This window comes from Pseudomonas sp. GW823-FHT06B06 (assembly GCF_058795195.1).
The window spans coordinates 1-44,423 of sequence record NZ_JBXAHO010000049.1 but is presented as its reverse complement, the minus strand read 5'-3'; the positions used below and the strand labels follow the sequence as shown (position 1 = coordinate 44,423).

Annotated in this window: 29 protein-coding genes; 12 read left to right on the top strand and 17 right to left on the bottom strand. The window is 59.7% G+C overall.

The window, feature by feature from the left end; genetic code table 11:
- The 4 genes from AC1Q8Q_RS28900 to AC1Q8Q_RS28885 form a co-directional block, all read left to right on the top strand.
- The coding region (locus AC1Q8Q_RS28900) for a type VI secretion IcmF C-terminal domain-containing protein (RefSeq protein ID WP_492615812.1) at positions 1–318 on the top strand (318 nt) is incomplete at its 5' end.
- A 55-nt stretch (positions 319–373) separates the two neighbouring features.
- Positions 374–2,143, top strand: coding sequence for a type VI secretion system baseplate subunit TssF (tssF, locus tag AC1Q8Q_RS28895; protein WP_033041244.1), 1,770 nt, complete (start codon positions 374–376; stop codon positions 2,141–2,143).
- Between the two features lie 151 nt (positions 2,144–2,294).
- On the top strand, positions 2,295–4,406 hold the full coding sequence (locus tag AC1Q8Q_RS28890; protein WP_080725303.1) for a hybrid sensor histidine kinase/response regulator: 2,112 nt from the start codon (positions 2,295–2,297) through the stop codon (positions 4,404–4,406).
- A 132-nt stretch (positions 4,407–4,538) separates the two neighbouring features.
- Positions 4,539–7,178 (top strand): excinuclease ABC subunit UvrA, encoded by a 2,640-nt coding sequence (locus AC1Q8Q_RS28885; protein ID WP_083349229.1) that lies wholly within the window; start codon positions 4,539–4,541, stop codon positions 7,176–7,178.
- Positions 7,179–7,621: 443 nt separating this feature from the next.
- Here the strand turns inward: AC1Q8Q_RS28885 and AC1Q8Q_RS28880 are convergent, their stop codons facing one another.
- The 7 genes from AC1Q8Q_RS28880 to AC1Q8Q_RS28850 all read right to left on the bottom strand — a co-directional run bounded on the left by AC1Q8Q_RS28880 (position 7,622) and on the right by AC1Q8Q_RS28850 (position 13,812).
- On the bottom strand, positions 7,622–9,565 hold the full coding sequence (locus AC1Q8Q_RS28880) for a response regulator (RefSeq protein WP_168758278.1): 1,944 nt from the start codon (positions 9,563–9,565) through the stop codon (positions 7,622–7,624).
- Positions 9,555–10,430 (bottom strand): sensor histidine kinase, encoded by an 876-nt coding sequence (locus tag AC1Q8Q_RS28875; protein WP_168758277.1) that lies wholly within the window; start codon positions 10,428–10,430, stop codon positions 9,555–9,557. The genes AC1Q8Q_RS28880 and AC1Q8Q_RS28875 overlap by 11 nt, the downstream gene beginning before the upstream one ends.
- Positions 10,423–11,433 carry an ATP-binding protein gene (locus AC1Q8Q_RS28870; RefSeq protein ID WP_492615814.1) on the bottom strand — a complete coding sequence of 337 codons (1,011 nt, stop codon included), beginning with the start codon at positions 11,431–11,433 and terminating at the stop codon, positions 10,423–10,425. Before AC1Q8Q_RS28870 ends, AC1Q8Q_RS28875 begins: the two co-directional genes overlap by 8 nt.
- The gene (locus AC1Q8Q_RS28865; protein ID WP_033040509.1) at positions 11,430–11,834 is read right to left on the bottom strand and encodes an anti-sigma regulatory factor; all 405 of its coding nucleotides are present in this window, start codon (positions 11,832–11,834) and stop codon (positions 11,430–11,432) included. The genes AC1Q8Q_RS28870 and AC1Q8Q_RS28865 overlap by 4 nt, the downstream gene beginning before the upstream one ends.
- The gene (locus tag AC1Q8Q_RS28860) at positions 11,831–12,193 is read right to left on the bottom strand and encodes an STAS domain-containing protein (RefSeq protein WP_033040507.1); all 363 of its coding nucleotides are present in this window, start codon (positions 12,191–12,193) and stop codon (positions 11,831–11,833) included. Before AC1Q8Q_RS28860 ends, AC1Q8Q_RS28865 begins: the two co-directional genes overlap by 4 nt.
- 4 nt (positions 12,194–12,197) lie before the next feature.
- On the bottom strand, positions 12,198–13,049 hold the full coding sequence (locus AC1Q8Q_RS28855; RefSeq protein WP_033040504.1) for an STAS domain-containing protein: 852 nt from the start codon (positions 13,047–13,049) through the stop codon (positions 12,198–12,200).
- 241 nt (positions 13,050–13,290) lie between these two features.
- Positions 13,291–13,812 carry a DUF4142 domain-containing protein gene (locus AC1Q8Q_RS28850; RefSeq protein ID WP_020799161.1) on the bottom strand — a complete coding sequence of 174 codons (522 nt, stop codon included), beginning with the start codon at positions 13,810–13,812 and terminating at the stop codon, positions 13,291–13,293.
- Positions 13,813–14,029: 217 nt separating this feature from the next.
- On the opposite strand from AC1Q8Q_RS28850, the gene AC1Q8Q_RS28845 reads away from it, so the two are divergent.
- On the top strand, positions 14,030–14,263 hold the full coding sequence (locus AC1Q8Q_RS28845; RefSeq protein ID WP_033044393.1) for a DUF465 domain-containing protein: 234 nt from the start codon (positions 14,030–14,032) through the stop codon (positions 14,261–14,263).
- A gap of 109 nt (positions 14,264–14,372) precedes the next feature.
- Positions 14,373–14,615 (top strand): hypothetical protein, encoded by a 243-nt coding sequence (locus AC1Q8Q_RS28840; RefSeq protein WP_020799159.1) that lies wholly within the window; start codon positions 14,373–14,375, stop codon positions 14,613–14,615.
- Positions 14,616–14,735: 120 nt separating this feature from the next.
- On the opposite strand, the gene AC1Q8Q_RS28835 is transcribed toward AC1Q8Q_RS28840, so the two are convergent.
- The 6 genes from AC1Q8Q_RS28835 to AC1Q8Q_RS28810 all read right to left on the bottom strand — a co-directional run bounded on the left by AC1Q8Q_RS28835 (position 14,736) and on the right by AC1Q8Q_RS28810 (position 21,427).
- Positions 14,736–15,824, bottom strand: a complete 1,089-nt coding sequence (locus tag AC1Q8Q_RS28835) for an SMP-30/gluconolactonase/LRE family protein (RefSeq protein ID WP_168758274.1) — start codon at positions 15,822–15,824, stop codon at positions 14,736–14,738.
- Positions 15,821–16,972 carry a sterol desaturase/SRPBCC family protein gene (locus AC1Q8Q_RS28830; RefSeq protein ID WP_492615811.1) on the bottom strand — a complete coding sequence of 384 codons (1,152 nt, stop codon included), beginning with the start codon at positions 16,970–16,972 and terminating at the stop codon, positions 15,821–15,823. Before AC1Q8Q_RS28830 ends, AC1Q8Q_RS28835 begins: the two co-directional genes overlap by 4 nt.
- A gap of 238 nt (positions 16,973–17,210) precedes the next feature.
- A complete protein-coding gene (locus tag AC1Q8Q_RS28825) occupies positions 17,211–18,074 on the bottom strand; it encodes a LysR family transcriptional regulator (protein WP_020799155.1) in 864 nt (287 codons plus the stop codon).
- 122 nt (positions 18,075–18,196) lie between these two features.
- A complete protein-coding gene (locus tag AC1Q8Q_RS28820; protein ID WP_492615813.1) occupies positions 18,197–20,044 on the bottom strand; it encodes an amidohydrolase in 1,848 nt (615 codons plus the stop codon).
- A 293-nt stretch (positions 20,045–20,337) separates the two neighbouring features.
- Positions 20,338–20,652: an SCP2 sterol-binding domain-containing protein gene (locus AC1Q8Q_RS28815; RefSeq protein WP_008059234.1), complete on the bottom strand. Its 315-nt coding sequence runs from the start codon at positions 20,650–20,652 to the stop codon at positions 20,338–20,340.
- Positions 20,653–20,716: 64 nt separating this feature from the next.
- The gene (locus AC1Q8Q_RS28810) at positions 20,717–21,427 is read right to left on the bottom strand and encodes a histidine phosphatase family protein (protein WP_033040234.1); all 711 of its coding nucleotides are present in this window, start codon (positions 21,425–21,427) and stop codon (positions 20,717–20,719) included.
- Positions 21,428–21,628: 201 nt separating this feature from the next.
- Here AC1Q8Q_RS28810 and sohB point away from each other — a divergent pair, with 201 nt between their 5' ends.
- The 3 genes from sohB (at position 21,629) to AC1Q8Q_RS28795 (ending at position 27,195) form a co-directional block, all read left to right on the top strand.
- Positions 21,629–22,651, top strand: coding sequence for a protease SohB (gene sohB / locus AC1Q8Q_RS28805; RefSeq protein ID WP_020799152.1), 1,023 nt, complete (start codon positions 21,629–21,631; stop codon positions 22,649–22,651).
- A gap of 184 nt (positions 22,652–22,835) precedes the next feature.
- A complete protein-coding gene (locus AC1Q8Q_RS28800; RefSeq protein ID WP_492615810.1) occupies positions 22,836–26,717 on the top strand; it encodes a dermonecrotic toxin domain-containing protein in 3,882 nt (1,293 codons plus the stop codon).
- Positions 26,718–26,889: 172 nt separating this feature from the next.
- Entirely contained in the window at positions 26,890–27,195 is a 306-nt protein-coding gene (locus AC1Q8Q_RS28795; protein WP_020799150.1) for a hypothetical protein, read from the top strand.
- 60 nt (positions 27,196–27,255) lie between these two features.
- Here the strand turns inward: AC1Q8Q_RS28795 and AC1Q8Q_RS28790 are convergent, their stop codons facing one another.
- The 3 genes from AC1Q8Q_RS28790 to AC1Q8Q_RS28780 form a co-directional block, all read right to left on the bottom strand.
- Positions 27,256–27,750 carry a DUF934 domain-containing protein gene (locus AC1Q8Q_RS28790; protein WP_033041115.1) on the bottom strand — a complete coding sequence of 165 codons (495 nt, stop codon included), beginning with the start codon at positions 27,748–27,750 and terminating at the stop codon, positions 27,256–27,258.
- The gene (locus AC1Q8Q_RS28785; protein WP_020799148.1) at positions 27,734–29,392 is read right to left on the bottom strand and encodes a nitrite/sulfite reductase; all 1,659 of its coding nucleotides are present in this window, start codon (positions 29,390–29,392) and stop codon (positions 27,734–27,736) included. The genes AC1Q8Q_RS28790 and AC1Q8Q_RS28785 overlap by 17 nt, the downstream gene beginning before the upstream one ends.
- 542 nt (positions 29,393–29,934) lie before the next feature.
- Positions 29,935–30,153 carry a DUF2970 domain-containing protein gene (locus AC1Q8Q_RS28780; protein WP_020799147.1) on the bottom strand — a complete coding sequence of 73 codons (219 nt, stop codon included), beginning with the start codon at positions 30,151–30,153 and terminating at the stop codon, positions 29,935–29,937.
- Positions 30,154–30,291: 138 nt separating this feature from the next.
- On the opposite strand from AC1Q8Q_RS28780, the gene AC1Q8Q_RS28775 reads away from it, so the two are divergent.
- The gene (locus tag AC1Q8Q_RS28775) at positions 30,292–37,281 is read left to right on the top strand and encodes an NEL-type E3 ubiquitin ligase domain-containing protein (RefSeq protein ID WP_492615809.1); all 6,990 of its coding nucleotides are present in this window, start codon (positions 30,292–30,294) and stop codon (positions 37,279–37,281) included.
- A 64-nt stretch (positions 37,282–37,345) separates the two neighbouring features.
- Here AC1Q8Q_RS28775 and metH read toward each other — a convergent pair whose 3' ends face one another.
- Entirely contained in the window at positions 37,346–41,056 is a 3,711-nt protein-coding gene (gene metH, locus AC1Q8Q_RS28770; RefSeq protein WP_432668237.1) for a methionine synthase, read from the bottom strand.
- Positions 41,057–41,212: 156 nt separating this feature from the next.
- Between metH and AC1Q8Q_RS28765 the strand changes: the two genes are divergently transcribed.
- Together AC1Q8Q_RS28765 and nfuA are read left to right on the top strand one after the other, a co-directional pair.
- Positions 41,213–43,510, top strand: coding sequence for a fatty acid cis/trans isomerase (locus tag AC1Q8Q_RS28765; protein ID WP_492615808.1), 2,298 nt, complete (start codon positions 41,213–41,215; stop codon positions 43,508–43,510).
- Between the two features lie 187 nt (positions 43,511–43,697).
- Complete coding sequence (gene nfuA / locus AC1Q8Q_RS28760) at positions 43,698–44,282, top strand: Fe-S biogenesis protein NfuA (protein WP_007912592.1); 585 nt, start codon at positions 43,698–43,700, stop codon at positions 44,280–44,282.
- The last annotated feature ends 141 nt before the right edge of the window (positions 44,283–44,423 follow it).

Sequence of the window (44,423 nt, the reverse complement as noted above, 5' to 3'; positions counted from 1 at the left end):
GGTCGCAGCCAATACCCCGGCGCGAGCCTGACCTGGACCAGCGTGCAGGCCAACGAACGGCTGTTCGGCGACTACGCGGGCACCTGGGGCCTGATCCGCCTGCTGGAACAAGCCCAGGTCACGCCGCTGGACGACGGCGACAGCCGTTTTCGTGTGGTGCTCAAGGCGCCCGATGGGATTGGCCTGACCTGGTATTTACGCACCGAACTGGGGGCGGGGCCGTTGGCGTTGCTGAAGTTGCGTGGCTTTAAGTTGCCGGCGCAGATCTTCCTGGCTGAAGGGGCGGCGGCAGCACAAAACGGGAGGTTTAAAAAATGACAATGCACAAATTGTTTGCCCGATGCCTTGGCGAGCGCGACTCAGGAATCTTTTTATGAGCAAGGACAATCTGACACTGCATTACTTCGACGCCGAGATGCGCTATCTGCGTGAGGCTGGCAAGGAGTTTGCCGAAGCCTTTCCAGACCGGGCGGCGCAACTGAATCTGGACAAGCAGGGCGCTCGTGACCCGTCTGTGGAACGCCTGTTCGAGGGTTTTGCCTTCCTGATGGGACGCTTGCGCGAAAAGCTTGACGATGACCTGCCGGAGCTGACCGAAGGCCTGGTCAGTCTGTTGTGGCCGCATTACCTGCGCACCATTCCGTCGCTCTCGATAGTCGAGTTGGCACCGGAGCTGGGGAAGATGAAGCGCAACGAGTTGATCGAAACTGGTTTTGAAGTGCTGTCGCAGCCCATCGGTGTGCAGCGCACCCGTTGCCGATACACCACCACCCAGGACCTGACACTGCGGCCACTCGCCCTGGAGTCTGTGCGTCTGGCCCACGAGCCGGACGGGCGTTCAGTGCTGCGCTTGCGCTTCGCCCGCGGAGCGATGAGCACCTGGAACGAGATGGACCTGAGTCGCCTGCCGCTGTACCTCAATGCCGACGCATCGCTGGCCAGTGCGCTGCACCAGGCACTGACCCTGAACGCTCAAGCCTTGTATGTACGCCTGCCTGACCAGTCGGGTCGTACTCTGCTGGACGGTTATTTTTCGCCCAAGGGGTTCGCCGATGACGATCGATTGTGGCCCAAGGGCGACAGCGCTTTCAGCGGCTATCAGCTGTTGCTTGAGTATTTCACCTTCCGCGAGAAGTTCATGTTCGTCACCCTGTGTGGACTGGAGCTTGTGCTCATCAAGCCAGGCGATCTATGGTTCGAACTGGAGGTGGTGTTACGCGAACCGTGGCCGCAAGCGTTCAACCTGAGCACCGGGCACATTCGCTTGCATGCGGTGCCGGTGATCAATGCGTTCACACTGGAGTCCGACCCGCTGGCACTGCAGCCGCTACAAACCGACTACTTGCTTCGCCCCATGCGTTTGCAGGACGGTCATACCGAAATCTATTCGGTGGATCAGGTCACTACGTCGAGTAATGGCGACCGCCAGGACTACATACCGTTCAGCAGTTTCCGCCACAAGGGCGGCATGTTGCGGGATGAGATGCCCGAGCGTTATTTCCATACCCGCTTGAAACGAGGCACCAATGGCCTGCATGACACCTGGCTGATCCTCGGCGGCGACGGATTTGACAAGGACCGGCTAGACGTGAACCAAAGCCTTTCGCTGCGCCTGACCGGCACCCATGGCCAGCTTCCGCGCAATGCGTTGCAAGGCACACTGCTCGATACGCTGGCACAAACCTCAAAGATCGGTTTGCAGGTGCGCAATCTGTGCGCACCCACATTGCCGTGTTACCCGCCGAACCGCGACCGCTTCCACTGGCGAGTGCTCAGCCACCTGGGCTCAAACTTCCTGCCGATGCTCGACAATGCTGAAGTATTGCGTGGCACACTGGCGTTGTATGACTGGACGGACGACGAACTGAACCGGCGGCGCCTGGCGGCCATCGTCGAGGTCAGGCACCACCTCCTGCAGCGTTTTGAAAAAGGCTTTCTGCTGCGCGGTGTCGACATCGAAGTCACACTGGATGCCAACGGTTTTTCCGGCGAAGGTGACATCAGCCTGTTTGGCGAGATGCTCCATCGCTTCTTCGGTTTGTACGCCGATATCCACCTGTTCAACCAGCTCACGCTGATCCTTCAACCTTCTGGAAAATGTCTGCGATGGCCCGAGAATCACAGTCAACGTATTCCCGGCTGAACGCTCGGGCTCTCTTCCAAAGAGGGGTTTGCCAGCCACAGATTTCGGTCGTTCCAGATAGACCGCGAGAATCAGCTACCCTCTATGAAACCATTGTCATCCGCGAAGCTCGAAACAAACGGGTGCAGTTACCGGGGCGCAGAGCGAGTCGATGCCGTTTCTAGAAGATAACCACGGGTGTGCCGGCTGGAACGGCGAAATGGCCGGGCGCATTCGTGCGTTCGACTGGAGCCGGACTGAGCTTGGGAGCCTGGAGAACTGGTCCAGGAGCCTGTGCAGCGCGGTACAGCTGATGCTCGCCTCGCCGCTGCCGATGGTGATGCTCTGGGGCCGGGCCGGCTACATGATCTACAACGACGCCTATTCGATATTTGCCGGCGGGCGCCATCCCTACCTGCTGGGTTGCGCGGTGGAGCTGGGTTGGCCGGAAGTCGCCGACTTCAACCGGCATGTGGTCGACACCTGCCTGGCGGGGGGGACCTTGTCCTACCGTAACAAACAGCTGGTGTTGCTGCGCGACGGCGTGCCCGAAGACGTCTGGCTGGACCTTTACTACAGCCCGGTTGCCGATGATGACGGGCATCCTGCCGGCGTTATGGCGATGGTGGTCGACACCACCGAATTCGTGATTTCCGAACGTCTGCGCCAGGCAGCGGAAAATGCCTACCGCGCCGACAACGAGCGGGTACGCCTGGCACTCAATGCCGGAGCCTTGCTCGGCTCATTCGTCTGGGATCTCAAGGCCAATACCCTCAGCGGCGATGAACGCTTCGCCCGCACGTTTTCCTTTCCCCCAGGGCAAAGCCTGGACAATTTGCCCCAGGACCTCGCACAAGCCCATATCCATCCCGATGATCGCAGTTGGGTTGAGGAACAAGTCAGGCAATCGATACAGACCGGTGTGCCGTATAACGCCGAGTACCGGGTGCTACGTCCCGACGGCAGCTACCTGTGGGTGCTCGCCAGCGGCTGCTGCGAATTCGATGAGCAGGGCCAGGCCTTTCGTTTCCCCGGCGTGTTGATCGACATCCACGAACGCAAATCCGCGGAAGAGTCCTTGCTCAGGTTTACCCGCAACCTGGAGCAGCGCGTGGCCGACGAAGTCGAAGCGCGACTGGCGGCAGAAGAGCAACTGCGCCAGTCACAGAAGCTAGAGGCAATCGGCGGCCTGACCGGCGGCGTGGCCCACGACTTCAATAATCTGCTGCAAGTGATTGCCGGAAATCTGCACTTGCTCGCCCGTCATGAACCGGACAATGCCAACGTGCAGCGCCGGGTCAATGCGTCCATTGCCGCGGTTGAGCGCGGCGCAAAACTGTCCTCGCAGTTGCTCGCGTTTGCCCGGCGCCAGCCCTTGTCTCCGGCGGTTTGCACGGCGCAGCAGATTTTCGATGGCCTGGGTGAACTGTTGCAGCGTGCGCTGGGGGAAACCATCCATGTTCACATGAGCACCCCCGTTGACCCCTGGTCGGTCTTCGTCGATCGCAACCAGCTGGAAAACGCCATCCTCAACCTGATGATCAATGCCCGTGATGCCATGGAGGGCGAGGGCACGATTGAACTCAGCGCCGAGAATATCACTCTCGACCGCGGGTTCTGCCTGGGCAAGGGCATCGTTGCCGGTGACTACGTGCGGGTCACGGTTGCGGACAGTGGCCTGGGCATGTCGCCGCAAGTGCTTGGGCAGGCGTTCGAGCCGTTTTTCACCACCAAGCCCGATGGCCATGGCACAGGACTGGGCTTGAGCATGGTGTTCGGTTTCGTCAAGCAGAGTGGCGGACATATCGAGATGGCCAGCGTCGTTGGGCAGGGCACCCGGGTGCAGATGTATTTTGCGCGCAACCTGCGCTCGATGGACAGTGAACTACCCAGTGCCGATGTGCTGCAACGGGGCGCGAACGAGCGGATCCTGGTGGTCGAGGACAATGAGGCAGTGCGCGTTTCAACCGTGGAGCTGCTGCGCGAAGAGGGCTATCAGGTGCTCACCGCCGCCAATGCCGACGCGGCCATGCAGATGTTGCTGGAGGGGGCGGCGGTGGACTTGATCTTCACCGACGTGGTCATGCCCGGGCTGATAAAAAGCTCGGATCTGGCGGCATGGGCCAAGGTACAGAATCCCCCGGTGGCGGTGTTGTTCACCTCGGGCCACACCCGTGACATTATCTCTCGCAATCATCAGCTGAGCCCGGATACCCATTTGCTGAGCAAGCCCTATGGGCCGCAAGCGCTGACCCGGACGATTCGTACCGTACTCAACGGCTAAACATTTCTTCACTGTAGGAGCTGCCGCAGGCTGCGATCTTTTGATCTTGCTTACAAAAATCAAAGTCAAAAGATCGCAGCCTTCGGCAGCTCCTACATGTGTATCGCGACCTTCTTGACTCAAGGCTACCCCATGACCGACAAGCGCATCCCAAACCCTCCCTCCGGCATGGTCAGGGTGCGCGGCGCCCGGGAGCACAACCTCAAGAACGTCGATGTCGACATTCCCCGCGATGCCCTGGTGGTGTTCACCGGGGTGTCCGGTTCAGGAAAGTCGTCCCTGGCGTTTTCGACGTTGTACGCCGAAGCACAGCGCCGCTATTTCGAATCCGTGGCGCCTTATGCGCGACGCTTGATCGATCAGGTGGGCGTGCCGGATGTCGATTCCATCGAAGGCTTGCCGCCCGCGGTGGCCTTGCAGCAACAACGGGGCACGCCGAGCACGCGTTCCTCGGTGGGCAGCGTGACGACTTTGTCGAGCCTGATCCGCATGCTGTATTCGCGCGCCGGCAGTTACCCGGCGGGCCAGCCGATGCTCTACGCCGAAGACTTTTCCCCGAACACGCCACAGGGCGCGTGTCCGCAATGCCATGGCCTGGGCCGGGTGTACGAGGTCACCGAGGCGTTGATGGTCCCGGACCCGAGCCTGACCATACGCCAGCGTGCCGTCGCCTCCTGGCCGATGGCCTGGCAAGGCCAGAATCTGCGCGACATCCTCGTGACCCTGGGCTACGACGTCGATGTGCCCTGGCGCGACCTGCCGAAAAAGCAGCGTGACTGGATTCTGTTCACCGAAGAAACCCCGACGGTGCCGGTCTACGCCGGGCTCACCCCGCAGGAAACCCGGGTCGCCCTCAAGCGCAAGATGGAGCCGAGTTACCAGGGCACCTTCACCGGCGCACGGCGCTATATCCTGCACACCTTCACCCATTCGCAAAGTGCGCTGATGAAGAAGCGCGTCTCGCGCTTCATGCTCGGCAGTCCTTGCCCGCTGTGCGAGGGCAAGCGCCTCAAGCACGAAGCCTTGTCGGTGACCTTCGCCGGCTACGACATCGGTGAGCTGTCGCAGATGCCACTGCTGCAAGTCGCCGAAGTTCTAAAGCCGGTGGCAGCCCGGCATTACCTCGAAGAGGGCGATGAGGCGGGAGAGGTATTGACTCACCTGCAGACCCGTCAGGCCCGCGAACAGCGTGTAGCCCACGGCGCCAGTGGTCACGCCAACGCCCCCGATGTGCGCCACACGCCGAATCTCTCGGTGGAAAAACGCCTCGCCGCGCAACGCATCGCCCAGGACTTGCTGGAACGGGTCAGCACCTTGATCGACCTGGGACTCGGTTACCTGGCCCTGGAGCGCAGTACGCCGACGCTGTCGTCCGGCGAGTTGCAACGCCTGCGCCTGGCGACGCAACTGGGCTCGCAGTTGTTCGGCGTGATCTACGTACTGGACGAACCCTCGGCCGGTTTGCACCCGGCCGATGGTGAGGCGCTGTTCGAAGCCTTGCAACGCTTGAAGGCGGCGGGCAATACCTTGTTCGTGGTCGAGCATGACCTGGAAACCATGCGCCGCGCCGACTGGTTGATTGATGTTGGCCCGGCGGCGGGCGAGCATGGCGGGCGGGTGCTGTACAGCGGTGCACCGGCGGGATTGGCAGAAGTGAGGGATTCGCAGACTCGCGCCTACCTGTTTGCCGAGCACGTCAGCCAACCCCGTCGCGCGCGCAAGGCCAGCGACTGGCTGCGCCTGGAAGGCATCACGCGTAACAACCTGGACAACCTCAATGTTGAGTTTCCGTTGGGCTGTTTTACGGCGGTGACCGGTGTGTCGGGTTCGGGTAAGTCCAGCCTGGTCAGCCAGGCATTGCTGGAACTGGTCGGCGCGCAACTCGGGCGCCCCGGCGTCGACAGTGAACCGCTGGAGGAACTGAGCCTGGAAGACGATGCACCGACCGTCGTTGGCGGGCAGGTCACGGCGGGGCTGGCGTCGATCAAGCGGCTGGTGCAGGTCGATCAGAAGCCCATTGGCCGCACACCGCGCTCCAACCTCGCGACCTATACCGGGCTGTTCGACAATGTGCGCAAGCTTTATGCGGCAACGCCCGAAGCGCAGGCGGCAGGCTACGACGCGGGGCAGTTTTCCTTCAACGTTGCCAAGGGCCGCTGCCCGACTTGTGAGGGGGAAGGTTTTGTCAGCGTCGAATTATTGTTCATGCCCAGCGTCTACGCACCCTGTCCGACCTGCCACGGCGCGCGCTACAACCCCGAGACGCTGGCGATCACCTGGCAGGGCCGGACCATCGCCCAGGTGCTGCAATTGACCGTGGACCAGGCCGTCGAGGTGTTCGCCGAACAAGCGGCGGTGCGCCGTTCCCTGGAGGTGCTGCGCGATATCGGCCTGGGTTACCTGCGCCTTGGCCAACCGGCAACCGAGTTGTCCGGAGGCGAAGCCCAGCGCATCAAGCTGGCTACGGAACTGCAGCGCAACCCCCGCGGGGCGACGCTCTACGTGCTCGACGAACCGACCACTGGCCTGCACCCACGTGACGTCGATCGCTTGTTGGAGCAATTGAACAACCTCGTGACGGCGGGGCACACGGTGATCGTCGTCGAACATGAAATGCGCGTGGTGGCGCAGAGTGACTGGGTGATCGATATCGGACCCGGGGCCGGGGATCAGGGTGGCAAGGTTGTGGTGGCGGGTGAGCCGCAGAAAGTGGCCAAGAGCAGAAAGAGCCGGACGGCGCCGTTTCTTGCCAGGGTCCTTGGTGAGGCTTGAGCCAATGTCGTTCTTGCGGGCCTCTTCGCGAGCAGGCTCGCACAGGGGATCCAGGTACACCCGTAACAGTCAGGTCGGCTTTAAGGCCGCCTCGCTTTGCTGTTGATCTGGGGCGCCCCGTTAACCACGCTGGCCGAACGCAGGCATTGCCCATCGCGGCGACAATGGATATGTACTCCGACAGCAAATTTCACACAGGGCTTCCTGTGACGCCCCGCATCACCGTCGTGCACGGCTCAAGTCATGCGTCGACAGCGGAACGCGGAGCGTCCCTGGCGGCATTCCCACGCAGAGCGTGGGAACGATCAATCGTCGGAACGCCGCCCGGAGCAGGCTCGCTCCCACAGGGGATCCAGGTGCACCCGTCATCCACAATGGATCTATGGCGTTCGCAATTCCAATGTGGGAGCAGGTCGGCTCCGGGCGGCGTTCCGACGAATCTATCAGGCGCTGTCGAGGGTGCGTCGTACCTTGTCCAGCAGTTCATTGATCTGGAATGGCTTGATCAGCATTTCCATACCGTCGCCGAGAAACACCTGGCGGTTGATCGCGGTTTCGGCATAGCCGGTCATGAAGAGGATCGGCAGATGTTCGCGCCACCCCCGCGCAATATCGGCAAGCTCGCGGCCGCTCATGCGCGGCAGGCCGACATCGGTCAGCAACAGGTCGATGGATTCGTCGTTCTGCAGGCGTTCGAGGGCGCCTTCGATGTCGCCCACCTGGGTGCAACGGTAGCCGGCATCCACCAGCACTTCGGCAACGAACATGCGCACTGACGGCATGTCTTCGACGATCAGCACGTGCTCTCCGCCACCCTGGGCGGGCGTCGCCGTGGGTTCGACGGTGACGGCGCTGGGGTCGGCGCTGGCCGGCAACATGATGGTGACTTCGGTACCGCGCCGCGCCACGCTGCGGATGTGCGCATCGCCGCCCGACTGGCGGGCGAATCCGTAGATGGTCGATAACCCGAGCCCGGTGCCCTGGCCCAGGGGCTTGGTGGTGAAGAATGGGTCAAACACTTTATCGATGACGTTGTGTTCGATGCCGGTGCCGTCGTCGCGCACCGACAGGGCGACATAGGCGCCATCGGCCAGGTTGGGGTCACCGTGGGAATAGGCGGCATAGGTGTTGACCCAGATATTGCCACCCTGGGGCAGGGCATCGCGGGCATTGATCACCAGATTGAGCACCGCGCTTTCCAGTTGAATCGGATCGACCAGCGCAATGGCCGGCTTGCTCGTCAGTTCAAGCTTGAGGGCAATGCGTTCGCCAATAGTGCGTACCAGCAATTCCTCGAGGGAGCGGATGTGCTCGTTGATGTCCACGGGCCGGGTATCGAGTGGTTGCTGACGGGCGAAGGCGAGCAGGCGGTGGGTCAGGGAGGCGGCACTCATGGCCGAGTTCAACGCCGCTTCGGCATAGAAGGACACCTTGTCGGTGCGGGACTCGGCGACACGTTTCTGGATCAGTTCCAGGCTGGTGATGATGCCGGTGAGCAGGTTGTTGAAATCGTGGGCAATACCGCCGGTCAGCTTGCCCAGCGCGTCCATTTTCTGCACCTGCAACAGCTGGGCTTCGGTGCGCGCGCGCTCGGCGACTTCGTTGGCCAGTTGTGTCGTGGCATCGTCCAGGCGCGCCAGGTGCGAGCGTTCACGGTGACGGTGCTCGGTGACATCCTCGACGAACACCAGGCTCAGTGCCGGCGTGCGATAGGGTGAAATCTGCCACTCGGTTTCGCGAATTTCGCCCTGCACCCGCATGCTCAAGGTGCCTTTCCAGCGCTCGCCATACGCCAGGCGCAGGCGCAGTTCCTCGATGACCGCGCACTGGTCGTCGGCGAAACACTGGCGCAGGGTATCCGGGTCGAGGTTGTCCTGGATCAGTTGGGCAAACGCATGGTTGCATTCGTGAACCTTGAGTTGTGCATCCAGCACGGCGATGGGGGCCGACACGTTGACGAAAATCTCGCGAAAGCGTGCCTCGCTTTCACGCAGGGCATTCTCGGTTTCGCGCACCCGCAGCAAGGTGCGCAGGGTCGCCAGCAATACATCCGGGTCCACCGGGTGGATCAGGTAAGCGTCGGCTCCGGCGTCGAGGCCGGTGATGATATCGCCGGTCTGGATCGACGCCGCGGACACATGAATCACCGGGAGCAGGGCGGTGGCAGGTTCCGATCGCAGTTTGCGCACGATGTCGAAGCCACTCATGTCCGGCAGGTTGACGTCGAGGATCAGGGCATCGATCGTCACGCTGGCGATCAACTCCAGGCCTTCACTGCCGGTGCCGGACTCCAGCACTTCATAACCGTGACGCTCCAGGCGCCGACGCAAGGCGTAGCGCGTGGCAACGTTGTCATCGACGATCAGCAAGCGCAGGTCACGTTTCATCGGCAGGCTCCATGGCGATGGCCAGCGGGATGATCACGAAAAAGGTCGAACCCACACCGGGTGTGCTCTGTACCCCGACTTCGCCGCCCAGCAACATCGCGAAGCGTTTGCACAGCGACAACCCGAGCCCGGTGCCACGCAGGCGTTTTTGCAGTGGGGAGTCGACTTGCGAGAAGTCTTCGAATAATGCGCCATGCAGTTCGTGAGCGATACCGATTCCGCTGTCGCTGACGGCGAAACGTACGTAGTCGCGGTTTTCCAGTTGCGCCGAGACCCGGATCTCTCCACGGGTGGTGAACTTCAACGAATTGGCAATGAAATTGCGCAGGATCTGCGCGAGCTTCTTGTCGTCGGTGTACAGGCGGGGCAGGCCCACAGGCTCCTCGAAGATCAGGTCAACGGCGGTGGTATCGACAATCGGGCGAAACATGCCACGCAGGGCGGCGAACAGGTCCAACATATCGAACCAAGCCGGTGAAATGGTGATGCGCCCGGCTTCGATCTTCGCCAGGTCGAGCAGGTCATCGACCATGTCGCTCAGCTCTCGCGCGGCGTTACTGACGAAGGCCACCTGCTTGTGCTGCTCGCTGCTCAAGGGCCCGTCGAGCTCATCGGTCAGCAGGCTGGCGATGCTCAGGATCGACCCCAGTGGCGTGCGAAACTCATGGCTCATGTAGGACAGGAAGCGGCTTTTGAGGTCCGAGGCCTGGCGCAGCTGTTCGGCCTGGGTATCGAGTTCTGCGTACAGCGCCAGGACGCCCTGGTTGGTTTCATCCAGCTCGGCGCGCAGGGCAACGGCTTCACCCTGCAAGCGCTCGATCAGTGCAGCTTGTTCGTCGATTTGACTCATGGGCGTTTCAGCCATGGGCTGCCTCCAGGGCTATGACCAGTACGGTGACATCGTCTCGTCCACGACAGAAATCGCGGTGCAGGATGGCGGCAATCACGGCAGGATGGCGGTGCACCAGGCCGGGGTAGTCCGCAAGGTTCCAGCGCGACTGCAGGCCATCGCTGTACATGATCAGCAGTTGTCCGCTCACCTGAGCATAGTCAAAGGGCTGCGCCTTTCGAAACTGCCCGCCGACGATGCCGGGATGGGAGGCCAGGCCGCGGGATTGACCCGGTGCGACCAGGCAGGCGCCGATATTGCCGATGCCGACGAATTTCAATGCATCGCTGCCAGCGTCGAACTGGGCAATGGCTACCGCACCGCCACGGGTGCCCATCATGGCTTGATGAATGTCATCCAGCACCCGCAGCGGCGAGTCGAATGGCAGCATTGCGTAGGCTTTCTCGCCAGCACGGGCGGCGCGTTCGGCTTCTTCACCATGCCCCAAACCATCGATCACCAGGGCACTGATGCGCGGTCCGTCAAATGCCAGGTGCCAGGTATCACCGCAAGCGGGATCCTGGTGCAACGAATGCTGGCTGATACCGATGCGTCGGTCCGCGGCCTTGTCCGTTCGGGGATACAACCGTGTGAGCAGCACGGCACCCCGTGAATCGGCATAGACATCGAACACTTCAGCCTGCCGTGACACAGTACCCAAGCCGATGCCCTGGGTGCCGCCGGTGGAAAAACCGTCGGCCAGGCAGGCGTGCAAATCGAAGCCCTGTGCGCGGTCGATGGCGAGCATCTCGATACCGGCGCCGCTGGCACGGGGAATGACCCTGAGGTGCAATTCGCCACGGCTGGCGTGCTTGAGAATGTTGCTGGCAAGCTCGGTAGCGACCAGCGCTCCCCGCCCCGCATCCGTGGCGTCGAAGCCGTGTTCCTGCGCGAGATTCTGTGCGGTGCGTCGTGCGTGGCCGATCTGGCTGTTGTCCTCGATGACCAGCACTTGGGTCATCGAGCCGCCGATGTTCATGTCCATCGGGTAATCGTTACGCGAGTACCCTTTCCCGGCGCAGTATCGAGTTCGAATTCATTGACCAGCCGCTTGGCACCGGTCAGGCCCAGGCCCAGGCCGGAACCTGAGGTCCAGCCATCGGTCATTGCCAGTTTGACGTCGGGGATTCCCGGCCCCTCGTCACGGAATACCAGCCGCAGGCCGGTACGCGGGCTTTCATCGAGGATTTGCCAGTCCATGTCGCCTCCACCGCCGTACACCATGGTGTTGCGCGCCAGCTCGCTGACCGCGGTCACCAGCTTGGTCAGGTCGATCAGGCGCATGCCGCAATCCTGGGCGAGTTTGCGCGCCAGTTGCCGAGCCAGGACGACGTCCTGCTCGATGTGAATCGGATGAGTGCCGCTGCTGCGCACAGTCATTGGTTGCGTACTCGTTCGTGAAGCAGTTTCATCCCGCGCTCGACATTCAGCGCGGTACTGACACCAGGCAGGGTCAGTCCAAGCTCCACCAGGGTAATGGCCACGGCTGGCTGCATGCCGACCAGCACGGTCTCGGCATCCATGATTTTCGACAGCCCGGAGATGGTCCCGATCATCCGGCCAATGAATGAGTCCACCATGTCCAGGGCGGAGATATCGATCAGCACGCCGCGCGCGGACGTCTTGCTGATGCGTTCGGACAGGTCGTCTTGCAGCGTCAGCGCCAGCTGGTCATGCATGTCCACCTGGATGGTCACCAGCAGGAAGCCACCCATTTGCAGTATCGGAATGCGCTCCATGGGCTCAGTCCGCCTTGTTGACGGAGAGTCCCAGCCGGGTCAGGGCCAGTTTCAGGGCATCAGCCAGGTTGGCCTTGGTCACCACGCCTTGCAGGTCCAGCCCCAGGTGCACGATGGTCTGGGCAATCTGTGGGCGAACGCCGCTGATGATGCAGTCGGCTCCCATCAGGCGAATCGCGGTGACGGTCTTGAGCAAGTGCTGGGCGACCAGGGTGTCGACAGTCGGCACGCCGGTGATATCGATGATGGCGATTTCCGAACCGGTGTCGACGATCCGCTGCAGCAGCGATTCCATCACCACTTGGGTACGTTGCGAGTCCAGCGTGCCGATCATCGGCAGGGCCAGGACGCCGTCCCAGAGCTTGACCACCGGGGTCGACAACTCCAGCAGTTCTTCCTGTTGGCGCTTGATCACGGCTTCGCGGGACTTCTGGAACGTGCGAATGGTGTGCATGCCCAGGGCGTCAAGCAATTCGGAAATTTCCCAGAGTTGCTCGGCCAACAAAGCCGGGCTGTCCTGGTAATGATTCTGCAGCAGGGCAAAAAGCGGACCCTTGAGCGAGAAGATAAAGCTGGCGGTCTGATGCGAATCCTGGCCGAGCAGCGCACGGCTATGGGAGAGCTTGTCGAGGAACTGGCGAATTTCATCCCAGCCGACTGTTGCGATGTTCTGGTCATTGCCGTTTTGCAGACCCGAAATCACCAGTTGCAGGAATTCCGCTGTCTGCTGTTGCAGATCCTTCTCTTTGAGGTTACGCGTGGCGCCACTGGCCTCCAGGCTATTTTTCCATTCGGCGAGCAGTTGTGCCTGGTTGTTCTTCATCGCATCGAGAGTGCTGGTTTGCAGTGCCGCCATGGAACGTGTCTCCTTGAGTGTTGCGCCCGATTCCCAGAAAAAATGAACGACGCAAAAGCAATGACATTTAGCGAATGAAATAGTTGTGCGCGTTCGACAGCAATTTTCATTCGCTTATACATGCACTGTAGGAGCTGGCGCAGCCTGCGATCTTTTTTTTTGCATCGACACCGCTGGCGATGAGGCCTGGCGCAAATAAAAAGACCGCATCGACCGATGCGGTCTTTTTATTTGATCAGGGCTATTTGTCTGGATGGGCAGCCTGAAGTTTTTTCGCCATATCCAGGTGTTTTTCCAGCCCCGGCAACATTTTTTGCGCAAAACCCTTGAGTTCCGTTGCGCCTTTGGTCCTGTCGTCGGTCACGGTGTTGGCTTGTTTCTTAAATAACTCGATGGTGTCTTCATGCGCCTTGACCTGGTTGTTGGCATAGGCCGAATCAAAAGACTCGTCACGCATATCGAGGATCTTTTCCTTGGCCTGCTTCACCAGTGTCGTGTTGTCCGGCACTTCAATGTCATTCTTTTTCGCAATGGCCACCAGCTCATCGTTGGCCTTGGAATGGTCGGTGATCATCATATTGGCGAAGGCTTTGACATCGGCTGACTGGCTTTTTTCCAGGGCCAACCGACTGGTTTCGATTTCGGCGATGCCGCCCGCGGCGGCCTTGTCGACAAAGTCATTATCGGTTGCCGCGAAGGCCGCGCCCATGCTGGTGCTCAAGGCGACGGCCAAGGTGAGATGGCGCAGGTTAAATCCTTCCATTGGTTCTTCTCCACACAGTTTTCATGGGTGATCGAATTGATCGTTATAGTGTGGAGGTCGCGCAGGGGGCGAAGGTTTTATCGCATTTGCGACAGGACGACGAACGGGCACCGCTGGTCTGACAGATGGTCGACAGAACAGGTCAACCAAGGCCATTCTGATAGTTGGCGAACGCAATCAATCGCGTTTGCTACCGATTAACAAACGGAGGTGTTCCATGCCGGTGCCCCACGACCTTTTTCAGGATTTGCATTGCACGAAGGAAGAAATCCAGCAGAAACGCACCAAGGACCCGTTACTGGATTCACTGATCAACAAATACTCGCTGGCGGATGCCGAAGTGGTAAAGGCAGAGGAAGCCAAATCCAGTGATGATGCAGTGACGAGGCTCAAGGCGAAGCGTTTGGAGGTCAAGGACAAGATCGTCAAACAGCTCCAGTCGTCCTCCTGATGCATGTGGTGAGCCACCGACAGTCGGTGGCTGAATAATTGGAACGGCGATATTAACCGGCACCTCGAATGTTCAAAGCCCGATGACGTGGCTACAGGCGAGGTGCCCCATGGCTGATCCAAGATTTCCCAGCGAAGAACAAGGGGGCTACGACCCCATTCCGACCCATCCCGAACCCCTGAGCCCCGGTCGCACTGCCGGCAACCCGGAGGATGAACCGGGCATTGATGAATTGCCGAATAACGAGGGTGCCATCCCCATGGATCAGGATGACGGCACCGACATCGATCGGGAACGGGTGCGTGAAGAAACTGATAATGCGGTGCGCGATGGCGAATCCGATCCGCGGTAGTCAAATTCACGACAAACCCTGTGGGAGCGAGCCTGCTCGCGAAGAGGGCCTGACAGTCGACATCGATGTTGTATGCGCTGCAGTCTTCGCGAGCAGGCTCGCTCCCACCGGTTTAGCCTTTTATTGCAGCGCCGTACTCAGCGGCAATCGCACCAGGTTTTTCGCTCTCAACGAGCCAAAATACAACCAGTCCCCGTACTCGCGCGCGGTGGTTATCGGCGAATAATTGCCGCTACTGCCATCCTGCAGGTTGGCGATCACCTTGCCATCAAGGTCAAGGCCCAACACAAAGGCGCGTTTTTCCACCGGCTTGGGCAGGACAGTCATTGCCCGGGCGATCATCTTGCGCACAAATGGGTATGGCGCAGTTTTGTCGAGCAAGGCGTTGCGTGGCGTATACAGCGCCACCCAGAAACGGTCGCGGCCGTTGAAGGCCAGGTTGTCGGGCAATCCCGGCAGGTTGTCGATGAACAGGTCATGGGTGCCGGCTTTCGACCCGCTCAACCAGTAGCGGCTAATGCGATACGCGCCGGTTTCGTTGACCAGCACGAAGGCATCGTCCGGACCCAGGGTGACGCCATTGGCAAACTCAAGCTTGTCCAGCAGCATCGTGGTCTTGCCGGTCTGGAAGTCATATCGCAGCAAGCGTCCGTCGCCGCCATGTTCGATGATTGCATCAAGGTCCTCGCCGTAGCCGAACCGGCGGGAGGCGTCGCTGAAGTAGGCATAGTGCCCGGGTTTATCGATGACCACGTCGTCGGTGAACCCCAACGGCACACCGTCGGCGCTGGTGGTCAAGGCCACCAGGCGACCCTGGGCGTCCAGTGACAGCAAGCCTTTGACGGCGTCGGCGATTACCAGCAACCCATTGGGGTGGCGGGCCAACCCCAGGGGCCGGCCGCCAGTATCGGTCAACACCTTGGTGTCCTGGCCGTCCAGGCTGGTGCGAATGACCCGGCCATCATGCAACCCGGTGATCAGTGCATTATTTTCCAGGAGCAGCGCTTCGGGGCCATCGATGTCCGCGGCGCCGACGCGTACCACGCCCTTGAGGCGCTGGTTGTCCGCGTACGGGCCGCTGCTGAGGGACGGCGCGGCTTCTGGGCTCCAGGCTACGGGCTGCACTTTGGTCGGCATCAATAGCAGGAAAGCGCCGAGGGCGATGATCAGCAGCAGTAACCCATGGTGAAACCTTATCGGTCGGCTCACGCACGGACTCCTGACAGGGCCAGGTATTTTTGCGCGGTGTCGCGAAGCGCTTGCATGGACGCCGCCGATTCGCGATCGATCCGCCGCTTGAGCAGCAATTGGTTGGCCATTCGCATCGCCAGGCCACTGAACCGGTATTCCAGCGTGCGCACGAACCGCGTGCCACTACCTTCGGCCGCGCATTCGTAAGTCAGCAGCAACGACAGGCCATTATCGCCATGGGCCCGGGCAATCCAGCGGCGTCCAGGCAGATACTCATCGACTACCCAACTCAAGTGCCCGTCACGCCCACCGGCGCGGATGTCCTCCTCGAACCGCGCGCCAGCATGCAAAGGCCCCTTCGGGCCGTTGATCTGCAGGGACGATGGATGCCACTGCGGCCAACGGGTCACCGTGCTGGCATAGGCGAGCACGGCAACGGGATTACCGGCGATGTCGATCTGATGCTGCATGCGGGTCATGGGCGTTCTCTTGAGGTCCTCGATGGCCGGTTCCGGTTCCGGCTCCCAGTAGAGGGTGCCGAACAGGTAATCCATCAACGGAAAAACGATGTTGAAATTACGTTGCTGCATCATCTCGCGACGGTGATGCAATTCATGCAGGCGACGCATCTGGCGGATCCACGGCAGACGCGTAATCCGGTTGTGCGGCGGCAGGTGTTCACACGCATGGAACACTTCATAGATCAGGTACCCCAGGACCAGGCAGCCGCCCACCAGCCCGGCGACGTTGACGTCCAAGGGCTTGAGCAGCCACCACAGGGGCAGGGCGATCAGCAGCGTGTGCAACACGATCAGCCAGGCCGGGAACAGGATGACGCGCCAGTCGCGAGCGTTGTCATACGTCATTTTGCCGGGGGCGAAAAAGCTGTGGTGGTCGCCGGCATGTCGGGCATAGAACATCCGCGCGAAGTTTTTTTTGTGATGGCCAAGGTGACGATGCACCATGTACACAATGAAACTGAACAACCACAGGGACACCGGCACCGCCAGCCATTCAAGGGGCTGTACCTGGTGCACGGTGCTCCAGAAAACACCGATCGCCACCAGGCCGAACATCAGCACGAAGGTGCCATGCAGCCAAGGGTTATAGCGGGGATGGATGTCACAACGGTAACGGGCGCGAAATGCTTCGGTGGTCTGCCTCACTGCAATCACCTGTCGTTATTGTTATCTCCAGCAGATTAGTCGATCCCGCGGTTTTGGTTGGTAGCTGCCCCTGTATTTTTGCTGGCGTGTCCACGATCCCATTGTGGGAGCCAGCCTGCTGGCGATGAGCGCCCGGACAACGCGATCATCCAGACAGGGCGCGTTATCATTGACATCCATCGCCAGCAGGCTGGCTTCCACAGGAGATTGGGGGGTATTTGCAAAAGTCAGGGCGCAATCAGCTCAGCGGGTTCCAGCGTTGTGACCAGTCGTCATCGCTGCTGATCACCTCGCGCAGCAGATCGAAAGCTCGCTGTAGAGCTGCCGAATCGCGGTCGCGTGAGTACACCAGGTAGGTCGGATAGCTGAACTCCGGGGCCTTGGGCACGGGCTCGAGCATGCCGTTTTCCAGGTAGCTCTGGACCACCCGCGTGCGGAAGTAGCCGCTACCGCCGTGTTCGAGGATGTACTGCAAACCCAGCGGGCCAAGATTGAAACTGAGCGCCGCCTTGGCTCTTTCCGGCAGGGCGGCATCGTGCTGGCGCCTGAAGTGCTGGCCCCAGTCGATGTACACGTAGGGTTCGGGGCGTTCGGGGTGGCGCACGAGGATGAGTTTTTCTTCGAGGATCTGTTCGACTTGCAGGCGTGGCCAGTATTCGGGCTGATAAACCAGCGCTGCATCGAGCACCCCAAGCTCCAGTTGGCGCAGCAGGTTTTCGCCGTCGCGGATTTCCATGCGCAGCGCATGGCCGGGAATCCTGTCGCGCAATACGCCGGCCCAGCTGAGCATCAACGGGTTGCACAGGCTGACCTCGCCACCGATGTGCAGCACGTCGTGGAACCCCTCGGGCAAGGGCAAATCCCGGCGTGCGGCTTCCCAGGTTTCCACCAGTTGATTGGCATAGATCACGAAAGCCTCGCCATTGGGCGTCAGGCGGGCACCGGCACGGTTGCGCACGAACAGCGTGCTGCCCAGGTGACTTTCCAGCTTCTGTACCCGCGCGGTAATCGCGGTCTGGGTGACGTGGAGTTTCTCGGCGGCCGCGGCAAGGCTGCCGTGGCGGACGATTTCCAGGAAGGTGCGGGCGAGATCGATGTCCATGGGGCGGCCGGTGCGGGAGATGTTCGCATTGTAGGGCCTTAAATCAAAAGATCGCAGCCTGCGGAAACTCCTACAGAGAACGCGTTCCCCTGTGAGCTGCCGAAGGCTGCGATCTTTTCAACTTAAAACGCGAAGCACGAACAGCCAAACGCCCCCCAGAACCCGCGAAAGTCACTCACTGGAGCATTCGATAAACGCGCCCGTTCGTGACTGTGCGCATGCACCGCGCAAGCCCCGACGCATTGATGAACCTGAGTCGTCAGCGGTGCCGATGGCTTCCAGTGGCCGGGCACCTTCGCCACGGGCGACCACTCCGGCACCACGGGGATGGGCGGGGGGCCGAGTTTTTCGAACTCGTTACTGGCGTAGACAACCTTGCCATCGACAAGGGTCAGCACCGATTCGATACCCTTGATGTCTTCGGTTTCCATGTGGAAATAGTCGGCCGACAGCGCGATCAGGTCAGCCAGTTGCCCAACCTTGATCTGGCCCTTCTTGCCTTGCTCGGACGAAAACCAGGCGCTGCCGTGGGTAAATAGCTCCAGCGCGGTGTCACGGCTCAAGCCTTGTGGATACAGCGCCAGGCCGCCGACAGTACGACCGCTGACCAGCCAGTACAGTGAAGTCCACGGGTTGTAGCTCGACACCCGCGTCGCATCCGTGCCCGCGCCTACCGGTACGCCCTCGGCCAGCATGCGTGCAATGGGCGGGGTGTGCTCGGCAGCCTTGGCGCCATAGCGGTCGACGAAGTACTCACCCTGGAAGGCCATGCGATCCTGGATGGCGATGCCGCCGCCCAGTGCTTTGACCCGCTCGATGTTCTGTGGGGTGATGGTTTCGGCATGGTCGAAAAACCACGGCAAGCCGTCGAACGGAACGTCGCGGTTGACCTTCTCGAATACATCGAGCATGCGGCTGATGGATTCGTTGTAGGTGGCATGCAGGCGAAACGGCCAGCGTTGTTCCACCAGGTGGCGTACCACCGGTTCCAGGTCTTGCTCCATGGAAGCGGGCAGGTCCGGGCGCGGTTCAAGAAAATCTTCGAAGTCCGCCGCCGAGAACACCAGCATTTCCCCGGCACCGTTGTGCCGCAGGAAATCGTCGCCCTGGCCGTAGCGCGAGGTGCTGGTCCAGTTCTTGAAATCGGTCAGCTCTTCCTTGGGTTTCTGGGTGAACAGGTTGTAGGCGATGCGCACGGTCAGTTGCTGATCCTTGGCCAGTTGCTGGAGGACCTGATAGTCGTCCGGGTAGTTCTGATAGCCACCGCCGGCGTCGATCGCGCTGGTGACACCCAGGCGATTGAGTTCGCGCATGAATTGCCGGGTGGAGTTGACCTGATACTCCAGCGGCAGTTTCGGCCCCTTGGCCAGGGTTGAATACAGAATCATGGCGTTGGGCCGGGCGATCAACATACCGGTGGGGTCGCCGTTGGCATCGCGCTGGATTTCACCGCCCGGCGGGTTCGGCGTATCGCGGGTATAGCCCACCACTTTCAGCGCGGCGCGATTGAGCAGCGCACGGTCGTACAGGTGCAGGACGAACACCGGTGTGTCGGGCGCGGCCTTGTTCAGTTCGTCGAGCGTGGGCAGGCGCTTTTCGGCGAACTGGAATTCGTTCCAGCCACCGACCACCCGTACCCACTGCGGCGTGGGTGTGCGGTCGGCCTGATCCTTGAGCATGCGCAGGGCATCGACCAGCGACGGCACGCCTTCCCAGCGCAGCTCAAGGTTGTAGTTGAGTCCGCCCCGGATCAAGTGCAGGTGCGAGTCATTGAGGCCCGGAATCACCGTACGCCCGTGCAAATCGATGACTTGCGTGCCAGGGCCTTGCAGGGCCATGGCCTGGGCGTCGCTGCCAACCACCACGAAGCGCCCGTCCTTGATTGCGACGGCACTGGCCTGGGGTTTCTTGCGATCGACGGTGTGCAGGCGTCCGTTGTAGAGAATGAGGTCGGCGGGGGTGTCTGGCATGGTTTTACTCCCTGCGAACAGCGGGCTGATCCAGGCACCGAGGGCGCCTGCGGACAGGCCTTGGAGTACATGGCGGCGGTTGACGCCGTTGTGATCCTCAGGTGGGCTCATGTCAGTGCTCCGCGCAACGTGAGTTGAGGGTAAACGCTTACGGCAGCCGCATGCGGCCAGATGGAATATAGACGGCAAATCCGCAGGTAGCCGTTTTCAGGCGCGCAAAACGACGAATCCCGCCACAAGGGGCGGGATTCGTTTGCAGCCAGGGACGCTTGCGCAAGTCGCAAGCGGCTCGCTTAGGCCGGGAACAGCTCGGACAGTTTCATCGCCAGCATCATGTCGCCTTCAGCGCGCAGCTTGCCGCCCATGAACGCTTGCATGCCGTCGGTTTCGCCGCTGACGATGCCTTGCAGGGTTTCGCCGTCCATCACCAGGGTCACCTGGGCGTCCGGGTTTTCGCCTTCCAGCAATTCACAGGTGCTGTCCTTGACGACCAGCGAAAAGTTCTTGGTGTCGTCGATGCGGAAACCGAAGACCAGGTCCAGACCGGCAGCAGCGGCTGGGTTGAACTTGGCTTTCATTGCTTGTACGGCATCAGCTACGGAGGTCATGGTTTGATCCTTTTTTTGGTAATAAGAGCTGGGTGATTACAGCCAGGGTCACAATAGTCCGGACTCAGCGAAACGTGATGAGTTCCGGGGCCTTCAACAGCTGCAGGTGTGCATGACTGTTGAAGGAAGCCAGGGCCACTTCGCGACCACGGAATTTCAGGTGGTTGAGCGAGGTGTTAACGATTTGCCAGTTCAATTCAAAAGCCTGTTTGGCAGGCATTTGCGTAATGAGGTGGAGCAGGGCGGTGATGGTGCCGCCAGAGGTGAATACGGCGATTTTCTGGGTGTTGTCGGCTTGTTCGAGGATACGCTGCAAGCCGGCCTGCACGCGTTCGACAAAGCCCAGCCAACTTTCCAGGCCCGGCGTGTCGTAGGTGCCGGTGAGCCAGCGTTCGATGATCAGGGCAAAGATACGCTGGAACTCGCCACGGTTCTGTGCGGCGTTGCGCAGGATGTCCAGCGCTTGCGGCTCGTCCGCCAGCATGGCAGGCAACAGCGCGCGGATCACCGCGTCGGCGTCGAATTCATTGAACGCGCTATCGGTCTCCAGGATCGGCACCGGCAGGCCCACCGCGGCGTATTGTTCAAGCGCGCTATTGGCCGTATGTTGCTGGCGGCGCAGGTCGCCCGACAGGCACCGATCGAAGCTGATCCCGAGTTCGGCCAGGTGCCGACCGAGGATTTCTGCCTGGCGGATACCGGTGGGCGACAGGACGTCATAGTCGTCTGCACCAAAGGAGGCCTGGCCATGTCGAATCAAATAGATACTGCCCACGTCCGCGTCATCCCGGTACGTTGAAGGTTTGGCGAGGTTATGGGGATGACGGTGAGCTGTCAATGAAAAAACATACGCTTGTTTGAAATGCTCGTTACAGGCCTGTTGCCAGAGGTTTCACGGCTGGTAGCAGGAGCGGCGCATGGGTATGCTGGTGGTATCCCGCGCGCTTGCATGCCGCGCAACGTTTAAGGAGTCCCCGTGGAGTTTTTGTCCGAGTACGCCGTTTTCCTGGCCAAGACCGTGACCCTGGTGATCGCCATCCTGGTGGTGCTGGCCAGCTTTGCGGCCTTGCGCAGCAAAGGTCGACGTAAATCAGCCGGCCAGTTGCAAGTCAGCAAACTCAATGATTTCTACAAAGGGTTGCGCGAACGCCTGGAGCAAACCTTGCTCGACAAGGACCAGCTCAAGGCCTTGCGCAAGACCCAGGCCAAGACCGAGAAAAAACAGAAGAAACAACCCGACGCCAAGCCCCGGGTATTCGTGCTGGACTTCAACGGCGACATCAAGGCCTCCGCCACTGAAAGCCTGCGACACGAAATCACCGCGCTGCTGACCCTGGCAACGCCCAAGGACGAAGTGGTACTGCGCCTGGAAAGCGGTGGCGGCATGGTCCACAGCTATGGCCTGGCCTCCTCGCAACTGGCGCGCATCCGTGATGCTGGCGTGCCGCTGACGGTGTGCATCGACAAGGTCGCGGCCAGCGGCGGCTACATGATGGCCTGCATCGGCGAGAAGATCATCAGCGCGCCGTTTGCCATCCTGGGCTCGATTGGCGTGGTGGCGCAGTTGCCCAACGTCAATCGCCTGCTGAAGAAACACGACATCGATTTCGAAGTCCTGACCGCCGGTGAATACAAGCGAACCTTGACCGTGTTTGGCGAGAATACCGAGAAGGGCCGGGAAAAATTCCAGGAAGACCTGGACATCACCCATCAGTTGTTCAAGAACTTCGTTGCCCGCTATCGCCCGCAACTGGCTATCGACGAAGTGGCTACCGGCGAAATCTGGCTCGGTATTGCCGCGCTGGACAAGCAACTGGTCGATGAACTCAAGACCAGCGACGAATACCTCGCTGAACGGGCGAAAAAATCGGAGCTTTACCACTTGCACTACGCCGAACGCAAAAGCCTGCCGGAACGAATTGGCATCGCGGCCAGCGGTTCGGTTGATCGCGTGTTGTTGAGTTGGTGGAGCCGGTTGACCCAGCAACGCTTCTGGTAACGTTCAACGCTTTTAAACCAATGAAGCCGTGGTAATCGCCACGGTTTCATTTTTTTTGGCCTTCAGAACGCTTTCCGTCCCCAAGCAGCGAAATTTCCTATCGCCACTGTCAATCGCTCCCGCTTTTTTGGGGGAGTGGGTCGAGTAGGGTGGTGGTCCTGAAATGACTGCAACGGAATGCACCATGAATGAACTATCTCAAGATGATGCCGGCCTATCCCCGGTGTCGTCCCTGCAACTGCGGGATGAACTGAAAAATGTCGTGGACATCGCGCTGCCGCAATCCCCCAGCCAGTTTGGCGAGCGCTTGATCAAGGATAAGTGGGGGGCGGACGTCGACCCGCAGACGACCTTGCTGGTGACGCTTGATTACCATTACCAAGGTCACCCTGCTCAGGACGGTATCGAGCAGGGACAAGTGGCGAGCTCGCAATCATTGCTGCAAGCGCTTCTGGCCAATGACCAGATCGTTGGTGATGGACGTTTTGCTGAAACGGCCTTCGGTCTGTACACACCACCGGACATCGGGCCTTGCGTGCGGATTGTCGAGCACGTCGATGAATTCGCCAATCATGGCAGCGGCAATCATCAGACGTACGAAGGCATTTATCGCCCAACGGTTCCACAAACCTATGGCCCGCTGACCCAGATCGACTTGAGGCCGGCGGATTTCAAGCGATGGGTATGGGAACTGGACCTGCGGGAACGCTATAAAACCTATCTTGATCACGCCTGGCCGTCGGACCAAGTGCTCGCGGCTGCCAGTCCTTACCCCTTGAGAACGTCGACCAAAGCGGCATTCGTCATGGCGGCGTGGTTGCAGCGTAAGGAACAGCGCTTGAGCGAAAAGGGCCTTGCCCTGGCGATGCAGGCAGCCGGTTTGCCAGCGGATCAGTCCTGGGAAACCCTGGTGATCGAACAGCTGCAAGCACCCACCCGGATGCCGCTGAAAGTCACGGCGAGCCGCCTGAAGCTTTATCGCTATACCGCGTCCGATATTTGGATGTTTCGCGAGGCAGCCAGTGATCGGCTGCTGATGTACCTCCCGGGTAATTCCTCGCCGCTGCATGAGTTCACCAACGTTTCGCAGTTGCACCAATGGGTGGTGAGACAGGGCAGCGCCAACGACACGAAACAGGCCTTGGCGTCTCACTTCAGTGAGGTTGATCGCCAGGATGGCACTTTCCATGCGGGCGTGCTGACCGCGATGGACGGCATGGCGATGTACCCGAAAGCGCATCGGCTGACCAACAATGCCGGTTTCTTCAACAACGATGGTTATTGGGATCCGGCCGACTACATCGGCTTTGACGATCAGCCTCCAGCCACCGATCCGTTCGCACAGCTTGTGCTGGGGATGAAGCAGGCTGCGCGGGACAGTGCCGCCACCATTCGTGACGACGCACAGGTCAATCGCGACAATCTGAGTGCCGTGGTCGAACCGATTGTCCAATGGGTCAACCAGTTTGGTCCGCTGGCGGTATTTGTACCCGGCGGCGAGGGGGGGGTGTTGGCCCTTGCAGGACTCATCGACGCCGGTTATGGCCTGGATCAGGCCATCAACGGAGATACACCCGACAAGCGTTCGCAAGGTATCACCCGCACGGTATTCGGCGTGCTCAATGCGCTGCCGCTGATTGCAGAGGCGGGGTCGATCAGCCACGAAGGGGCTGGGGAGACGGGCGTGGCCAAGGCACTGGAAGGCAGTGGCGCACCGTCGAAACCTTCTGAGGCGGCGTCGGAATTGTCATTGCCGGCGCGTACCGAGCTCCTGCGTGGCGTGGGTGTCCCAGCAGGTACATTCAGTGACGAAGTGCTGGCACAGATTGGCAGGGTCAGCGCAATCGACGATGACATGCTGCGCCTGATGCAGGCAGGGCGTGCGCCGACTCCGTTACTGGCCGATACCATCGCGCGCTTCAGGATCGATCAGGAAGTAGCAGGGCTGGCTGACTCACCTGCCGCACGTGCCGAGTTGTTCAATCATCGCTATCAGGCACTGCAAAAGACAGAGAACGAATGGGTGCGGTTGTTTCAACGGCAATATCCCGATTTACCCAAAGGCGCCGTGGAACAGATGCTTGATCGTTACGGCGTCGATCTCAAGGCATTGCCGGATATTTCCGAAGCGAAACGGTTGTTCAGCCAGTTGGACAGCAAGGCTCGCCAATACCAGCAACATGTACGTCTCAATCGTGCCTATGAAGGTCTGTATCTGCGCTCGATCGTCAATGGCGAGTCGGATAGCCTGGCCTTGCACTCATTGAAGAACGTGCCTGGTTGGCCTGCGGGAATACGAATTGAAGTCCGCGAAGGTTCGATCGGTGGTCGACTCCTCGATCGTAGTGGGCCACTGGACACAAACGATTTGCGAACAGTGATCAAGTCCGGCGAACGCTATCTTCACAATGACTTGTCCATTCAGCCGGCCATGGCGCCAGATTTATATGAGGCTGTTGTCGAGATTCTGTCCGCGGACGAGTGTTCAGCATTGGGGCTGACGTCCAAAAGCCCAGCGGCTCAATTGAGGCTCAAGGTCAACGACCGGCTGTTATCCCGTTCAGAATTGGCGCTTGGCCTTGCCAGAATGGACTCGAAGCTTTCCTTCGAGCCGCAGGGCTTAAGAGGGGGAGCATTTCCGGATACTGTTCAAAATGCCGAGTTGATTCATCATGCGATGAGATTGCAGCTTAAGGAGATCTACCCGGAATTTTCCAATGAAGACGCTGATTTAATGTTGCAGCGGCTTGGTAGCGATTGCCAGGCTCATATCGACAGCACAAAACTGCAACTGCAGCAGCTGCATGTGGACATGGATACGTGGTTTCTTCAGGTCTCGGTTGATGTCTACGATACGGATATCCCTTTCTTGCGAGCCGAGGATCCTGAGGCTGAGGGAATGACAGTCCGGGAAATCACATTACATAATTTCGATTTACTGCAAACTACGATGTCGAGCGAGCTCACAATCAGGCAGGAACTGGCTGATGAATTGGTTGCAATCTTTCAAAAGCGCGATCCTCACGAAAGTAGCCACTATTCAGGGAGTCATGACCAAGGTTTCAGCATGAACATGCGTAATGAAGACTTTCATCGATTGCCAGCGCTCAATGTGCGATTCAATGATGTCGTCGAATTGGATCTTCAACACTTTCACTTGATTGAAAGGGAAACGCTTAACGGGTACATCGAGCGCTTTCCCAACTTACGGGTGTTGAACCTGCAAGATACCGACCTGCGATTACTCTCCCTTGATGGCCAAATGGAGAGCGTTCTGCCCCCGGTGATTCCTCAGTTGCAGCACCTCACTTCTCTGAACTTGCAGTCCACTCAACTGACGTTTAGTGAAAATACGGCAGGGCAACTGAGTCAGTTGGTGAACCTGCAATCGCTGGATCTGAGCGACAATCCATTGGGCATCCCTCCGATCGTGTTGGGAATGAACCAGTTGCGAACTCTTAATTTGAGCAATACCCGCATTACGAGCTGCCCGATCGGGATCGGGGATCAGCCATACCTGACAAGCCTGGATCTAAGCGAGAACCAGATTCGGCGTGTCCCGCAGGCAGTGCTAAATCAAGCGATCGCCCCGGACAGGGTGTTGCTGTGGAATAACCCGTTGACCGATGAGGACACATTGCAAAGGCTGGTCACCCATCGTCAGCAAACGGGCATCAACCTGTGGTTGAATGCGCCAGGTCCTGAGTATGCGGGTCCTGCGGCCTGGCTGACCGGTATGGAGGCGGGGCAGCAAGGTCCAAGGCTTCAGGTCTGGAATAGTGTGGCGCTCAAGACTCGCGGCAGGAGGCTGCTAGGGACCATGAGTACATTGACCCTGACTCCGGATTTCGTAGTCAATTATCCGGAACTTCAGGCAAGGGTATGGCAGTTGCTATCGCAAGCGGATGCTTCAGATGAATTGTGGGGGCGATTGACCCTCAATCCTCCGATGCCGGAAGGCGCCTTCAATAACCCGTTCGCGGTATTCACCGTATTGGAAAACCGTGCAAGGCTCCATGCGAACTGGGTGGCGATGGGGGAGCCGTTTCCGGTCGGTGAAGATTAACCATGGCAGGAGCTAACTTGTTCATGAAGGTGTGTACTTGCCACCGATTTACAGCAAAGGGAGTAAAGTTGCGGTCAGGAAGCAAACATATTCTGTACTTATTATAATGTTGTCTGGTTATAAAATTTGTTTAGACTCTCTAGTATATTAACAGCAGCAAGGAAGTTGCATCATGAGTGAAAGTAAGTACCGAGGCGATCCACGGGAGCTTGCCATTTTTGAAAGGCTACTGCCGCAAAGTGGTATGTTTCTGGTCGACGAAAGACTCGGTAAGGATTCATCGGTTATCTATCGTTCGAGAAACAATGAAATTGAAGCGGCCTGTATCAAGCGCCATCGACCCAGCCAGTCAAAGCCGGACTTCAGCGTGTACATAGAAGGTGACTACTGGGGAAATATGAATGGGAAGTTGTTTGAGGATGTGCCCGCACTGGCGTACGCACTCAAAAAAAGGGGCCTGACGCAAGTCGAGTTCTGAGTTATCTGCTGATGCAAAAAAAGCCCTGACTCCGTATGGAGCCAGGGCTTTTTATTTTGTTCAACGGCGACGGAACAACGGCAGCGGTTCGTCGGTGGCAGCCTGGTAGGTTACCGAGAAGTCCTTGAGACCTTCCAGGGCTTCGTACGGGTCTTTGTCGGCGCGAATCGCGAACGCATCGAAACCGCAGCGATGCAGGTAGAACAACTGGTCGCGCAGCACGTCGCCAATGGCTCGCAGTTCGCCTTTGAAACCGTAACGGTCACGCAGCAAACGGGCGTTGGAGTAGTTGCGGCCATCGGTGAAGGCCGGGAAGTTCAGGGCAATGACCTGGAATTGCGCCACGTCTTCACCGATTTCCTCGGCTTCTTCATCGGCATCGAGCCAGATGCCCAAGCCACCGTCGCGGGCCAGGAGCATACGGCTGTGTTCGCGCCACAGCTGCAACGGAACGATGTAGTCGTCGCAATTAGTGATCTCATCGATGCTGAAATCCTTGGGCAGCAAGTGCCAGGTTTCGTCGACGACTTCGTTGTTCTTAATGATTCGCTGCATAGACGCGCTCCTTGAAGAGGTCGATGCCAATACGCTGGTAGGTGTCGATGAAGCGTTCGTCTTCGGTACGTTGTTCGATGTACACGTCGATCAGCTTCTCGATCACGTCAGGCATGGCTTCCTGGGCAAAGGACGGGCCGAGGATCTTGCCCAGGCTGGCGTCGCGGCTGGCGCTGCCACCGAGGGAAACCTGATAGAACTCTTCGCCTTTCTTGTCCACCCCGAGGATGCCGATGTGGCCGACGTGGTGGTGGCCACAGGCGTTCATGCAACCGGAGATGTTCAGGTCCAGTTCGCCGATGTCGAACAGGTAGTCCAGGTCGTCGAAACGGCGCTGGATCGATTCGGCGATCGGGATCGACTTGGCGTTGGCCAGGGAGCAGAAATCGCCACCCGGGCAGCAGATGATGTCGGTCAGCAGGCCGATGTTCGGCGTGGCGAAACCTTTCTCGCGCAACTCGCCCCACAGGGTGAACAGCTTGTCCTGCTCGACATCGGCCAGGATGATGTTCTGCTCGTGGGAAGTACGCAATTGACCGAAGCTGTAACGGTCGGCCAGGTCGGCCACGGCGTCGAGCTGCTTGTCGGTGATGTCGCCCGGTGCAACGCCGGTCGGCTTCAGAGAAAGGGTCACGGCCACGTAGCCTGGCTTCTTGTGCGCCAGGGTATTGCGCGCGCGCCAGCGAGCGAAGCCTGGGTGTTGCTGGTCGAGTTCGGCCAGGGCGGCGGACTGGTCGTCCAGCGCCTTGTAGTCCGGGTCGACGAAGTGTTTGGCGACGCGATGCACTTCGGCTTCGGTCAGCGTGGTCTGGCCACCGCGCAGGTGTTCCATTTCCGCGTCGACTTTCTGGGCGAAGACTTCAGGCGTCAGCGCCTTGACCAGGATCTTGATGCGCGCCTTGTACTTGTTGTCACGACGACCATAGCGGTTGTAGACCCGCAGGATGGCGTCGAGGTAACTCAACAGGTCTTGCCATGGCAGGAATTCATTGATGAACGAGCCAACCACCGGAGTACGGCCCAGGCCACCGCCGACCAGCACCCGGAAGCCCAGCTCGCCAGCGGCGTTGTGCACCGGCTCCAGGCCGATGTCATGGACTTCGATGGCGGCACGGTCGGAGGTCGACCCGTTGACGGCGATCTTGAACTTGCGCGGCAGGTAGGCGAATTCCGGGTGGAAGGTGGTCCACTGGCGGACGATTTCGCACCACGGACGCGGATCGATCAGCTCGTCGGCAGCGACACCGGCGAACTGGTCGGTGGTGACGTTGCGCAGGCAGTTGCCGCTGGTCTGGATCGCGTGCATCTGCACGGTGGCCAGTTCAGCCAGGATGTCCGGGATGTCTTCCACGGCCGGCCAGTTGAACTGGACGTTCTGCCGGGTACTGATGTGGGCGTAGCCCTTGTCGTAGTCGCGGGCAATCTTGGCCATCATTCGCACCTGGCGCGACGTCAGCTGGCCGTAAGGCACGGCCACCCGCAACATCGGCGCGAAGCGCTGGATATACAGGCCATTTTGCAGGCGCAGGGGGCGGAATTCTTCTTCGCTCAGCTCGCCTGCCAGATAGCGTCGGGTCTGATCACGGAACTGCTTGACGCGGTCCTCGATGATCCGCTGATCGTATTCGTCGTATACGTACATATAAGTCCTGTTCTCAGGCTTGGGTCGCTCGGATACAGCTGCGTTTTTTGCTTGCCGCAGTCCAAGAGCCTCTGCAATTCTGCGCGCACGGCCGCGCACTCCTTAGGGAGCCGGGGCAAGATACCAGTTTGTAGTTATGCGCAAAAGTGATGTTTGAGTATATGTAAAGAACCAAAAGGACTAATGAGAATCGTTGTTTCAATGTCCCTGTTTGTGGTGCGGGGAATCGTCGTCTTTACTGTGATCGAGTCTTTCTGCAATCACCGATAAAACCGACAAGAGGCGATGCAATGAGCAACCCAACCAAAGCACGGAAAAGCGACAGTTCGGTCGATGCCTGGGCAATTCTGTTCCTGATCATCCTGGTCGTCGGCACTGCGGTATTCTGGGTCAGTCACCAATAAACCAACCCGTCCGGGTCTCTGCCGACGCTTGTCGGTTCGCTGGCTGTCATGCGCGGCGAATTTTCCGGAGGCCCGGGACGATCAATAGCGAAGTTTTCTACGCCGTTCGACATCCGTTCAGGTCGCAACGCTGATGGCTCATGCCCCGGCTAAAAGCAGCACCAACTGCACGATGCCGTACAGTGTCATTGCGAATACTGCCGTGAACAAGATCCCCAGGATCACAAAATGGCTGGGTTTGCCGTGAGTGAAGTCCCGCGCCCGGTTTTTCCCGCTCTGCACCCCGAACGCCGCCGCCATGACGCTGTGGAGCATCTGCCAAAACGTGGGTGGCTTGTTATCGACTGGATCGTCCATAAATCCCTCTTCAGCAAGGTGTGAGATCTCAGCATAGCCAAACAAACTGCCCGTTTCCCCCCATAAATATGTACCGCCATGCCGCCGGATGGCCGTGGTGTCCTGATGCGCTCTCAATCGAGCATCAGGAGCGACATCATGCCGGACCCTTCCATACCCGCTGAACCGGGATTTCACGTTCCGTTTATCAAGAGCCGTCTTCCCGACTGGACGCGTCACCTGGTCACCCCCCATCTCCAGGCCATGACACAGGCACGCAATCCAGCCCAGCGATTCATCAAGGCGTACCCTGAGCTGTATGCCAAGGCATCCCAGGCATTGCGCCAGGCCTTGCTCGACAGTCAGGCACAGAGCAGCGCTTCCAGCCAGGCGCTGGCCACGACTCTCAAGGATTTCAAAGGCATCACCGAGTTCGCCAAGCCATTGCTGACGGATGCATTGCAGAAAAAATTCGGTCAGGCGCCGGATGTCGTCAACACGGCGCTGTTTCATATGCGTTCGCCCAACCTGGCCGAAGAGCAGTCATTGTTGCAAGCGGCGCTGCGAAACTTCGAAGAAAATGAGCCTTTCGACGGCATTGCCCTGCAGGAGACCAGCGCGCTGGCGCCGGTGGGGGCACTGGAGCAGCATCTTTACGACGAACGCACCCAGTATCCGTTTGCGAAGGTGCGCTACAGCCTCCGTGACAAGTTGTCGATCAAGCCCGCGGCGTTCGCCAGCCTGTGCCGGGAACTGGACGTGGGCAAGCAGTATCAGGACCATCTGACGGCGGTGTTCGATGCGCCCGACAAGGCTGCGACGGTACGCCAGCAGACGATTGCGGCCGACAAGCAACGGATGCGCGTGCAGGCGCATATCGCTCTGATGAGGTCGGACATTGACACCGCAGACCATGCCACGGTGTTGGCGATGCTCGACGGTACCTCGCAGGAACGACTCGATGGCGAGTCAGTCCTCCACAGTCGGGTGGAGGTGTTTGGCTCTAAATTGAATGACGTGCTGATTATTGGCGCTGCATCGCGCAAAGTCAGAGAGACCCTGCAAAATCCCTGGCTCTTTCTTCTGCCGTTCACACCCGAACTGGCCAAACTGGTGCCTGATTCACGAGTCATCGTCTACATTCCAGGCGATCCCATCAGCCCCCTCAAGGCGTATGCCTCTGGCCGCGAGTTTGCCCGTGACCTGGCGATCAAGCTGCGTTCCGTCAGTTACCAGCGGTTCTTTGCCGGCTTTGTCGCGCAAGATGAGGCCGGTCGTTTTTTCCACCGGCTCAAGCGCCAGCTCAAGGTCCAGAAATGGGACCCGGCTCCGGTTTATCCCGGCCCACCCTATGCGCCGGGCGCATTCCTCAATGGCATGTATGTCGAGGTGTGGAACGAGAATGTCGACTTGGGCATGGATGAAAGCTTCATTGATGGCGAAGTGTTCGCAGCCCGTTATGAGTTTCATCTGGCCAGAATGAAGTCCAATGCCAGGCTGTTGGCCATACCCACCGCCGAGGTCGACCACGAAGCCTGGATGATGCGACTCCAACACTATGCCGAATGGGGGTTGAGCGTCTTGAACGTGGCAGCCTTTTTCGTGCCGGGACTGGGTGAGGTCATGCTCGCCGTCACCGCCGTGCAACTGACCTACGAGGTTTACCAAGGGGTGGAGGCGTGGAAAGAGGGGGACGCCGAGGAGGCCTGGAGCCATCTCACGTCAGTTGTGCAAAACGTAGCCTTCATGGCCGTGTTGGGCGCGGTAGCCAGCAAGGCGCCGCCGATCATCAACTCGCGGTTTGTCAGCAGGATGACCAGGATCACCACGCCTTTTGGTGAGCCGCGTTTGTGGAGTCCCGACCTGGCCCCCTACAAGAGCAGTGTGTCTGTGGAGGGGCTCGAGCCGAATGCATTGGGGCAATACAAGGTCGGGGACAAGACCTGTATTCGATACGAGGGCAATGTCTACGAAAAGAGCTTCGACCCGGCGCTGAAAAAATGGCGGATCCAGCACCCCGGCGATCCCCAGGCCTATCAACCGATCTTGCGGCATAACCAGCTCGGCGCCTGGCAGCACACGCTTGAAAGGCCGCTGGAGTGGGACCGCCCAACGTTGTTGCGCAGAATCGGGCCACAGATGGACGTTTTTTCGGATGCGCAGTTACAGCAAATTGCCGAGGCCAGCGGGGTCAGCGATGATGCGTTGCGCCAGATGCACATCGATCTCCAGCCACCGCCGCCGCAATTGGCCGAGACCATCAGATCGTTCAAGGCTGATCAACAAGTGCAGCAGTTGATTGATCAGATCCGCAACGGCGGTGACCTGGGCAGTGCTGGCGAGGCTGTCGTACCGCTGGCTGTTGGGCTGCCGGACTGGCCCGTCGAGGAGGTCCTGGAAGTCTTCGAGGGACCGGAACCCCGGGGGGCGTCGCAGCGCTTCGGTTCAGCGTCGGCAAGCAACAATGTAAAGCCCACGATCAAGATCACTCGAGCCGAAGTGCAGGCCGGAAAATTGCCGGAACGTATATTAGGGGCGCTTGACGAGCCACAAATCACCCGGTTACTCGGCGCACGCAGCGCACAACAAGACGCGAACCGCGTGCAGATGTTCAGGGACAGCCTGGCCAACCGCGCCCTGGATAGCAAAAAGTCCCTGGTCGACCGACTGCTCGCTGGCCAGCAGACGACGAATACCGATATTCAACGACTGCAGCGCAGTTTCCCTACGTTGTCGCCGGAGGGTGCGCGACAGGTGCTGGGCAATGCCAGTGCCGCCGAGCTGGCCCAATTGCGCAGCAGCACAAAAATACCCTTGCGCCAGGCGCAAGAAATTCGTGTCCATTTACAGCAGGGCGCTCTCAACCGGGCGCTCTGCGGTTTGCATCTGGAGAGCATGGCGTCTGTGGCCAGCGATCGCCTGGCGTTGCACAGCCTGGAGCAATGGCCCGGTTGGTCGATGGATATGCGCGTGGAGCTGCGTTCCGGCTCGATCAAGGGCCCATTGCTGGACAGCGTTGGCAGCGACAGTGCGACGTTTCGCAATTACCTGGTCAAGGGCGATGGCTATTTTCGCGCATACGACGCCCAAGGCAGGCCTCTCAACAACATCCCCGCCCATGGCCGCAATCTCTATGAATCGCTGCTGGAGTTCTTGCCCAACGCGACAAAGGCAACCCTGGAAGGTCATCAGGGCCAGGCCTTGCAAAGAAAACTGGCGAACCATGCCAGCACTCATCGCAACGACATGGCGCTAATCTTGAAACAGCGCCCGTTGAATGGCCCCGGGCCATCGCTGCGTTTGCCCAATGGCCGCCTGGGTTACCTGGCCAGTGGTCGTGGTGTCGGCTTTCATGATGCTGCATTGGTCTCCAGGGTCCGCGACCTTTACCCGAACATCTCCGATGCGCAAGCCAGCCAGTTCGTCAGAAACCGCCTGAGCGCGGGGGACACCGACCAGCAAGTGTTCAATCTGTTGAACAACCGTCAGCGGGAATTCGACGCATTGGAAACCGCATTGAACAACTGGGTCGACGCTGTCGTGCCGGCCCCTGCTGGTGGGCAGTCACGCCGGGTGATCGCCGATCGGCTGATCCATTGCTGGCGCTATGGTCTTTACCGAGAGTTTGAGCCCGCTTTCCATCTGAATTTAAGCGGTGCTGACACGTTGCCGGAGTGGAAAGCCGATTTCTCCCATGTGCGTAGTGTGCAACTGGACACTGGGCAGCTAATCGGTAACTCGGGCAATGAACTGCTTCAGCGGTTTCCAAAGATCAAAAAGCTGGATCTCTCCGTGGAAGTGCGGGATATGGCGGCTCTGGCGGAAAAACTGCCTGAATTGACAGAGATTACCGAGCTCGCCGTTGATGGCGCATCGCAGACCTATACGCCGCAGTTGGTGCAGGCGCTACAGGGAATGACGCAGCTGGAGCAGCTGTCGCTCAAGGGCGATATCGGTGTAATGGACTTCGGCACGCTGACGAATCTGCGGTCCTTGAGGTTGGCGGGGAATTTGACCGAGTGGCCGACCGGGGTGTCGGGCCTGAACAGGCTGGAAACCCTCGATCTACAGCGAATGCCGATCAAATCGCTGCCTGACGAGTTGTTCAGTGGGCGGGAGTCGATATGGCGTTGCCTGCAGCTGGATTGGGCGGCCCTGGAACCGCAAGCTTTCTTGAAGGCCTTTGAGTATGTGCATGAAAACCCGGCGCATCTGGTCAACGAGCCACAAATGATTGCCCAGTACTGTGCAGGACGTTTGTCGAAGCTGGCACCCAATGATTACACCTTTGCATCAGACGCAATGGCGCGTTTCAGTCGCGACGGGCTATCGGGACGGGCATTGCTGGAAAAGGTTGATGCACTGCACGAGCAGCATCTGGCTTTGACTCAGTCATTGGACGCCTGGAAGGGCAGGGTTGTGCGGGTCGATGGCCGGCAAATGGAGATCGCGCACCGTGAGCTGATCGCTGAAAGAATTGGCGAGTCCGCTCGCAAGGGGCTGCGTGCACGGTACTTCCCCGCTGAGCCTGTAGCGGGTCCGTCGTGGTGGCAAGGTGATGCAGCGAATGAAGTGTTGGACCTGACGGGGTTTGGGCCGCTGGGCGATTTACCCGTGCTCGGCGATTCGGCCTTTCCCCATGTGCGCAGTTTGATCCTCAGTGGCAGCGGACTTTCGACCGTGCAGGTCAATGAGTTTCTGAGTGGATTTGCGCAACTGCGTTCCCTCAATCTCAGCTCCAACCAACTGACCGGGCTGCCGCAGGCCATTGATGCGCTCGGAGAGCTCAGCGAGTTGAACCTCTCATTCAATCAGATAAGGATCACGGCGTCAGCGCAAGCGCGGTTGAATCGCTTGCCCCACCTGAAAACGCTGAACCTGGCGTACAACCGGCTCGACGCGCTTGAGGTCGGTTCGATGACCGGCCTGCAGAGCCTGGACCTGAGTCATACCCATCTGCGTAACTGGCCCGAGGGCGTGTTGTCATTGCCCAACCTGCGCCGTCTGGCCCTGAATCACAGTGGCATTACCGACATCCCTGCCGCAGCCTTGACCGGGCATGATCAGCTGTTGGCGGGAACCTCGCTGCAAGGTTGCCGGCTGAGCCCGCAAGCAGTGACGGCGGTGCGTACATACGCGCAACGCACGTCATCCCTTAACCCGATGGCTATTGCGCCAGTGCACCTGTCGGCCGGACGAACCGGAGGCGATCCGGAATTCTTTCCGGATGAAGTATCGGAGCACCCGGACTTTTTATTGCCTTTGCATCTGGAGCCCGGCGAAGGTGATTTGCCCCGGACCGCAGCCTCCAGACTGCAGCGCCTTGATCCTCAGCTGGGTGATACGCAAGCCGTTGAACGGATCGACGCATGGCTTGCCCAGGGTATGACTGCCCTGGAAATTGAAGCCCGGCTGGTCGAGTGGCAGCAACAGCAGACGCAATTGATCAAGCATTTGAATGACTGGATCGATGTTCCGGCCGTTCGCAGTCGCCAGGGTTGGGTCAGCGCGGTAGACCGCCGCCGGGCGGCTGACCAGCTTCTGGAGTGCTGGCGAGCCACCTTGCGAGATGTTCCCGCGGCCGAGGGAGCACCGACCGATGCTGTGCTTGATTTCACCGGCCTGATCATCGGCAACTTGCCGGCCTTGCCGGTCACGTTCGAGCAGATCGGTGCATTGGACCTTAGCGGTGTCGGGCTCACGGAAAGTTCGGACGCGTTCCTGCATTCGTTTCCGCGGTTGCGTAGCCTGACGCTCAATCGCAACGGCCTGGGCACCTTGCCTGAGGCTGTGGGGCAATGTGAACACCTCACCCGGTTGAGCGCCACGTATAACGATCTGCGTGCCAGTGATGAGTTGTCGCGCCAGTTGCGCTCGCTGAGGCATCTGCAATGGCTGGACTTGAGCGAGAACCGCATTGCCAGCTTTGCTGTCACCGGTCTTGAGCAGTTGCAAGGGCTGAATCTGAGCAACAACAATCTTTGGGAATGGCCCCAGGGCGTATTGGATGCGCCGGCGCTGACGACCCTCAACCTGAGTCGCAACCAGATAGAGGTAATTCCTCCCGCTGCCTTGCTGCCTGAGCACGCTACCTTGATGGCCGGCACCAACATGACCGACAACGTCGATCTGGAACTGGAGGACATGTTACGACTGCAGCAGTACATGGAGGAAACGGGCATTGGCTTGGGGTTTACCTCGCAAGAGATTGAACGACTGCTCGAAGGCTACGGGCCTGAATCGGGCGACAGTTTCGAGAGCTCTGATGAGGAGGTTCATCCCGACCATGAGACGCCGCAAGTACAAAAGGCGCGGTGGTTTGCCGGCGTGGCGGCAGACTCGGAAAAACACCAGATGTGGAGCGCCTTGATGGAGCAGGACACCACCCAGGACTTTGCATACATTCTCTCGCAACTCCAGCATGCCCGGGACTTTGTCGCCGATCGCGTGGACCTCACGCAGCGCGTCTGGCGTGTCCTTGAAGCCGCTTATGGCGATCAAGCGCTGAGCGAACGGTTAATTGTTCTGTCGAAGGCACTACGGAGTCGCGCGACCTGTGGTGACGGTCGGATACTGTTGTTCAACGAGCTGGAAATCGAGGTCTATGAGTTCAATGCCTTGAAGGCCATTGCCCCGGAACACAAAGGTCGCGAGCTGCTGAAACTGTCAAGAAACCTGTTCCGCCTGGCGCAGGTCGAGGAGATTGCCAAAACGCGTATCAGGCTCAGGCCCGCTATCGATCCTGCCGAGATTCGCCTGGCCTATCGAGTCGGCCTGGCTCAGCGTCTTGAATTGCCCAGCCAGCCCAAAGGCATGGTGTACGAGAGCTTGGCGCAGGTGACGCCAGCGGATCTGGACGAAGCGTACGCAATGATCCTCGCCGAGGAAAAGACGCCGGTGTTCATCGAGCAACTGACCGCGCGTAAATACTGGCGAGACTATCTGGAGGAGAAATACCCTGGGGAGATTACCAGGGTGCAACAGGATTTCCAGGACAAGGTCAGTGAGCTGGAGGATAAATACCCGGAGCTCAATACCGCCTACCTGCAGGAGGTGGACGCCCTGGATACCGTCAATAAAGCCAACCGCCTGCAACTGCTGACCACACTCAGCGAACGTGAGGTAGCCGAGTTGGGCGCACAGGCCTGATCGTCAGCCGGCAACGCTCTGGAGTCAGCACAGGTCTGCCTCCAGAGCCCAAGGCTCGGATCAATCAGTTGTCATACCCAAGGTTGGGCGCCAGCCAGCGCTCGGTGACGCTCAACTCCTGACCTTTGCGCGACGTGTAGCTCTGCACCTGGTCCTTGTCGATCTTGCCCACGGCAAAATACTGCGCCTGCGGATGGGCGAAGTACCAACCGCTGACCGCCGCCGCCGGGAACATCGCATAGTGCTCGGTGAGGAACACGCCGCTGCGGCCGGCGCGCATTTCACTGGCCTCAGGGTCGAGCAGGGCGAACAGGGTGCTTTTCTCGGTGTGATCCGGGCACGCCGGGTAGCCCGGGGCAGGGCGGATGCCGCTGTATTGCTCTTTGATCAACGCCTCGTTGTCGAGCGTCTCGTCCTTGGCGTAACCCCAGTACTCTTTACGCACCTGTTGGTGCAGCCACTCGGCGCAAGCCTCGGCCAGGCGGTCGGCGAGGGCCTTGACCATGATCGAATTGTAATCGTCGCCAGCGTCCTGGTAAGCCTTGGCCACCTCTTCGGCACCGATGCCGGCGGTGGTGATGAAACCGCCCACGTAGTCGGTGACTTCGCTGTCCTTGGGTGCGACAAAATCAGCTAAGGAGAAATTCGGCTTGCCGTCGGTCTTGATGATCTGTTGGCGCAAGTGATGCAGCTTGGCCAGGGGCTTGCCGTCATCGCCGTAAAGTTCGATGTCGTCGTCGCGTACCTGGTTGGCCGGCCAGAAGCCGAACACCGCTCGGGCGCTGATCAGCTTCTCGTCGATCAGTTTGGCAAGCATTTCCTGGGCATCGGCATACAACGCCGTAGCGGCTTCACCGACCACTTCATCCTGGAGGATGCGCGGGAACTTGCCGGCCAGGTCCCAGGAAATGAAGAACGGCGTCCAGTCGATGTATTCGGCCAGGACTTTCAGGTCGATGTTGTCCAACACCTTGGCGCCGGTAAAGGTCGGCTTGACCGGCGTGTAGGTGCTCCAGTCGAACTGAGGTTTCTTGGCGATCGCCGCCGCGTAGCTCAGGCGTTCGGTACGGGCGCTGCGGTTGGCGGTGCGCTCGCGCACTTCGATGTATTCCTCGCGGGTTCTCTCGACGAAGCCGGCCTTCAGTTCCTTGGACAGCAACTGGGTCGCCACGCCGACAGCGCGAGAGGCGTCGGTGACATACACCACCGCATCGTTGCTGTACTTGGGTTCGATCTTCACCGCCGTGTGCGCCTTGGACGTGGTGGCGCCACCGATCATCAACGGCAGGTGGAAATCCTGGCGCTGCATCTCGCGGGCCACATGGACCATTTCATCCAGCGATGGCGTGATCAGGCCGGACAGGCCGATGATGTCGCACTTCTGCTCCTTGGCGACCTGCAGGATCTTCTCCGCCGGTACCATCACGCCTAGGTCGACGATGTCGTAGCCGTTACAGCCCAGCACCACGCCGACGATGTTCTTACCGATGTCGTGCACGTCACCCTTCACGGTGGCCATGAGGATCTTGCCCTTGGCTTCCGGCTTGTCGCCTTTTTCAAGTTCGATGAACGGGATCAGGTGCGCCACGGCTTGTTTCATCACCCGGGCGGATTTCACCACTTGCGGCAGGAACATCTTGCCGGCACCGAACAGGTCGCCGACGATGTTCATGCCGGACATCAGCGGCCCTTCGATCACTTCGATCGGGCGGGCAAAGGACTGGCGCGACTCTTCGGTGTCTTCGACGATGTGCGTGGTGATGCCCTTGACCAGCGCATGCTCCAGGCGCTTGTTGACGTCCCAGTTGCGCCACTCTTCGGTCTCGGCTTCCTTGACGCTGCCATCGCCCTTGTACTTGTCGGCGATGGCGAGCAGGGCGTCGGTGCCTTCAGGGGTGCGGTTGAGGATCACGTCTTCAACGGCGTCGCGCAGCTCGACAGGGATCTGGTCGTAGATTTCCAGCTGGCCGGCGTTGACGATGCCCATGGTCAGGCCCGCGCGGATCGCGTACAGCAGGAACACCGAGTGGATCGCCTCGCGCACCGGGTTGTTGCCGCGGAACGAGAACGACACGTTGGACACGCCGCCCGACGTCAGCGCATAGGGCAGTTCGTCGCGGATGTAGGCACAGGCGTTGATGAAGTCCACGGCATAGTTGTTGTGTTCTTCGATGCCGGTGGCCACGGCAAAGATGTTCGGGTCGAAGATGATGTCTTCCGGCGGGAAGCCGACGTCATTGACCAGAATGTCGTAGGAGCGTTTGCAGATCTCTTTCTTGCGCGCTTCGGTGTCGGCCTGGCCGGCTTCGTCGAAGGCCATCACTACCACGGCGGCGCCGTAGCGCTTGCACAGCTTGGCGTGGTGGATGAACTGCTCGACGCCTTCTTTCATGCTGATCGAGTTGACGATACCCTTGCCCTGGATGCACTTGAGACCGGCTTCGATCACTTCCCACTTGGAGGAGTCGATCATGATCGGTACGCGGGAGATGTCCGGTTCACCGGCAATCAGATTGAGGAAGGTCACCATGGCCTTCTTCGAATCAAGCATCCCTTCGTCCATGTTGATATCGATCACCTGGGCGCCGGCCTCAACCTGCTGCAGGGCGACTTCCAGGGCTTCGGTGTAGTTGTCTTCACGGATCAGGCGGGCAAACTTGGCCGAGCCGGTGATGTTGGTGCGCTCGCCGACGTTGACGAACAGCGAATTGCGATCGATGGTGAACGGCTCCAGGCCCGAGAGACGGCAGGCCTTGGGGATTTCCGGAATCTGGCGTGGCGCATAGCCAGCCACGGCCTTGGCGATGGCTTCGATGTGGCCCGGGGTGGTGCCGCAGCAGCCGCCGACGATGTTGAGGAAGCCGCTTTGGGCGAATTCCTCGATGACCTTGGCGGTTTGCGCCGGCAGTTCGTCGTACTCGCCGAACTCGTTGGGCAGGCCGGCGTTCGGGTGCGCGGAAACGTGGGTGCCTGCCTTGTTCGACAGCTCTTCGAGGTACGGGCGCAGTTCGCTGGCGCCCAGGGCGCAGTTCAGGCCGACCGAGATCGGCTTGGCGTGGGCCACGGAGTTCCAGAACGCTTCGGTGGTCTGCCCGGACAGGGTGCGGCCGGAGGCGTCGGTGATGGTGCCGGAAATCATGATCGGCAATTCGATGCCCAGTTCTTCGAATACGCCCTGTACGGCAAAGATCGCGGCCTTGGCGTTGAGGGTGTCGAAGATGGTTTCGATCAGGATCAGGTCGGCGCCGCCCTCGATCAGGCCTTTGGTGGCCTCGGTGTAGTTTTCCACCAGTTCATCGAATGTCACGTTGCGGTAGCCCGGGTTGTTCACGTCCGGCGACAAGGAACAGGTGCGGCTGGTCGGGCCGAGTACGCCGGCAACGAAACGCGGCTTGTCCGGGTTCTCAGCGGTTTTGGCATCGGCGACCTTGCGCGCCAGGCGAGCGCCTTCTACGTTCAATTCGTAGGCCAGTTCCTCCATGCCGTAATCGGCCATGGAAATCCGGGTGGCGTTGAAGGTATTGGTTTCCAGGATATCGGCACCGGCATCCAGATAGGCTTTCTCGATGCCACCAATCACGTCCGGGCGCGTCAGCACCAACAGGTCGTTGTTGCCTTTGACATCGCTCGGCCAGTCGGCGAAACGTTTGCCACGGTAATCCTGCTCTTCGAGCTTGTAGCTCTGGATCATCGTACCCATGCCGCCATCGAGAATCAGGATGCGCTCTTTGAGGGCGTGCTTGAGGGCTTGGAGGCGAACGCTGCGATCGGACATTGGGACTACTCGGAAAGACCATGACGAAGGGCCGGGATGATAGCAAACCTGTGCGCTTTTAGAGCATGTCCGGGTTTTTCATGAATATCGCTCATGTTGGTGTGGCGTCCAGCCCGGTAGAATCGCGGCGTTTTCTAAAGGATCGGGACCAGGGACATGTCGTATCGCGTCGTCATCGCCAGTGTGTTGATGTTTTTGAGCTGGGGCGCGTCCGCGCAAAGTCCCGCGATTTCCCCTGCAATCTCCTACACCCGCGATGTACAGCCAATCTTTACCGAAAAGTGCGTGGCCTGCCATGCCTGCAACGACGCCCCCTGTCAGCTCAATCTGGGCAGCGGCGAAGGTGCGGCACGTGGCGCGACGAAAGTCCCGGTGTACGACGGTGAACGAAGCCAGGCTGCTGCGCCGAGCCGACTGTTCTATGACGCGTTCGGCAAGCGGGCCTGGCAACAAAAAGGCTTCCAGTCGGTGCTCGACGCCCAGGGCAATCAGGCGGCATTGATGACGCGCATGCTTGAGCTGGGTCATACCAATCGCCTGCAACCCAATGCCAAATTGCCCGAGGACATCGTCCTGGGCCTCAATCGCAACAATATGTGCGCCTTGCCTGCCGAGTTCGACGGTTATGCCAGCGCGCATCCCAAGGAGGGCATGCCCTTGGCGGTCACCGGCCTGACCGACCAGCAATACCAGACGCTGCAACGCTGGCTGGCCTCGGGTGCGCCGATCGATGAACAGGCCCTGGTGCCCAGCGCGAAGGAAGCGTTGCAAGTGGTGCAGTGGGAGAACCTGCTCAACGCACCGGGCGCGCGACAGAGTCTGGTGGGGCGCTGGTTGTTCGAGCACTGGTTTCTCGCGCACCTCTATTTCAAGGACGGCGAGCCGGGGCATTTCTTCCAATGGGTGCGATCTCGCACGCCGACTGGCCAGCCCATCGACCTGATCAACACCCGTCGGCCGAACGACGACCCCGGCACTCAGGTGTATTACCGCTTGCGGCCGGTGCAGGGCGTGATCGTGCACAAGACGCACATCACTTATCCGTTGAGCGCGGCGAAGCTGGCCCGGGTCAAAAGCCTGTTTTACAACGGCAATTGGCAGGTCAACGCCTTGCCGGGCTACGGCCCGGAACGCCGGGCCAATCCGTTTACCACCTTCGAAGCGATCCCGGCCCAGGCGCGTTATCAATTCATGCTCGATAACGCCGAGTATTTTGTGCGCACCTTTATTCGCGGCCCTGTCTGCCGTGGGCAAATCGCGACCGATGTGATCCGCGACAACTTCTGGGCGTTGTTCCAGGCACCGGAACACGACCTCTACATCATCGACCCGAACTACCGCGGCCAGGCGACGCCGTTGCTGGCGATGCCGGGGCAGAACGACGACGTTGGCAGTGTCCTGAGCCTGTGGCACGACTACCGCGACAAGCGTAACGAATACGAAGCCCTGCGCCGGGACAGCTATGCCGATCTGCCGGCGCCGAGCTGGTCGAGCCTGTGGGCTGGCAACGACAACGCACTATTGAGCATTTTCCGCCATTTCGACAGCGCCGCGGTGACCAAGGGCCTGATCGGCGATGTACCGCAGACGATGTGGTTGTTCGACTTCCCGCTGCTGGAGCGTACCTACTACCAGTTGGCGGTGAATTTCGACGTGTTCGGCAATGTTTCCCACCAGGCCCAGACGCGCTTGTATTTCGACCTGATCCGCAATGGCGCCGAGCAGAATTTCCTGCGCCTGATGCCGGCCGACTCCCGGGAGGGCTACCTCGACGATTGGTACCAGAGCAGCGGGAAATTCAAGATGTGGCTGGACTATGAGGCCATCGATGACGACACGCCGACCGCACTGAAACTCGATGAGAAGGACCCCAAGCGTGACTTCGCCATGCAACTGCTGGCACGCTACGGCGAGCTGAACGCCACCCCTGATCCGATCAACCGATGCGACGGCGCGTATTGCTCGCGGCCGAACATCGATCCGGCCCTGCAGGCCACCGAGCAGGCCTTGAGTCGCCTGGCCTCACGTCCGGCGGCAGGCCTGCGGGTCATCGATCAACTGCCGGAAGCGACCATGCTGCGCGTCGAAACGGCGAGTGGGCAGCGAGTGGTCTATAGCCTGCTGCGCAACCGGGCGCACAGCAACGTGGCGTTCCTGCTGGGTGAGTCGCTACGGTTTCAACCGGGGCTGGATACGCTCACCATTTTCCCGGGCGTACTCAGCAGTTACCCGAACTTCATGTTCAATATTGCCGCCGATCAAGTGCCTGAGTTCGTCGATGCGATGGAAAACGCCAAGGATGCCGAGCGCTTCGAGAAAATCGTCGAGCGCTGGGGAGTCCGCCGCAGTCATCCGCAGTTCTGGCAGTATTTCCATGACCTGAGCCGCTATATCCACGAAACCGAGCCGGTGGAAGAGGGCGTGCTGGACATGAATCGCTACGAGAACCTGTAATCACGCTTAACACCCGTAGGAGCTGCCGCAGGCTGCGATCTTTTGATCTTGAAAACCAGAATCAAAAGATCGCAGCCTGCGGCAGCTCCTACAGGGGGATTGTCGGAATCTTTCCCGACAAAAATACTAGGACTTTGTCCGGCGCGATGATTGGCGTAAACTGCGCCCAAGCCTGCGAGGAGTTTCCATGACCGCTATTACCATCACCGACGCCGCCCACGATTACCTGGCTGATCTGCTCTCCAAGCAGAACACCCCGGGTATCGGCATCCGCGTCTTCATCACCCAGCCTGGCACCCAATACGCCGAAACCTGCATTGCGTACTGCAAGCCGGGCGAAGAAAAACCCGAAGACACCGCGCTGGGGCTGAAAAGCTTCACCGCTTACATCGACCATTTCAGCGAAGCGTTCCTGGACGATGCCGTTGTCGACTATGCCACCGACCGCATGGGCGGCCAGTTGACCATCAAGGCGCCAAACGCCAAAGTGCCGATGGTCAACGCCGACAGCCCGGTCAACGAGCGCATCAACTACTACCTGCAAACCGAGATCAATCCTGGGTTGGCCAGCCACGGCGGCCAGGTCAGCCTGATCGACGTGGTCGAAGACGGCATTGCCGTCCTGCAATTCGGCGGCGGTTGCCAAGGCTGCGGCCAGGCTGACGTGACCTTGAAGGAAGGCATTGAGCGCACCTTGCTCGAGCGTATTCCCGAGCTCAAGGGCGTGCGCGACGTGACCGACCACACGCAGAAAGAAAACGCCTACTACTAAGGTGTTCGCTGCAAAATGAAAAAACGGCGCCCATCGTGAGCGCCGATCGTTCCCACGCTCTGCGTCACTAGTGTCCGGTAAAAACCGAAGGGGGAGCTTGCTCCCCCTTGCTGTTGGCGGCCGTCAGTCATAATCGGATTT

Coding starts and splice junctions, on each gene's coding strand:
- AC1Q8Q_RS28785 (WP_020799148.1), bottom strand. CDS start 29,392: ATGTACGTATACGACGAATACGATCAGCGGATCATCGAGGACCGCGTC.
- AC1Q8Q_RS28875 (WP_168758277.1), bottom strand. CDS start 10,430: ATGGCTGAAACGCCCATGAGTCAAATCGACGAACAAGCTGCACTGATC.
- AC1Q8Q_RS28890 (WP_080725303.1), top strand. CDS start 2,295: ATGCCGTTTCTAGAAGATAACCACGGGTGTGCCGGCTGGAACGGCGAA.
- AC1Q8Q_RS28765 (WP_492615808.1), top strand. CDS start 41,213: ATGTCGTATCGCGTCGTCATCGCCAGTGTGTTGATGTTTTTGAGCTGG.
- AC1Q8Q_RS28845 (WP_033044393.1), top strand. CDS start 14,030: ATGCCGGTGCCCCACGACCTTTTTCAGGATTTGCATTGCACGAAGGAA.
- AC1Q8Q_RS28775 (WP_492615809.1), top strand. CDS start 30,292: ATGCCGGACCCTTCCATACCCGCTGAACCGGGATTTCACGTTCCGTTT.
- nfuA (WP_007912592.1), top strand. CDS start 43,698: ATGACCGCTATTACCATCACCGACGCCGCCCACGATTACCTGGCTGAT.
- AC1Q8Q_RS28780 (WP_020799147.1), bottom strand. CDS start 30,153: ATGGACGATCCAGTCGATAACAAGCCACCCACGTTTTGGCAGATGCTC.
- metH (WP_432668237.1), bottom strand. CDS start 41,056: ATGTCCGATCGCAGCGTTCGCCTCCAAGCCCTCAAGCACGCCCTCAAA.
- AC1Q8Q_RS28870 (WP_492615814.1), bottom strand. CDS start 11,433: ATGAACATCGGCGGCTCGATGACCCAAGTGCTGGTCATCGAGGACAAC.
- AC1Q8Q_RS28820 (WP_492615813.1), bottom strand. CDS start 20,044: ATGCCAGACACCCCCGCCGACCTCATTCTCTACAACGGACGCCTGCAC.
- AC1Q8Q_RS28800 (WP_492615810.1), top strand. CDS start 22,836: ATGAATGAACTATCTCAAGATGATGCCGGCCTATCCCCGGTGTCGTCC.
- AC1Q8Q_RS28840 (WP_020799159.1), top strand. CDS start 14,373: ATGGCTGATCCAAGATTTCCCAGCGAAGAACAAGGGGGCTACGACCCC.
- AC1Q8Q_RS28850 (WP_020799161.1), bottom strand. CDS start 13,812: ATGGAAGGATTTAACCTGCGCCATCTCACCTTGGCCGTCGCCTTGAGC.
- AC1Q8Q_RS28860 (WP_033040507.1), bottom strand. CDS start 12,193: ATGGAGCGCATTCCGATACTGCAAATGGGTGGCTTCCTGCTGGTGACC.
- AC1Q8Q_RS28885 (WP_083349229.1), top strand. CDS start 4,539: ATGACCGACAAGCGCATCCCAAACCCTCCCTCCGGCATGGTCAGGGTG.
- AC1Q8Q_RS28865 (WP_033040509.1), bottom strand. CDS start 11,834: ATGACTGTGCGCAGCAGCGGCACTCATCCGATTCACATCGAGCAGGAC.
- AC1Q8Q_RS28825 (WP_020799155.1), bottom strand. CDS start 18,074: ATGGACATCGATCTCGCCCGCACCTTCCTGGAAATCGTCCGCCACGGC.
- AC1Q8Q_RS28880 (WP_168758278.1), bottom strand. CDS start 9,565: ATGAAACGTGACCTGCGCTTGCTGATCGTCGATGACAACGTTGCCACG.
- AC1Q8Q_RS28815 (WP_008059234.1), bottom strand. CDS start 20,652: ATGACCTCCGTAGCTGATGCCGTACAAGCAATGAAAGCCAAGTTCAAC.
- AC1Q8Q_RS28795 (WP_020799150.1), top strand. CDS start 26,890: ATGAGTGAAAGTAAGTACCGAGGCGATCCACGGGAGCTTGCCATTTTT.
- AC1Q8Q_RS28855 (WP_033040504.1), bottom strand. CDS start 13,049: ATGGCGGCACTGCAAACCAGCACTCTCGATGCGATGAAGAACAACCAG.
- tssF (WP_033041244.1), top strand. CDS start 374: ATGAGCAAGGACAATCTGACACTGCATTACTTCGACGCCGAGATGCGC.
- AC1Q8Q_RS28790 (WP_033041115.1), bottom strand. CDS start 27,750: ATGCAGCGAATCATTAAGAACAACGAAGTCGTCGACGAAACCTGGCAC.